Here is a 57,047-nt window from a genome sequence, read left to right on the forward strand (position 1 = left end):
GCTAACCCTCCCGGTCGGGATGTCGTCGCCTGATCCTACGGAAACCGCTCACCGTTGTCGGGCGGCGACGCTGACCAGAGTGCGGCGTTCTCCGTCACTGATCACCCCGTCGTCCCGCAGGGCGTTCGCCACCTCGACGACGTGCGCCACGAAGGCACCGTGATCGGGGTGCGCCTGGTCGTCGCCGATCAGGTCGTTGATGGTGCAGCCGTCACCGCGGTCGCGGTTGGGGACGCCGGTGTCCGTGCCGCGGATCACCACCGTCGCCCGGGCGTCCGGCTGCGGGCAGGGACCGCACCCCTCGGGGGTGGCCGCCACCTCGCCCAGCCCGCTCGGACGCAGCGCGGCGTCGGCCGTCAGGAGCAGCTTGTCCAGCGCCGCACCAGGCTCCCGGTTGCGGAACCACAGGGTGTGGCGGCCGGCCGTCAGCGACACCGTGCCCGGGTTGCGCCAGTTCCAGTCGCCGGCGCCCACGCCGGCCTGTACCAGCGGTTCGCCGTCGACCTGCAGCCACAGCGAGTCCGACGAGGAGTCGAAGCCGCGTCCGAGGTACCACAGCGCGTACTCGCCGGCGTCGGCCACCTCGAGGTCGTACCGGAGCCAGTCGCTGGCCGGCGCGTCCCTGTCGGCGTCCGGCGAGAGCTGGATCCACCCTCCGCCGGCGCGGTCCGGGTCCTCGTGCACGATCCATTCGCCGCCGACCTCCGACGGCTGCTCCGCCTCGATCCACAGGGGGGTGTCGGTGCCGAGGGTGTAGGTCTGGGTGCAGCCGACCGTGACGGTGACCGTCGTGGACCGACGGCTCGCGCCGTCGGCGTTCAGGGCGACGACCGCGTACGTGTAGGTCGCACCCGCTTCGACGTCCTCGTCGACGAAGGTGGTCGACGTCAGCTCCTCCGCGACCGGGTCCCAGCCGCCCTCGTGTTGCTGCGTGCGCACGACGGTGTAGGTGTCGGCGTCGTCGGCCGGCGTCCACGTGAGTTCGATGGCGCCCTCGCGCCCGGTCGCCGACAGCTCCGTGGGGGTCGCCGGCGGCTGCGGCTGCGGCTCGTCGTCCGGGCAGCCGGGCACGGGCAGCGCGTCGCCACCCAGCCCCGATGGCGTGTGCCCGGACATCGTGAGCAGGAACTTGTCCACGTTGGAGCCGGGCTTGCGGGCCTTCAGGTACAGGGTGACCCGCCCCTCGGGCAACGTGACCCGGTTGGCGCTGGTGGACAGACGCCAGCCCCACTCGCGCGGCAGGTTGAACTGCGCGGAGGGCGGCGCGTCACCGACGGCGACCCAGTACGAGTCCGAGTCCGCGTCGGGCCCGTAGCCCAGCGCGAGCATGCGGTACTCGCCCGCCACGGCGACGTCGAGCTCGTACGCCGCCCACGCATCGGTGTCGACGTCGTCCTTGGGCGCCGTCGGACCGGCCTGCAGGTAGGCCCCGCCGCTGCGGTCCGGGTCGTGCACGACGTGCAGGTCGCCGGAGACCTCCTGGAACCCCTCGGCCTCGATGAAGCTAAGGTCGGTGCCGTTGACGGGGTAGGCGTCGACGCAGGCGTCCTCGCAGGGCGTCGGCGCGGTCGCCTCGCCGCCCAGGCCGGTGGGCGTGTAGCGGGTGTCCTGAACGAGCAGCAGCTTGTCGATCCGGGCGCCGGTCTCGCGATGGTGGACGGTCAGCGTCTGGAACCCGCCGTCGAGGTGGGCGACGCTGGCCGCGGTCTTCCACCGCCACTGCCGCGAGTTGTCCATGATGGCCTGGAACGGCTCCTGGGCGTCCACCTGGATCCAGAAGCTGTCGGAGCTGGCGTCGTCGCCCTGGGCGAGCAACCACACGCGGTACGCGCCCGGCTCGTCCACCTGCAGGTCGAAGCGCAGGTAGTCCTGGCCGCTCGGCGCCGAGCCGGCGCCGCCGCCGCCCTGCGACTGCAGGTAGGCGCCGCCGGAGCGGTCCGGGTCCTCGTGTCGCTCGAACGCGCCGGCGAGTGCGGCGTGGTCCTCCGCCTCGAAGTAGTTCGGCGCCTCGCCGGAGATCGCGATGGTGGGGGTGCAGCCGGCGATCGCCAAGGCCTCACGTGACGCCGGACCGGTGCCCGAGTCGTTGGTCGCGTGGACGACGTAGTAGTAGGTGTCGCCGTCCGTGACCGCCGTGTCCGCCCAGCGGGTGGCGGTCAGCCCCTCGGCGACCGCGGTGTAGGGCCCGCCCGGCGTGGTGGCCCGCCGCACCTCGTAGCTGGTGGCGCGAGGCGCGGGATCCCAGGTGAGCGTGACCTCGCCGGGAGCGCGGTCCGAGCGCAGTCCGGTCGGGGCGTCGGGGGCCTCGGCGAACGGTCGGGTGACGACGGCGTCCGACGGTGCGCTGGCACCGGCGGCGTTCTCGGCGACGATCGCGTACCGGTAGGTCGTGCCGTTGGTCAGGCCGGTGTCGGTGAACGCGGTGTCCGTGACCGTGGCCACCTCGGCGAACTCGCCGTCGCCGGTGGCACGCAGGACCCGGTAGCCGTCGGCGTCGACGGCGCGGTTCCAGCTCAGCTGCACCGTCGAGTCCGACGGCACGGCGTGCAGGCCGGTCGGCGCGTCGGGGGCCGTCAGCCCGGCCCGGACCGTCACCGGGTCCGACGGCGCGCTGGCACCCGCCTCGTTGCGGGCGACCACGCGGTAGGTGTGGTCGCTGCCGGCGACCACGTCGGTGTCACGGAAGGCCGGGCCGGTGACGGTCGCGACCGCCGCCTCCTCGCCGCCGTCCACCGACCGCAGCACCTCGTAGTCGACCGCGCCCGGTGACGCGGACCAGGTCAGCTCCACGCCGCCGTCACGGGCGCGCCCGTCCAGTCCCGTCGGGGTGGCGGGTGCCTCCGCGGCCGCGGAGAAGGTCACCTCGACGTCGCCGCCCGCCGGCAGCTGCAGGGTGGCGCGCCCGTCGGCGACGTCGACCGTGACGGGCTCGCGGTCCAGCGTCGCGCCGGTCACCGAGCGGCCCGTGGGGACGGTGAGGGTGAGGGCCGTCGCGTCGTCGGTGTCGCGGGCCACCTGCCCGTGCCAGGCGCGCGGGTCGGACACGTCCAGGGCCACCGCGACCGGCCGGTCCGTGGTGACGACCGTGTCGCCGCCGACTGCCAGGGCGGTGAGGTCACGACCGGCAACGTGCTGCAGCGCGTCGCCGACCCGCCGGGCCCAGACGAAGCTCGCCTCCGCCTGCAGGCCGTCGACGTCCAGCGGACCAGCCGCCGCGCGTGCCGCGACGACGTCGGTGCCCTCGTCGACGGTGACGCGGGCCGCCAGCACCTCCCCGGACGACAGGTCGTCGAACGCCGGCGCCGTCGCGTCGATCGCGCCGGGGACGAGGACCTTGAGGTACTGCGCGTCGGTCCCGGTCTGGGTGATCTCGAGCTTGGTGACGTCCTCGACGTCCGTCGACGGGTCCGGGTACTGCGGGCCCGCTCGGTTCGAGCCGTCGCCGTAGGGGTTGAAGCGGCCGGGCGCGGTGCCCACCGTGGCGTCGGTGGGGAGCACGAAGGCGTGCATGCGCGCGGCGTCACCCCACGGCCCCTCCTCCGTCGTCCACTGCCAGCGGGAGCCGGCGCCGACCACCTCACCACGGTTGTGGTAGCGCGACACCCACGTCTTGTCGGTGGTCGCCTCGAGCGAGTCGGTGACGACGAAGTAGTCCTGGCCCGGGAACGCCAATGCGCGGGTGTGCCGGGCGTCCTGGTCGTCCCAGTAGGGGGCCGACTTCTGCGCGAAGTCGAAGAAGCCCGTGTCAAGGAAGTGCGACGTCGGGTCGGGGTCGCCCAGCGCGGACCCGTCGGCCGTGATGACGTTGTGGTGCTCCGGGCCCTTCCACTCGTTGCGGCCGCTGAAGCGCTGCGGCCCGAAACCGTTGTCGTTGGCGAGGATGGTGTTCTCCGCCTCGATCAGGAACTGCAGCGCGTCCGCGTGGTCGTGGTTGTTGCTCATCGCCGTGCCCTCGAAGTAGGCCCAGCGGGTGTGCGGCTGCGCGAAGTCCCAGTCGCTGCGGAAGACCGTGGCGCCGCCGCGCGGGCCCGCGTCGAAGTCGACCGTGCCGCTGGCCTCGGGCTGGACCTCGGCGAGGGTCACGTCGTAGAGCACGATCTCGTCCGGCCAGGCGTAGTACTGGTTGCGGGCGCCGGTGAAGTCGTCCGGGTAGCGCACCGGCTCGTGGTCGGTGGCGAAGAAGCGCCACTGGAACAGCTCACCGAGGCTCGCGCCGGGGTGCAGGTCGGTGGGCGTGTCGGCGTAGGCGGACGCGACCGTCATGAGCCAGGTGTGCTTGTACCAACCGTCCTCGACGTTGGGGGTCCAGCCCTTCGGGTTCGAGGTCTTCAGCTGCCACTCGAACGCGGGCTGCAGCAGCGGGAACAGGTCCTGCCCGGCGGCGTTCTTGTAGTGCCACAGGAACGGCGTCGAGTTGATGACCGTGAAGATCCAGTAGTAGCCGCCGCCGTCGCGGTGGATGCCGTCGCGCGTGAACATGTACTTCCACACGCGGTGGAGGTTGGCCATGCCCTTGTCGAGGTAGGCCTGCGCGTCGGGGTCCTCCGCGAACGCCATCGCCCACGACCCCTGGGCGGCCCCGACCTTCGAGCGGTGGTTGTGGCTGCGCACGCTCTCGCGGTCGAGGTACTCGTCCATCCAGTCCGCGCCGACCTTGATCGCGTCCCGCATCGCCTGCACGTCGTCGGCGGGGATCGGTGGCACGTCGTCCGCGACGCCCTCGGCCATGACCCAGTCGTAGGCGACCGCGTAGTTGGTCATCTGCATCGCCACGTACTGGTCGGTGGTCTGCAGCTGCTCGTAGGCCGCCTTCAGGTTCGCCACCGCCTGGTCGCGGTAGCGCACGTCGCCGGTGACGACCCAGGTGAACGACAGGGCCTTGGCGGCCTTGGTCTTCACGTCGTCGTTCGTGCTCACCGGCTCGGTGAGCCAGCGGTCCGCGTCGGTGCGGATGCGGTCCCAGTTGCCCGCGTAGAAGCCGTGCGGGTCCTCCCGGTCGCCGAGCGCCCGCGCGCGGATCTCGGGGATCTCCTCGGCGGTGAAGTACAGGCTCGGATGCGCCTCCGCGTCCGGCAGCACGCCCGTGTCGGGGACCACGATGCCCTCCCACCAGGCCTCGTCGGGGTCGTCGCCGGTCGATTCGCCCGGGATCAACGGCGGACTGGCGGCCAGCGCCGGTGGCGGCACACTGCCGACCAGCAGTGCCAGGACCAGGGCGGCCACGACGACGAACGGGCGGCGCACGGCGAGGGACACGATCGAGCTCCCGACTCTCTCCTGAGCGTTCGCATATACGAACGCTGTTCACGAGTCAGAACCCTAAGCCGATCACCCCGTCGTCCGGTAGGGGGTGACACCGGCGTGCTGCGCCACGCGCACGCCGCGGTGGCCTGTTCGCACAGGCGCCCACCACAGGCGGGCCAGCGCGCCGCGCGATCAGCGGGTGCGGAACCCCAACGCGGACTCGGCCCGGACCCGGGCACGTTGCATCGCCTCGACGATCTCCGTCTCCACCTGCGGTGTGAGCCGGATCATCGGCACCGAGCAGCTGATGGCGTCGCGCACCAGGCCCTCGCGGCGCAGTGGCACGGCGATGCACCGGATGCCCTCGGTGTTCTCCTCGTTGTCGAGCGCGTAGCCGCGTTCACGGGTGAGTGCGAGCTCGTCGCGCAGGCGGCCGTGGTCGACGATCGTGTTGGGCGTCAGGCGCCGCAGCTCGTCGGGCAGCATCACGCGCACCGCGTCCGGGTCCTGCATCGACAGCACCGCCTTGCCCAGGGCGGTCGCGTGCGCGGGCAGGCGCCGGCCGATCGCGGAGAACAGCCGCAGGGGGTGCCGGGACTCGCGCTTGGCGAGGTAGACGATGTCGGCGCCGTCGAGCCGACCGAGGTGCACCGTCTCGCCGACCTCGTCCGCGAGCTGGTCGAGGGCGTCACGGGTCAGCGCCACGACGTCGTCGCTGTCCACGTAGGACGCGCCGACCAGCAGTGCCCGCACGCCCAGGCCGAAGCGCAGCCCGGACGGGTCGGTCTGGATCCAGCCCATGTCCTGCATGGTGCGCAGGATCGCGTGCAGGCTCGACTTCGGGATCGCCAGGTCGCGCGCGAGCTCGCCCAGCGTGCGGCGCTCACCGACGGCCGCAAGGTGCTCGAGGATCTCGAGCGTGCGTTCCGAGGACTTGACGGTCCGGAACTGCTCCCGCGTCTCCATGTCGGTCATGCCCTACCCCTCCTGCCGGCCCCGGCGTATTCCACGCTAGTTGGGGCCGCGATCCCGCGCCGGTTCGGTCGCCGACCCCGTACCGATGGCTTGACGGACGGTGGCCGGTCTGCGTATGTTCGCCTACCAGAACGACGTTCGCAAATGTGAACGCCCGGACGGGGCGTCGAGGAGAGCTTCGCCGGGTGCGGCGACACGAACGGGTGAGGTGCGCGTGGATCTGGTGACCCTGGGCGAGACGCTGGTCTGCCTGAGCGGGCAGGAAACCGGCCGCCTGGAGACCGTGCGCACCTTCCGCAAGTCGGTGGGTGGCGCGGAGTCCAACACGGCCATCGGGCTGGCTCGGCTCGGCCTCCGCTCGGCCTGGCTCAGCGGTGTCAGCCTCGACGGGTTCGGCGAGGAGATCCTGAAGCTCCTGCGCGGCGAAGGCGTGGACGTCGAAGGCGTCGTCCGCGGTCCCCAGCCGACCGGGCTGATGGTCAAGGAACGCCGCGCCCCCGGTGATGTCCACGTCCACTACTACCGGCAGGGTTCGGCGGCGTCGTACTTCGACGCCGACGACCTCGAGCCGGCCCGCATCACCGCGGCACGCCGCCTGCACGTGACCGGCGTGACGCTCGCCCTGGGTGCGGCGCCGCGTCGCGCGGTCCACCGCGCCGTGGAGATCGCCGCGGCCGCGGGCATGCCGATCAGCTTCGACCCGAACCTGCGGCTCAAGCTGTGGACGGTCGACGAGGCGGTCGCCGCCTGCGCGGAGCTCTTCCCGTACGTGACCGACCTGCTCTGCAACGAGCAGGAGGCGATGCTGCTGGCCGGCTCCGCCACGCTGGACGCCGCCGTCGAGTCGCTGCTGGACCGGGGTTTCCCGACCATCGTCGTCAAGCGCGGCGAGTTCGGCGCCGTCGGCTATCGCGACGGTGACGTCGTCCATCAGGAGGCGTGGCCGGTCCAGGCGGTCGACTCCGTCGGTGCGGGCGACGCGTTCAACGCCGGCTACCTGTACGGGCAACTCACCGACCTGTCGTTCAAGCGGTCGCTCGAGGTGGGCAACTGGACCGCCTCGCACGTCGTCGCCCACATCGGCGACTACGAGGGCTTCCCGACCGCCGACGACTACCGCACCTGGGTCGACCAGGACGTCGAGGTGACGCGATGAGCGCGCTGTTGCGCGGCATCGACGACGCGGTCGCGGCGATCGGCGCGACCGGCATCGTCGCGGTCGTCCGCACCGACACGGCCGAGCAGGCCGTGGAGCTGACGCGCGCGGCGGTCTTCGGCGGCATCCGGGCGGTGGAGATCACGTTCACCATCCCGGACGCGGCCGAGGCCCTGCGGACGCTGGCGGCCGAGCTGCCCGACGAGGTCGTCCTGGGCGCCGGCACGGTGCTCACCATCGACGACCTGGAGACCGCAGCCGCCGCTGGCGCCCGCTTCGCGATGTCGCCACTCGTCGACCCGACGATCGTGGACGCCGGCGCGCGCGCCGGGCTGGCGGTCGTCCCGGGCGCCATGACGCCCACCGAGGTCGGGGCGGCCCTGCGTGCGGGGGCCCCGGCCGTGAAGATCTTTCCGGCCGCATCGGTCGGGACGGCGCACCTGTCCGCGCTGCGGCAGGTCTTCCCGGAGGCACGCCTCGTGCCCACCGGGGGCGTCGAGCCGGACGCCGTCCGGCAGTGGAGGAACGCGGGGGCCTTCGCGCTCGGCATCGGGGGAGCAATCGACAAGGCAATGCGTCACGGCGGTGTCGCCGCGGTGCACCAACTCTCCGGCCACGTGACCCGGAACTGGGTCGCGGGCAACACTTCACCGTTGGGAGGCGGCAGATGAGACGGCAACGCAAGCTCCTGGCATCCATCCTGGGTGCTGCACTGATGTTGACAGCCTGTGGCGGCGGGGACGCGAGTGAGCCCGCCGCCGTCGGCGACGGCGACGGCGCCACCGACGCCGTCGACGACCCCGAGGGCGACGAGGGCGACGCCGAGGGCGCGTCCGACGTGTCGGGCACCATCGACCTGCTGACCCCGCTGTTCGAGGGCTCCAGCGGTGCCGAGGCGCTCGAGGGCGAGATCCTGCCCGCCTTCTACGAGCAGTACCCGGACGTGACCGTCAACGTCGAGTACACGACCTACGGCAACCTCAACGAGCGCCTGACCACGGCGGTCGCATCCGGTCTCGTCCCCGACGTGCTGATGATGGGCGTCGGCTGGATCGAGCCGTTCGCGTCGCAGGGGATCCTCGCGGACCTCGGCGAGCACGGCATCACGGTCGACGAACTGGCCGAGGACATCAACGAGGCCGTCCTGCGTGCCGCCCAGTACGACGGCAAGCTCTACGGCATCCCGCTCATGCTCGACGCCCGTATCGGCATCTATCGCAAGAGCATGTTCGAGGAGGCCGGGCTCGACCCGGAGCAGCCGCCGACCAGCTGGGAGGAGCTGCGCGAGTACGCGATCGAGCTGACCGAACGCGACGAGAACGGCAACCTCGAGCGGGCCGGCCTGGACCTGTTCGCGCACGACCTGCGCCAGATCTGGATGCCGTTCCTGTTCTCCAACGGTGGCGAGCTGTTCGACGACTCCGGCCAGGAGGTCCTGTTCAACTCGCCCGAGGGCGTCGAGGCGCTCGAGTTCATGAACCAGCTGGTCAACGAGGACGGCGTCACGGAGGTCGGCTTCGAGACGGGCACCGACCTGCGCCTCATCCAGGTCGACCAGGCCGCGATGATGATCGGCCACAACGACCTGTGGCGCATCGCCGAGGAGTCCAGCCCGGAGATCCTCGACGACCTCGGCGCGTTCGTCATCAACGAGGAGCGGCCGGCGTTCTTCCACGGCGGCACGATCGTGAACGTCGCGGCGAACACCGACAACCCGGAGGCGGCGGTCGCCCTGGCGCGCCACCTGGCGGCGCCCGAGGCGTCGCTCATCGCCAACGAGCAGCGCGGCAACGTGCCCGTGCACAAGGACCTGCTCGACAGCGAGTACGTGCAGAACAACCAGCTGGTCCAGTTCGTGATGGAGAACCTGGAGCACGCCTACCCCGAGGGTGGCACCGAGGCCTGGATGGAGGCCCGGGGCAACTTCGCCACCTCGCTCGAGGAGGCCCTGCTGGGTGTCAAGAGCCCCAAGCAGGCGTTGGATGACCTGGCCGCGTTGACCGAGGCCGCGATCCAACGCTGAGCAGGATCGAGGGTCGGGCGGTGCACCACCCCCCGCCGCGCCGCACCGCCCGCCCTCGACCTGTGACCCCGCACGTCAAGGAGATCGCCAGATGAGCGCCACCGCCCCCGAGGTGGAAGCGGGCGCCGTCGCCCGGCAGCCCGGACGGGTGGGCGGCCGGCGCCGCTATCCGCGTTTCGAACGTCGCCAGCGCCGCGCCGGCTACCTGCTGTGCGCACCGGCCGTGGTGCACATGGTCGCCTTCACGTTGCTGCCGGTGTTCGCGGCCCTGTGGCTGAGCTTCACCGATTACCGGGTCCTCACGCCGCCGACCTGGGTGGGCATCGACAACTACGTCGCGATGTTCTCCGACCAGGCGTTCGTGAAGTCGATCTGGAACACGACCGTCTACACCTTCTTCACCGTCCCCTTCGCGATGTTCCTGGCGCTGCTGATCGCGGTGGCCCTCAACGAGAAGATCCGGGCGCGGGCCTGGTACCGCGCCGCCTTCTTCCTGCCGCACGTCACCGCCACGGTCGCCGTCGCGATGGTGTGGATCTGGATGTACAACCCACGGATCGGGCTGTTCAACGCCGCGTTGGGCGTGCTCGGGATCGGGCGGATCAACTGGCTGGGCGACCCCAGCTGGGCGATGCCGTCGGTGATCCTGATGGGGATCTGGCAGGGGATCGGCGTCAAGATGCTGATCTACCTGGCGGCGCTGCAGGGCATCCCCGAGCACCTCTACGAGGCGGCCTCGATCGACGGGGCCAGCAAGCGTCAGCAGTTCGTCCACATCACGATCCCGATGCTGAAGTACGCGACGTTCTTCGTCTTCGTGATCTCCCTGATCGACTCGTTCCAGGTGTTCGACTCGATCTGGGTCATGACCCAGGGTGGCCCGGTCAACTCCACGACCGTGATGACCTACGAGGTCTACCGCAGCGCCTTCCAGAGCTTCCGGATGGGTTACGCCAGCGCCCAGGCGGTGCTGCTGTTCGCCATCATCTTCGTGCTCACCGTCGTGAGCAAGCGGCTGACGAGGTCCGACGATGTCTAGCCAGACCGCCACGCCGCCCCCCAAGGACGCGCTGCAGCGCAGCGCCCCGCTGCGCCCCCCAGCGTCCCGGAAGCCCCGGGCGGCGGCCCCCTCCAGCCGCCGCCCGCGGGCGGGCCGGGTGGTGCTCTACGTGGCGCTGACGGCGGGCGCGATCTTCATGGTGCTGCCGTTCGTGTGGATGCTGCTCACCTCGGTGAAGACCCCGCAGGAGATCGCCTCGTTCCCGCCGACCTGGATCCCCCGCGAGTGGCGGTTCGGGAACTACGTCGACGCGATGCGGGCCGCGCCCTTCGGCTACTACTTCCGCAACAGCCTCTTCATCGCGCTCGGGCAGACCACCGGGACGGTGGTGTTCGGCGCGATGACCGGCTACGCCCTGGCACGGATGCGGTTCCGCGGCCGCGAGGTGGTGTTCCTGCTCTTCATCTCGATGATGATGGTCCCCACCTACGTCAAGGTCCTGCCGCAGTTCCTGATGATGAAGATGATGCCGTTCTTCGGCGGCAACGACTGGCTCGGACAGGGCGGCACCGGCTGGCTCGACACCTGGTACGCGCTCATCGTCCCCGGCGCGATCAGTCCGTTCGCGATCTTCCTGTTCCGCCAGTTCTACCTGACGCTGCCGAAGGACCTCGAGGAGGCGGCCCGGATCGACGGGATGAGCGAGTTCGGGATCTTCGCGCGGATCATGACCCCGCTGATCAAGCCGGCCATCGCGACCGTCGCCCTGCTGCAGTTCCAGAACAGCTGGAACAACTTCCTGTGGCCGCTGCTCGTCACCACGCGGCAGGACCTGCGGGTCATCCAGTTGGGCCTCGCCGTCTTCCAGCAGTCGGAGACCACGGCGTGGGCCTTCCTCATGGCCGGCACCACGCTGGCCACGATCCCGATGGTCCTGCTGTTCCTCGTTGCCCAGCGCTACTTCGTGCAGGGCCTGTCCGGCGTCGCCGTCAAGGGCTGACGCCACGACCTGCCGGCGTCGATCACGCCGGCCCCCCACCTCGTCACGCCAAGGAGCACCCATGCAGATCGACCTGACCGGCCGTCGGGCGCTGGTGACCGGCGCCGCCCACGGGATCGGCCGTGCCGTCGCCATCGCACTCGCAAAGGCCGGCGCCGACGTCGTCGTGCACTACGCCAACAGCGCCGACGCTGCCAAGCAGACCGTCGCCGACATCGAGGAGACCGGTCGCCGGGCCGCCGCCATGCAGGCCGATGCGACCCGCGAGGACGAGGTCGAGCGGCTGGTGACGGACGCGCTCGAGTTCCTCGGCGGTGACCTCGACATCCTCGTGAACAACGCGGGCCATCTCGTCGAGCGGCGCCCGATCGCCGACATGGACACCGCACTGTGGCACCGGGTCGTCGACGTGAACGTCCTGAGCGCCTTCCTCGTCAGCCGCGCCGCGATCCCGTCGCTGAAGCGCGCCGGCGGCCGCATCGTGAACATGGGCTCGCTGGCCGGCCACAACGGTGGCGGCCCCGGCTCGGTCGCCTACGCGACCGCCAAGGCGGCCGTGCACGGCTTCACCCGCGGCCTGGCCAAGGAACTGGCCGGTGACGGGATCACCGTGAACGCCCTGGCGCCCGGCTTCATCGGCCAGACCGCCTTCCACGACACCTTCACGCCCGACGACGCCCGTCGCAACATCGTCGCCGGCGTGCCGCTGCAGCGCGAGGGCACGCCCGACGACGTGGCCGGTGCCGTCCTCTACCTGGTGTCGCCGCTGGCCGACTACGTCACCGGCCAGGTGCTGGAGGTCAACGGCGGCCTCCTGATGAAGTGACGGCCGACACCGTCCGCTCCGGCGCTGCTCCTTCTCCCGGCAGTGCCGGCCACCAGCCGCCGCGCCGCGGCGGCTGGTGGCACGCGTACGTCTGTCCCGTGCACCACACCGAACTGCTGGCGCCGGACGTCGACGACCCGCGCGAGCACGTCTGTCCGCACGGCTGCCGGCTGGCCGGCGAACCGTTCGACAGCGCCGCGCTGGTGTACCGCTACCAGGCCGAGGCACGGCGGCTGCGGGTGCTCGCCCGCGACGCGGCCGCCGGCGACGCCGACGCCGGCGTCTCGGCCCGGGCGCTGGCGGTCCGACTGCTCGGGCTCCACGCCGGCGCCGGCACCGGCGACTGGAACGCCGACGCGGCCCCGTGGATGCTGCGCGGCAAGCTGTTCCACCAGGCCCTCACCGAGGCCATCTGGGCCACCAACGTCGGCCACGGGCTGTGGACCCTGCGCGACGCCGATCTGGTGGACGCGGACCTGGCCACCGGCATCGCCCGCTTCGCCGCCGACGTGGCCGTCAACGTCATCGAGGCCCGTGACGTGCTCGTGCACGACCGGGCCGACTTCCCGAACAACTACACCGCGTGGCTGAACGCGGCCGGGGCCGTCGCGTCCCACCTGGCCGGCGGCGACGCGGCGCGTGGCCCCTGGCTGCTCGGCGAGCACGGCCAGTACGCCCACGTGCTCGCGGCCACCGGCGCCGACGGCTGGGAGTGGGAGGGCGCCACCTACTACCACGTGTTCGTGCTGCGGGCGTACCTGCTGTCGATGCGCGGAATCGAGGTGGCCGCCGTGCCCGCAGCGGTCCGCGACCGGCTCGCGCGGATGCTGGCCGTGCTGCCCGCCGTCGCCGCACCGGACGGGCGGCTGCCCGCCCTGCACGACTCGCCCTACCGGCGCGACGTCTCCGACCAGGAGGTCCTCGAGGTCGTCGCCATCGGCCGTCAGCTCGCGAGCGTCGACGGTCTCGATCCGCTGGCCTCGGCCGCGCGGACCTCGCTGGGCGAGCGCGACGACCGGCTCGACACGCGCCTGACCGGCTGGCTGCACGGCGAGCCGGCGGACCTACCGGCGCTGGCCGGCGGTGGGCCCTGCGACCTGTTCGAAGAGGTCGGCTACACGGTCCTGCGCGGCCGCGACGGCAGCTGGCGGGCACTGCTCGACCACGGCCCGCACGGCGGCTCCCACGGCCACCTCGACAAGCTCGCGCTGTACGTCGAGTCGGCCGCGGCCTGGCAGCCCGACGCCGGCATCACGCCCTACGCCAGCGGCATGCGCGACCACTACGGCAGCACGCTCGCGCACCCGACCTTCCGGGTCGACGGACGCGACCAGCAGCAGTGCACCGGCCGTCTCGAACGCTTCGACGTGCGCGGCGACGCGGTGACGGTCGTCGCGTCCGCCGACGACGCGTACCCGGGGGTCCGTGCCAGCCGCACGCTGCACCTGCACGGCGGCTGGCTGCTCGACGTCGTCGAACTCGCGTCCGCCGAGGTGAAGGGCACGGACGCGCATGAGCTCACGCTGCAGTTCCGGCCCGCCGTACCCGTCACGCTGCGTGCCACCGAGGACGGGTTCGCGATCCGGTGGCACGACCCGGCCGGGGACCTCGCGACCTGGCACGTGACCGACGCGGACGCCGTGTGCCGCCCCGTCCCGCTGCCCGGGCCCGCCGACGACCCGATGACGAGCGCCACTGGCATCGACTGGACCGTCCGCGGCCACCACGCCCGGTTCTGCACCGTCTGGCAGCCGGCCGGCGAGGCCGAGCGCGACGCGGTCGTCGCCGTCCACCTCGAGCCCGACGGCGTCGTGGTCCGCACGGCCGCCGGCAGCACCCATCACCAGCCCCTGTGACCCACCGCCCGCCCGCACCGACGGAAAGCTGTCCCGTGACACGCCGCACCATCCGCCTGTCCACGATCGTGCTGGTCGCACTGCTGGCGCTGCTGCCACTGGCCGGCACGGCGGCCGTGGCGGCGGATCCGCCCCAGGCGTGGGAGGTCGTCGAGGTCACCGCCACCTCCAGTGACGGCAACATCCCGGAGAACGTCCTCGACGGCGACCTCACCACCCGCTGGTCGGCGCAGACGCTCGACCCGGCCGACCCGGAACACCTGACGGTGGACCTCGGCAGCGTGCGGCCGGTCGGCTACCTCGGCATCGCCTGGCACCAGGGCGACCAACGCCAGGCCCTGTTCGGCATCGCCGTCTCCACCGACGGCGCCTCCTGGCAGACCGTCGCCGACGACCGCGCCTCCTCCGGCGAGGCGATCGACCTCGAACCGGTCGCCTTCGACGACGTGGACCCCCGTGACGGTCTCGACGCCCGCTACGTGCGCTACCTCGGCTACGGCAACACCAACAGTGGCTGGAACAGCGTCACCGAGGTGCGTGTGTATGCCCCGCACCCCGACGGAGCGGTCGTTGAGGAACTGGCCGGGAACGTGCCGCAGCCGGACCCCGACGCCGAGCCGTACACCGTGCCGGGGCTGACCGAACCCGACGGCAGCCCACGCGCGACCGAGGCGCCGGCCCCCACGACGGGACGCAGCCTGGACGTCACCGACTTCGGCGCGGACCCCGCCGACGACGGCAACGACGACGCGCCGGCGCTGCGGGCCGCCATCGAGGCCGCCGAGCCCGGCGACGAGGTCGTCCTACCGGCCGGCACCTACGACCTCGTGTCGACGATGCCGAGCGACCGCTCGTCGAACGTGGCGTTGCGGAGCGGGGTTTCCCTGCGCGGCGCGGGCCCCGAGGCGACGATCCTGCGCTCGCACCTGTCCAGCGTCGACGGTGCCGGCAAGGTCCTGCGCGGCTACGGGGTCAACGACATCGAGGTCAGCGGGCTGACCGTGACCTCGACCTTCGACGGGCCGTTCTCCACCGACCACCGCGCGACCGACGCCGGCGGGGGGCCGCAGTACGGGATCTTCCTCACCGACGCGGCGACGCGCCCGAGTCAGCGGGTCCTGATCGCCGACGTGGTCGTCGAACGGTTCGAGCGGATGGGGGTGCGGATCGAGAACAGCAGCGACGTCGTCGTCGAGCGCGCGACCTTCCGCGACGCGACCGGCGTCGGCGGTGGCGGCCAGGGCTACGGCGTGTCGATCCAGGGGATCCCGAAGACCGACCGGCTCGGGTTCCCCAACGACAGCCGCCACAACGTCGTGCGCGACTCGACGTTCGTCGGGCCGCACCTGCGCCACGGCGTGCTGCTGCAGTTCTGGACCCACAACAACCTCGTCGCCGACAACACGTTCACGGAGATCGTGCTCGACGCCATCGACCTGCACGGCGAGGACGAGTACCTCAACGAGGTCCGTGGCAACGACGTCCGCGACGGCGCGGCCGCGGCGATCGCACTGGGCAACACCGGTGGCAGCCCGCCGTCCAACCACGACGCCTCGGGTCCCGGCAACTGGATCCATGGCAACGTGATCAGCGGCAACCGCGAGGGCATCAAGATCCACATGGGCTCGCCGGACACGCTGGTCGAACGCAACACGATCACCGGCACCGCGTCACCCGACCGCGCCGACGCGATCCTGGTCCTCAACGCCCCGGGCACCGTCGTGCGCGACAACGTCGTCAGCGGCAACCGGGCCCCGGGGTTCTGGGGCATCCGCCTGGCCGTCGACCCCGGTGACGCCAACGCCGGTGGGGTCGGCGCCGGCATCCCCACCGACGTCACGATCACGGGCAACCGCGTGACCGGCAACACCGGCGGGCTGTGGGTCGCCGCCGGCGAGGACCTGACGATCGAACGCAACGTCATCCGCGGCAACGGCCAGGACGTGCGCATCGACGAGACGCCCGAGCCCGAGCCGGACCCCGACCCGCAGGCCGAGGTCGTCGCGCCGACGGACGACTCGATGATCGACAACGGCCAGCCAACGACGACGTACGGCGACGCGAGCCTGCTGAAGTGGAAGCAGAACGCCAGCGGCTCGATCCAGCGGCTGGTGTGGTACCGCTTCGAGGTCGACGCGCCCGCCGACGTCGACCGTGCGGTCCTCGAGTTGTCGGCCAAGCTCAACGCCACGACGGCGACCGAACCGCCCTTCACCTTCGAGGTCCACGCCATCGACGACACGGGCTGGTCCGAGGACACCCTCACCTGGGACAGCGCCCCGGTCACCACCCTGACGCCGGCGACGAAGGTCGGTGAGTTCACGATGGCCGGACCGTTCGAGGCGGTCCAGCGCTTCCGCGTCGACGTGACCGACGCGGTGCGGGCCAGCACCGACGGCACCGTCACCCTGGTGGTGGGCGACCCGGCCGGCCAGGACGCCAACGTCGACAGCTATTCCAAGGAACGCGGCGACACCTCGCTGCGCCCGACCCTGGTGGTGAACCGATGACCGACGTCGACCGTTCCAAGCTGCTGCTGCCCGGGCGTCGCCTCCAACGGCTGCGCGAGGAGATCCGCGACGTACGGGCGAGCCAGTTCCGCCGCCTGTACGAGCAGGCCGACTGGTACCGCCACCAGCAGCCACCGGCCGAGCACCCGACGGCCAGCATCACGTTCTTCGGGCCGGCCGCGGCGAACCTGTCGCTGCTGCACCTGCTGACCGACCAGGACCACTACCTCGACGAGGCCCGCCGGTGGATCTTCACCGCGGCGCGCTATCCCCACTGGGGCAAGGCGCACATGCCCGACCACGACCTCGACGCCGGCTGGCTGTCGTACGGGCTCTCGCTGGCCTACTCCTGGATCGGTGACCGGCTGCCCGCGGCCGAACGCGAGGAGCTCGAGGCCAAGCTGTTGCTCCAGGGCCAGCGGCTGTACGACTTCGCCGTGGAGTCCGAGGGCGGCTGGTGGTCCAGCTCCTACTGGCAGAACCACAACTGGATCTGTTACGCGGGCCTGGCGACGGCCGGCTACGCCCTGCAGGACCGCCACCCCGAGGCGCGCGAGTGGACCAAGCGCGCCGAGGAGAACTTCCGCAAGGTCCTCGAACTGCTGCCCGAGGACGGCTCCAACTGCGAAGGCGTCGTCTACTGGCGCTACGGCGTGCCGTGGATCGCGACCTACCTCGACGTGCTCGAGCAGGCCACCGGCACCGACCTGTTCCCCGACAGCCCGTACCTGCGCGAGACGTTCTGGTACCGGCTCTACCAGGCGGCGCCGAACCTCGAGGAGATCGTCAACCACGGCGACTGCCACGACCGGCGCAGCGGCCACTCCGTCGCCTTCTACTACCTGCTGGCGAAGAAGTACCGCCTCCCGCAGGCGCAGTGGCTGGCCCGGCAGGTCGCCGAGCGCGGCTTCTGGCGCGAGGCCTACGAGTCCGGCGTGAAGCCGGGCGTGATGCCCGAGGCGTTCCAGGAACTGCTCTGGTACGACCCGACCGTCCCCGAGCAGGACGTGCGGGACCTGCCGACCCAGCGGTACTTCCCGGACCTCGGGCTGGTCGTGGCCAGGACCGGGTGGGACCGCGACGCGACGATGGTGTCGTTCAAGGCCAGCCCCGGCGGGGGGCACAAGGCCTGGGAGCGGGCCAAGCGGTTCAAGGACGAGGACGGCTGGGACACGCTCAACGCCGGCCACCACCACCCTGACGCCAACGCGTTCGTGCTGCTGAGCCGGGACGCGTTCCTGGCCATCGACGACGGCTATGCCAACCGCAAGCGGGCCGCCAACCACAACCTCGTCCTCGTCGACGGGCAGGGCTTCGTCAACGAGGACCGCTACCACGTCTACAAGGAGTTGCCCTACCAGCACCAGGCCCGCATCCGGTCGCACGCGGCCGGCGCCGGCTACGTCCACGCGGTCGGGGAGTCGGCCGCGATGTACGAACCGGCCCTGGGCGTGCGTCAGGTCGACCGGCACCTGTGGTTCAGCCCGCTCGGGCACACCGTGCTGCTCGACCGACTGGCCGCCGACGCCGACCGCACCTGGACGTGGCTGCTGCACAGCGACCACCCGGCGACCGCGGATGCGGAGCGCCTGCACCGCATCCGCAAGGCCCGGGCCCGCCTCGACGTCCACCACGTGCGGCCCGACGCGCTGGACACGGAGATCGGCGAGACCGAGATCTACGCCAACCCGACCGCCAGCACGCCGAGCCTGGAGATCCGGCGCGTCCAGCAGACCCTGCGCGTCCACGCCGGACCGGCCCGCGAGGCCACGTTCCTCGCGGTCCTGGACGCGCGTGACGACCACGACCCCGACACGTCGCACGTCACCGCGCTGGACGTGGACGGCGAAGGTCAGGCCGTGAGGATCGAGCGCGGCAGCGACGTCGAGGTGGTGCTCCTCGAGGTGGCCGCCGGCGCCACGGCCGGCGACGTCTCCGCGACTGGCGCGGCCGCGGTGGCCGCCCAGGCCGACGGCCGCCAGGTGCTCGGCGTCGCCCACGGCACCCGCGTCGCGCGGGGCGGCCGCGAGGTGGTCGCCTCCGCCACCGCGTCCGTCTTCGTGACCTGGGACGCCTACGAGGTCGGCGTGGACGTCAGCGCCGACACGGACGTCGAGGTGACCGTGACGGCCGACGCGCCCGTCAGCGTGCGTGCCGACGGGGTCGCGGTCGTCCCGGAGGACGGCCGCGTGCGCCTGCACGTGCCGGCCGGCACCCACCGGGTGACCTGGACGCGCTAGTGGGTGACGCTGCGCCCGTGAAGGGCGAACGCTGGGAGACCCGGGTGCTCGGCTGGCTCGAGCACCCGGTCAACCTCGTGCTCGCGAACCTCGTGTGGTTCGTGCTCGTCCTGCCGGTGGTGACGTGGTTCGCGGCCGCCGTCGCGCTGGCACACAGCGTCGACGCCTGGTTCCGCCACGGCGACGACCGGATGGTCCGCAACGCCCTGGCCGGCTGGCGGTTGACGTGGCGGCGCACGCTGCCGTTCGGCGTCGTCAGCGGCGCCGTCGGCGCCGTCCTGGCGGTCAACGCGCTCTTCCTCTCGACCCGGCCGGCCGGGGTGGCGACGGTGCTGCTGGGCGGCACCGGCGGGCTCGGCCTGCTGTGGCTGGGGCTGCACCTGTGGCTCGTGCCGCTGCTCGGCCGCCACCCCGACCTGTCCCTTCGGGCCGCGCTCGCCATGGCCGCGAACGCCGCCATCCGCTTCGCGCCGCTGACGCTGCTGATGGTCGTCTTCACCGTGCTGCTGGCCGCCGTGCTCGTCGCCTTCTGGACGTTCGTGCCGTTCCTCAGCGCTGCCCTGGTGGTCGCGCTCGCGCTGCGTGCCCTCGACCGGGCCGAGCGCGCATGAGCGGCGACCGACGTCGGCGCCTGCGTGCCAACTGGCGACGGGTGCGTGGCCTGCCGCTGCCGTTCTGGGTCATGTTCGCGGACACGTTCGCGATGGCGGTCGGCTTCTACCTGCTGATTCCGCTGTTCGCCTACCACCTGCTGGAGAACGTCGCGCTGTCGGCGACGGTCGTCGGCGTCATCGCGGCCGTGCGCAGCTTCAGCCAGCAGGGTCTGATGGTGTGGTCGGGCGCGCTGGCCGACCGCATCGGCTACCGCAACGCGATCTGCGCGGGCGTGCTGATCCGCGCCGCCGGGTTCGGGCTGTTCGGGGTCGCCGACAGCGTGGCGGTGTTCCTCGTCGGCTCGGTCCTGGCCGGCTTCGGCGGATCGCTCTTCCACCCCGCCAGCTACGCCACCTATGCCGTCCTGACCGACGACGCCGACCGGGTGACCATCTACTCGGTGCGTGAGCTGCTCTCCAACGGCGGGTTCATCCTCGGACCCGTCGTGGGCGGGCTCCTGCTCACCTACGACTTCCGCTGGGTCTGCTTCGTATCGGCCGGGCTGTTCGCCGCCACCTCCGTGCTGACGTGGTTCGGGCTGCCCGCGTTGCGCCGGACCGAGCGGGTGTCGCGCTCCTTCGTCGCCGCGCTGCGCGAGGTCGTGCGCAACCGGGCCTTCGTCCACTTCACGTGGGTGACCGGTGGGGCCTGGGCGCTGGTGACGCAGCTGTACCTCGCCGTGCCCGTGCGGGCCGGGGACCTGCTCGCCGATGCGTCACAGCTCGGGCGTGTGTACGCGGTGGGGGCGGTCGTGATGGTGGTGACGCTGGTGCCGCTGTCGCGCGTGGCGAGCCAGCGCCTGCACGCCTTCCACGTGATGGCGCTCGGCACGCTGCTGCTGGGCGGGGGGCTGCTGGCGATCGGGTTCGCGCCGGTCGCGGCGGCGCTGTACCTCGGTGTGGTGGTGTTCACGCTCGGCCAGGTGCTGTGCCAGCCGATGATGAACAGCCTGGTGTCGCGCTTCGCCGACCCCGACCGGATGGCGTCGTTCTTCGGCGTCAACGGGCTGGCCCTGGCGGTGGGCGGCGTGCTCGGCAACGTCGGCGGCGGGGTCCTGTACCAGCTCGCGGAGCAGCCGGCCTACCGCTCGCTGCCGTGGCTGGTGTTCGGGTGCTGGGCGGTCGGCGTGGCGGTCCTCTACGTGCGCACCGCCCGGGCCGTCGACCCGCCCTCGGAGACCGCCGCGGCCTGACACCGGCGCTCGTCCGATCAGCCGACCCGGGCGTCGTCCGCCGCCTCCTGGATCACCGCGTACGCCGAGGACCGCAGCCGCACGACGGCGGCGCCGCCGATGCTGGCGTGGTCACCCTCCGCCAGGACCCGCTGGACGTTGTCCGGGGGCAGACGCAGGGCCTCGAACGCCAGCTGGGCGAGCTGTGGGCCCGAGAGGTCCGTGAGCGTGTGCTGGCGCAGGACGCTGGCGGCGCGCAGCACCTGGTCGGGGTTCGGGCGCTCGACGACCTGGGCGTGCGCCGCGGCCAGCAGCTCCGCCTGCGCCTGCGAGCGGGCGAAGTCCCCGCCGGAGCGGTTCTTGCGGTCGCGACCGTAGGTCAGCGCCTGGCTGCCGGTCAGCTGCTGCACGCCCGTCGACGTGATCGCGGTGCCGCCGTCGCTGACCGGGGTGCCGACGTCGACGGTGACGCCGCCGAAGGCCTGCACGGCGTGCTTGAACGCCTGCATCGAGGTCACGAGGTAGCCGTCCACCTCGATGCCGAACTCCTGCTCGACCGTGTCGACGCACCGCTGCGCGCCGCCGACGAGGCAACCATTGATCCGGCCGTTGCCGCGCCCGGCGACGTTCACCCAGGCGTCGCGTGGGACGGACACGAACGTGGCGTGCTGACGGTCCGCGCTGACGAACAGGATCTGGAAGGCGTCCGCGCGGCCCTGCAGCGGATCCGGGCCACGCGGCGGACCCTCGTCCGAGCCCAGCAGCAGCAACGTCAACACCTCGCCGTCGCCCTCGGGCAGCAGGTAGCGGTCCGCCGCCCCGGCGCCCCCGGTGCTGAGCCCCCACGCGAGCACCAGTGCGACCAGCGTGGCCGGACCACGCCGCCGGCGCGCGGTCATCGGCGCACCGCCAGCAGCCGCGGCGGCTCGCCGGGCGTGAACACGAACGAGGCCACGCTCTGCGTGCCGTCGGCCAGCGTCAGCGTCGCGACGACCCGCCCCCACTCCGGCAGGTCGCGGGCCCCGACGCGCACCTCGTAGCTGATGCTGCCCACGCCGCCGTCCGGCCCGACCGTGCGCAGCACCTGGAGGTCGCCGGTCAGCCCGTCGCCGTCCAGCGTCCCGTCACCGCCCACCTGCAGGTCGACGAGGTGCTCGTCGACGACCGCCACCATCGCGGCCGCGAAGTCGTCCGTCGCGTCCTGGTCCAGGACCGCCGTCGCGTCGCCGCTGCTGCCGGCGCCGTACAGCTTCGTGCCGGTGACCGACAGGTCCTGCACGTCGACCGTGTCGACCACGCCACGGACGGGGTCCGGTTCGGGTTCGGGTTCCGGCTCGGGGTCCGGCTCCGGCTCCGGCTCGGGGTCGGGGGCCGCGGCCTCCTCCACGGGCAGTTCGTCTTCCCCGGCCGTCCACAGCACCGTCACCAACAGCAGCACGGCCAGGCCAGCGATCAGGACGCTGGCGAGCACGGCCGGATTGCGGCGGGAGGTCGACATGGCGGCGCGGACGGTAGCCAGTTGCGCCCGGACAGCACGAGAACCGTCACGCGCGTGCGCTGGCGCCGCGGACCAGGACGGTCGGGAACCACGGCAATGGCCCACCGGACAGTCGAAGCCTGCAGGAGGTCACCACCTGTACCGAAGGTTGCCGCCGTACGGCGGAACCGGGGCGACCGGACGTCGGGGCGAAGGGGCGCCCGGGCGGTGACAGGGTGGAACCCGATGGATGACGGACCACGAAGCGACAGGAGAGAGACGATGAGTTCGACCCACACCGGTGAGTTCCGGCGCCCGACGCCGGCCGACACGCACGAGGCGAAGGCGTCCGGCACCGGCGCGGGGCGCGGGTTCTCGGTCGCGGGCGGCATCCTCGGGATCATCGCCGTGTTCGTCGTGCCGATCCTGCTCGGCCCCGCCGGGATCGCACTGGGCTACGTCGGCCATCGCAAGGGCGATCGACACGGCCGCACCGCGATGATCGTCGCCGGCGTCGGCATGGTGGTCGGCATCGTGCTCGGGATCGTGCTGTTCCAGCAGGCCGGTGGTCTGCCGGGCGGCGGTGCCTGAGCGTCGTCGATCGGAAGGCCTGGGGGTGTGGCGGCGCGGGGCGAGGCGCCGTGAACGGTGCCCTCAGCCCTGCCGGCGGGCGAGCGCGCGGGCGACCACGGGCGAGGTCAGCATCTGCACGACCGCGTACACGACGGCCGGCAGGGCGACCTCGGCCGGCAACCCGCCCGCGAACACGACGAACGCCGCGATCGAGAACTCCTTCTTGCTGACGGTGAACAGCATCGCGACCCGGTCGCCGCGCCGGTGCAGCAGCGGCCGGGTCGCGGCGGCGACGAGGTAGCCACAGACGTTCAGGGCGACGGCCCCGACGGCGACCAGCGCCACCGTCGTTGGAGCGGCCAGGACCAGGTCCGCGTTCGGGCCGACAACGGCCAGCAGCAGCGCCAGGTAGGCCACCGACGCGGTCGCCGACAGGGCCGGCTCCAGCGAGGCGACCTGCCGCGGCCGTCGCGTCCGCACGGCGACGCCCACGACGGTCGGCAGCAGCACGACCAGCGCCAACTCGCCCGCCAACTCGCCGAGCGGCGCCGCGAGCTCGACACCGGTGTAGAACAGGAACAGCGCCGGGACCACCAACGGCGCCAGCGCGGTGTTCACCGCGTTGGAGACCGTGGCCAGCGCGACGTTCCCGCGGGCGATCCAGACCAGCAACGGCGACGACACGTCGGTCGGCAGCGTGCCGAGCAGCACCATCCCGACCCACAGCTCACCGGCCCCGAACAGCAGGCCCGCCAGCCCGAGCGCCACCAGGCTCATCGGCCCGTACACCAGCAGCGTCGCCAGCGCCTGCAGGTGCGGGCGGCGCAGCACCTCCCGGAGCGTGTCGAGGTCGAAGCTCAGGCTGACCGCCAGCATGAGCAGCGCCAGCAGCGGCGTGACGGCCCCGCGCAGCCCGACGCCCAACTGCGGCGCGGCCAGCCCCAGCGCGCCCGTGGCCAGCACCAGGACGACGAGGTGGTCCTCCACCACGCGCAGGCGCTCGACGGTCCCACCTCACCGGTCCGGGGCGTGTGAGGCTGCCACACGTTGCCGGTCCCGGGCGGGTCCGGGCCGCCGCACCCGGCCGGTGGCGGGCGCGCCGGGCCGCAGCACCAAGGCAGCGCGGTCGGGTCCGGGCCGGCCGGTAGGCTCCGCGGCGACCGCGCCGCCCGCTCCTTTCCGCTCGAAAGTGCCGCCATGCCCCGGGTCGCCATCGACGTCCTGCTCAAGCACGAGATCCTCGACCCGCAGGGCCGTGCGGTGGAGCGGGCGCTGCCCGGGCTCGGCTTCGAGGGCGTGTCCGACGTCCGGATCGGCAAGCACCTGGAGCTGGACGTGGACGCCGACGGTGACGACCTCGCCGACCGCGTCTCGCGCATGTGCGCCGACTTCCTCACCAACCCGGTGATCGAGACCTACACCTGGCGGGTGATCGGCGACGATCAGCGCGCCGACGCCTGACGAATCCGCTCGGACCATCGTGAGCGACGACGCGCGCGACCCCGCCGGCCGGAAGGCGCCGTCCGGCCGGAAGGCGCCGCCCCTGCCGCCGTTGCGCGACGACGGCCTGCCGACGCTGCCCACCGGCGAGCCCGTGCTGCACCGTTGGTTCGTGATCGCGATGCTGGTCCTGGTGCCGATAGCGCTCGGCGTGTCGATCTGGGCGGCCACGGCCACGTTCGGGCGGGCGGAGCTGACGCCGGCCGAGCGACGCCCACCGGGCGGTCCCGAGGTCACGATCGAGCGGGGCGCCGCGCAGCTGAGCCCCACCGACGAGCTCGAGCAGGGACCCGCCTGCTTCCAGGGCGGCCAGATCATCGGCGACTCGGGATCCCGGGCTGCGGCCCGCCGGGCGATGCAGGGCGCCTGCGACCTGATCGCCGGCGGCGGGTACGACGAGGCACTGGCGGGCCTGCGGAAATGGGCCCGCACCGACGGGCGCGTACGCATCGCCGCCTTCGAGCTGTCCGGCGTCGAGTCCTCCGCACGGCTCGAGGACGGCCGCCTCGTGATCGAGCTCAACGCCGCCTTCCAGTTCGAGGACGCCACCGCGGCGGCACCCGCCGTGATCCACCAGCTGGCGCTGCTGGCCGCGCCGGACTTCCCCGGCGCGCCGATTCCCGGCGAGCAGGAACTGCGCGCCGCGCAGCTGCAGCGACAGGCCTGCGGGGAGCTGCCGCCCCGCCTGCGGCCCCGCGGCTGCGACGACGTCGAGGAGTTGCTGGCGGCCGACGACCCGCTCCAGGACCTCCTCGACGCGGGCTGGCCCCGCTGACGCGGCGTTGAGTCCGGCAGCGATGGGGGCAAGTACGCGCAACGGCTGCGAGTTCAACGGGTGGCTGCAACAGCCTCTGCGAACTTCTCTGATGGTGTCATGAACTGCAGGGTCTTGCGGGGACGGCCGTTGAGCTCGGCGGCGATGGCGTCGAGGTCGGCCTGGCTGTAGGGCTTGAGGTCGCTGCGTTTTGGGAAGTATTGGCGCAGCAGCCCGTTGGTGTTCTCGTTGGTGCCGCGCTGCCAGGGGCTCTTGGGATCGCAGAAGTAGACCTGGATGCCGGTGTCGATGGTGAAGGTGGCGTGCAGCGCCATCTCCTTGCCCTGGTCCCAGGTCACCGATCGGCGCAGCTGGACGGGCAGGGTCTGCACGTGGCGGGTCAGCTGGGCCACGACGTGTTCGGACTTGATCCGCTCGAGGTGGAACAGCAACAAGAACCGGCTCGAGCGCTCCACCAGGGTCCCGATTGCGGACATGCCCTTGCCCAGGATCAGGTCGCCTTCCCAGTGGCCAGGCACCGCCCGATCCTCGGCTTCGGCGGGCCGTTCGGAGATGCGAATCATCCCGACCAGGTTCCCGCTGCCCGAGGCGCGTTGACGGTTGCCGTTGCCGGGCCGGCGGATCCGCCGTTTCGTGCGCAGATGCTCGGTCAGTTCACGTTTGAGCGCGCCGCGGGACTGCACGTAGAGGGTGCGGTAGATCGTCTCGTGCGACACCTGCAGCTCCGCCCGGCCGGGGTAGGTGCGCTTGAGCCAGCCGGCGATCTGTTCAGGGGACCACTTCGCCTTGAGCTTCGCCTCGACCAGTTTCGCCAACTGTGGGGTCGCAGCGAGCTTGCACGGCTTGGGTCGCCTGCGGCGTCTGATCGCGGCACGGTCGGCGGCGGCCGCCCGGTAGCGCCGCCGGCCACCGTTGGCCTCGACCTCCCGTGAGATCGTCGAGGGGCAACGTCCCAGCCGATCAGCAATGCGACGAAGCGAGTCGCCGGCCGCGAGCCCGCGCGAGATCTCCTCCCGGTCCTCAAGCGTGAGATGCCGCGCTGCCCGCGTCGGGATCGTGGGCCGGATCCCGCCCGTCGCCTGGACGCGCTCATACATCGGCGCGTGCTTCTTGCCGAACCGCCGCGCCAGCTGCGCAACGGTCTGTCCGGCCATGTAGCCGTCCCAGAACTCCACGACCTGTTCCGCCGTCAGGTTGTAGGGCACGTCCTCGATCGCCATCTCGCCCACCTCCCTCTCCCGGCGGAACTATCCGCCGATCAGTGAGGTGTTGCGATCACCCGTTGAGCCCGCAGCGGTTGTCTCCCTATGTCGGTCAGCTGACCAAGATCGTCTCCGGAAAGGCGGGTAGGCCAACACGACGTGCCGGGCGGCCGCGACGGACCTGCCTGGCTAGGGTGATGCGCGAGGCATGGCGCTGGACGCCGGCCAGCTGCCCTGAAGGGTCGAGGCGTGAACCAGCGGGGGAGGAACTGGGGCGGCAACCTCACCTATGGGGTACGGGAGGTGCGGTTGCCGACCGGGCTCGAGGAGCTGCAGGAGCTGGTCGCCACCACACCGAGGCTGCGTCCATTGGGGACTCGCCACAGCTTCAACGGCCTGGCGGACACCTCGGCGGTCCACGTGACGCTGGAGGCGATGGAGCAGTTCGTGAAGGTCGACGACGTTTCCGCGACCGCCCGGGTGTCGGCGTGGTCGACCTATGGCCACATCGCGCCAACGCTTCATGACCACGGTTTCGCCCTGCCGAACCTGGCTTCGTTGCCGCACATCAGCGTTGCTGGCGCCTGTGCCACGGCAACCCACGGGTCCGGCGTGCGTCGCCGCAACCTTGCCGCTGCCGTGTCGGCGATGGAGTTCGTGGACGGGACCGGCGAGTTGGTGACCGTCAGCCGGGCCGACGATCCTGACATCTTCGCGGGATGTGTCGTGCACCTCGGTGCGCTCGGGGTCGTCACGGCCCTCACGTTGGACCTGGTGCCTGCCCAGCCGGTACATCAGCGCGCCTACGTGAACCTCTCGCGGTCCGCACTTGCCGCCAACCTCGCCGAGATCCTGGCCGGTGCCGACAGCGTGAGCTGTTTCACCCGCTGGCAGGGCGACGTGGTCGAGACCGTGCTGCACAAGGACATGCGTGACCCTGCAGACGACCCGACCGAGCTGTTCGGTGCCCCCCGCGCGACCCGGCCGCGTCACCCGATCCTCGGACTGTCGACCGAGCCCGTCACGCAACAACTCGGCTGCCCCGGTCCGTGGCACGAGCGGTTGCCGCATTTTCGTCTGGGTCACACACCGAGCGCGGGCAAGGAGATCCAGTCGGAGTGGTTCGTGGATCGACGTGACGCCGCCGACGCCCTCGAGGCGCTCTGGAAAGCCGGCCCGGACCTCGACGAGGCGTTGCAGGTCAGCGAGATCCGCACGATCGCCGCTGACGACCTCTGGCTCAGCCCGATGCACGAACGTGACGTCCTCGCGCTCCACTTCACCTGGATCCTTGACCAGCCGGTCGTCGATCGCGCTGTCGAACGGGTCGAGGACGTCCTGGCTCCCTTTGACGCGGTGCCCCACTGGGGCAAGGTGTCACACGCCGACCGCGACGTGTATGCGTCGCGCTACGACCACCTCGACGACTTCACCGGACTCGCTGAGCGCTTCGACCCCGAGCACCGCTTCCGCAACACCTTTCTGGACGACCTCCTCGGTTGACGCATCCCGTGGGTCCGACCCGCGCAGGGCAACTCACGGCGGATGTGGCCGGTTCGCCGAGCAGGCCAGAGCATCCACACCTTGCTCGTGAGTCCAGCCACGTATGCCGTCACGGCCAGAGGGATTCTCGGGGACGCGGGCGGGCGCGCGGCACGGAGCCGGTCCGCCCGCGCGGTACCTTCCGCGCGGAGCCGAGGTGGCAGGAGGCCGAGGATGCGGATCGGGGTCGTCACGTTCCCCGGATCGCTCGACGACCGGGACGCGATCCGGGCCGTGGAGTGGTGCGGCGGCGAGGGCGTGCCGCTGTGGCACGACGACGCCGACGTGAAGGGCGTCGACGCGGTCGTCCTGCCGGGCGGGTTCAGCTACGGCGACTACCTGCGCTGCGGGGCGGTCGCCCACCGGGCGCCGGTCATGCGCGCGATCGCCGCGTTCGCCGCCGACGGTGGCCCGGTGCTGGGCATCTGCAACGGCTTCCAGGTGCTGTGCGAGGCCGGCCTGCTGCCCGGCGCGCTGCTGCGCAACGAGCACCTGCGCTTCGTCTGCCGCGACGTGCCGCTGGTCGTGGAGGCCGACGACACGGCCTGGACGTCCGACTACCACCGCGGCGAGGTCCTGGTCGTGCCGGCCAAGCACGGCGAGGGCCGCTACCACGCCGACGCGGCGACCCTCGACCAGCTCGAGGCCGACGGCCAGGTGGTGCTGCGCTACGCCCAGGGCCACAACCCCAACGGTTCGCTGCGCGACATCGCCGCAATCACCAACCCGGGCCGCAACGTCGTCGGCCTGATGCCGCATCCCGAGCACGCGGTCGACCCGGCGCTGATCGGTGGCAGCGACGGGCAGGGCTTCTTCCGCAGCGTGCTCCAGCGTGCCGCGGCCGCCGCCACCGCCTGACACGCCTCGTCGGAACCCCGCCGGGCCGAGGGTCCGCGCGGCGTTCGGCCGCATGCACCGGTGTCGGCGCGCGCAGGTGGCGTGCGGTGCCCTGTCCGGAAGGGGCGGGGCGGTGACCCGGCCGCCGTGCCAGCCTTGGCGTCGACGCCGACACGCCCAGGAGGGCGCCCTCCCATGACCGCGACCGACACGTCCAACGACCTCGACGCCGAGCTGCGACAGATCGCCGAGATCGCCCGGCCGACCGCCCGGCAGGGTGAGCTGGCCGACTACATCCCGGCGCTGCGCGACGAGGACCCGGACTGCTTCGGGCTCGGCCTGGTCGACATGGACGGCACCGAGCACATGGTCGGCGACGTCGACCGGCCGTTCGCGATCCAGTCCATCTCCAAGGTGTTCGCGCTGGTCCTGGCCATGCAGCGGGCCGACCGGGCCGAGGGCGTGAAGAAGGAGCTGTGGGGACGGGTCGGGGTGGAACCGTCGGGTGACCCGTTCAACTCGCTCGTGCAGCTCGAGCACGAGCAGGGCGTGCCGCGCAACCCGATGATCAACGCCGGTGCGCTGGTCGTCGACGACATCCTCGCCGACCACTGCGGTGACGCACGCCGCGAGCTGCACGACCTCGTCAACGAGCTGGTCGGCGAGGAGGTCGCCCTGGACGACAAGGTGGTGCACGCCGAGGGCAACACCGGCTCGCGCAACCGCGCGATGGCCAACCTCATGCTGTCGTTCGGCAACCTCGACAACAGCGTCGACGACGTCCTCGACGTCTACATCTACCAGTGCGCGCTGACGATGACGGTGCGGCAGCTGGCCCGCGCCTCGCGGTTCCTCGCCAACGACGGCGTCGATCCCGCCACTGGCAGGCAGATCCTGCGCCCCCCGCTGGCCCGCCGGGTCAACGCGATCATGCTGACCTGCGGCACCTACGACGCCGCGGGGGAGTTCGCCTTCGACGTCGGGCTGCCCTGCAAGAGCGGCGTGGCGGGGGCGATCATGGGCGTGGTGCCCGACCGGTACGGCGTCGCCGTGTGGTCGCCGCCGCTGGACCCGTCCGGCAACTCGCGTGCCGGCAAGGTCGCCCTGCACGAGCTCGCCGAGCGCCGCGGCCTGTCGATCTTCTGACCGGCGGTCGGCGCGGACGCGTCAGCCGCGGAAGTCGCCCAGGCCCTGCTGCTCGGCGTCGCGCCGCTTCTGGGCCCGCAGGTAACCCCACAGGCCGAAGTGCGCCAGGATCCCGACGAACAGGACCGCGGCGGGAACCCACTGGCCGTCGACGGCGAGCAGGACGGCGGCCACGAACGCGCAGCCGACGAGGATGGCACGCAGGGTGTTGAGCGCATCCATGTGCGGTCTCGATGACATCGGGTGGGCGGGAGATCGAGGGTATCCCGGTCGCCAGTAGGCTCCTCGCGCCCGACGCCACGCCGACTCGACAAGGCGCCGCCGTGCCCGAGACCCGCACGTTCCCCGCCGACGAGACGCTGACGCCCGAGCGGGCCCGGGAGCTCGGCCACGAGCTCGGCCTGCGCGGCGACGAGTACGACCGGATCGTGGAGACGCTCGGGCGCACGCCCACGGTCTCCGAGCTGGGCATGTACTCGGTGATGTGGTCCGAGCACTGCTCGTACAAGTCGTCGAAGATCCACCTCCGCACCCTGCCCACCGACGGGCCCCACGTGCTGGTCGGTCCCGGCGAGAACGCCGGCGTGGTCGACGTCGGTGACGGGCTGGCGGTGACCTTCAAGATCGAGTCGCACAACCACCCGAGCTACGTCGAGCCCTATCAAGGCGCGGCCACCGGCGTCGGCGGCATCCTGCGCGACATCTTCACCATGGGCGCCCGCCCGATCGCCGTGATGGACCCGCTGCGGTTCGGCGACCCGGGCGGCTGGACCGACGGCGCCGGCCGGACCCGGCCCACGGACCTGTTCCAGCGGCACCTCGTCGACGGGGTCGTGCGCGGCGTCGGCGGTTACGGCAACTGCGTCGGCGTGCCCAACATCGGCGGCGAGACCGTCTTCGACGACACCTACGCCGGCAACCCGCTGGTGAACGTGCTGGCGATCGGGGTCCTGCGCCGCGACCGGCTGCAGCTGGCGCGCGCGGAGCAGGCCGGCGACGTGGCCGTCCTCCTCGGCTCGGCCACCGGGCGCGACGGCATCGGCGGCGCGTCGGTGCTGGCCAGCCAGGAGTTCGACGACGCACTCGACGACAAGCGCCCCAACGTGCAGGTCGGCGACCCGTTCGCGGAGAAGCTGCTGATCGAGTGCTGCCTCGAGCTCTACGAGCGGGACCTGATCTCCGGCATCCAGGACATGGGCGCGGCCGGGATCGCCTGCTCGACCGCCGAGCTCGCGTCGAAGGCGTCGATGGGCATGGACGTGGACCTCGACGCCGTCCACCTGCGCGAGCCGTCGATGGCGTCGTGGGAGATCCTGTGCTCGGAGTCCCAGGAGCGCATGCTGGCCCTCGTGTCCCCGCCGCTGGTCGACGAGGTGCTGGCGATCGCCGCCAAGTGGGGTGTGCCGGCGTCCGTGATCGGCGAGGTGGTCCAGGGCGACGCGCTGGTGCTCCAGCGCGGCGGCGAGGTGGTCGCCGACCTGCCGGCCCGCTCGCTGGCCGACGAGGGCCCGACCTACGACCGCCCGCGCGCCCGGCCCGACTGGCTGGACGACTACGCCGCGGTCGACGCCGAGTCGGTGGCGCTGCCCGAGGACCTGTCGGCGTTCGCGCTGGCGTTCCTGCGCTCGCCCAACGTCGCCTCCAAGCGCTGGATCTTCGAGCAGTACGACCAGCACGTGCTGTCCGGCACGGTGTTCGGGCCGGGCATGGCCGACGCCGGGGTCGTTCGCCTGCCCGACAGCCGCAAGGCGGTCGCCTGCGCCACCGACGGCAACGGCCGCTGGTGCGAACTGGACCCGCGCGAGGGCACCCGCCGCGTGGTCGCCGAGGCGTTCCGCAACGTCGCCTGCACCGGCGCACGGCCGCTGGGCACGACAAACTGCCTCAACTTGGGCAACCCGGAGCGGCCGGAGATCATGTGGCAGCTCGCCGAGTCCATCGCCGGCATGGGTGAGGCCTGCGAGGCGCTCGGCATCCCGGTCACCGGCGGCAACGTCTCCCTCTACAACGAGACCCGCGGCCGCGCCATCCACCCGACCCCGGTCGTCGGCGTGCTGGGGGTGCTCGAGGACGCCGAGGACGCGGTCGGGCTCGCCTTCGAGGACGAGGGCGACGTCGTGTTCCTGCTCGGCGGACCCACCGAGCCCGGTCTGGCCGGCAGCGAGCTGCAGCGGTTCCTCGACCTGCCGCTGGGCGGCCGCCTGGCCCCGGTCGACCTCGACCGCGAGGCCGCCATCGGCGAGGTGCTGCAGGTCGCGGCCCGCGAGCGGCTGCTGCAGACCGCCCACGACGTCTCCGCCGGCGGCCTGCTGGTCACCCTGGCGGAGTCGTGCGTGGCCGGCGCCGTCGGTGTCGAGGTGGCCGTGGACCCGGACCTCGACCCGGCCCAGGCGCTGTTCAGCGAGTCGCCGGGCCGGGTGGTCGTGACGGTCACCAGCCGCAACGTGCGCGCCTTCGCCCAGCTGTGTGCCGACGCCGAGGTCCCGCTGACCGACATCGGCACCGTCGGCGGCGACGCGCTGGTCGTCCGCGGGCTGGTCGACGTCACCCTCGACGACCTCGAGGCGGCCCACCTCCACGGCCTCGGTGACGTGCTGGACGCCTGAGGTACTCGGACGGGTCAGCGCTCGGACGGGTCAGCGCTCGGACGTGTCAGCGGCCGAACGGCGGCCGGGGCAGGATCGGACGGCCGGGACGGGTCGGGCGGTCGTCCGCTGGCGGGACGACCGCGGGCGGGGTCACCGGCACGGCCGCCTCCACGGCGACGTCCACCAGTGCCGGGGTGCGGCCGGTGGCGTGCATCAGGCTGGCCGTGGACACCTCGACGTCGAGGTGGTCGCCGCCCGGCAGGGTGTAGGCCAGTCCGGGCATCGGCACCTCGACGACCGTGCCGTCGGCGGACAGCGGCACACGGACGGCGCCTTCCTGGAGATTGACCACCTCGCCGGTCTCGCGATGCACGAACCGCACGAACAGGTGCACGGCGTCGTCGGTGCCGGCCAGCGCACCACCGTCGCCACCGAGCCCGCCCAGCAGCCCACCGGCGGCCGCCCCGAGCGGTCCCAGCGTGCCGACCAGCAGGTCACCCGCCTGCCGGGTCGGCAGCTCGCCGGCCACGTCACCCAGCGGCGCCGTCGCGACCTCCAGCGGCACCGACGTGCCCGCGACCCGCAGCCGCACGCGGGGGACACCCAGGATCTCCAGCGGCGCGTCCGGCGCCGCGGCCACCTCGAAGCGCGCAGCACGCGGGTCGCCGTCCTCGGCGGCCTTCGCCGCGGTGATCGGCAGGGCCGGGATGCCCGACGGCGGGTCGGTCAGCAGCGCGACGAGGCCGTCCACGTCGGGGACGTCGACCACCGGCACGACCGGTAGCCGCGACGCCGTTCCGGTGGCGGACCGGGTCTCCGTGCCCGCGAAGTCGGCGGCGTCGCGCCACTCGCCGTCGTTGGTGCGGTAGGTGACCGGTGCGCCGGTGTCGACCGCCTGCCCGCGCAGGTGCCTGGCGAACCAGGTCACGATCGCGTCGTCGAGGAACGCGCGGTCGTCCGCGTCGCCGTAGGAGGCCGGACACTCGACGTGACCGCCGCAGAAGGCGACGAACCGTGCCGGCGCGCCCTGTGCCGCGACGTGGCGGTACAGCGCGACGCCGTCGGTGAGGTCGAACAACGTGTCCACCGACCCCTGCATGACCAGCGTGGGCACCGCGACCGGGAAGCGTTCGCCGTAGCCGCCGAGGCTGGACTTGGCGAAGAACGCCAGCGTCTCGTCCGAGGTGCGGCCACTCGTCACGAACTCCGACACGCCGCGGTGGATGGCCGGGTCCAGGGCGGCCGCCGTCTGCGAGCGGCACTCGCTGGACAGCCCCAGCGCGGTGCCGGTCGCGGTGCCGGCGCCGTACAGCAGCGCGATCCATCCCTGGTTGACCACCCCGCCGGCGTACAGCGAGTAGCGCAGGTCGTGCCAGGCGATCTCGGGCGCCAGCGCGTCGATGCGCGGGTCACGCGACGCGGCCGCGAACTGGATGCCCCCGGCGTACGAGCCGCCGGTCATCCCGACGAGCGGGTCGCCGGAGGCGTCGGTGGCGATGGGTGCGTTGGCCACGGCCCAGTCCAGCAGCCACGACACGTCGCGGCCCTCCACCTCGGGGTTGTCGATGCGTGCCTCGCCTCCCGAGCAGCCGAACCCGCGGCTGTCCCAGGTCAGCACCGCGTAGCCCTCGTCGACGAGCCGGCCCAGCGTCCCGCCGAGTTCGCGCTCGCGGCTGCCCGCCCAGCCGTGGGTGCGCAGCACCAGGGGGACCGGCGCGTGCTCCGACGCGCCCGGCGGCAGGAAGAGCGTCGCCTCGATCGGGGTGCCGTCGAACGAGGCGACCACGTGGTCGGTGACGGCCGGGCCCGGTTCCGCGGCCGCCGGCAGGGCGGTGGCGACCAGCGTGAGCGCCGCGGTGATGGCGAGCAGGGCACGACGGATCGGGCGCACGGGCGGACCTCGGCGAAGGCGGCGGTTCGTGCACTCCAACGACCGTTCGGCCGCGTGGTGACGTTTGCGGCCTCCTCGTACCCGCCGGCCGCTTAGCATCCGCCGGCCGGCCGGCGCTTCGAGCCGGCCGCTGGGGAACGGGAGGAGAACGGGATGGGATCGACGACGCGCGTGGCGTCGCACGGGCGGCGCTCCTCGCGCTGGCTGGCGGCCGTCGCCGTGGGACTGGCGACGCTGCTGGCGCTGCTGACGGGTGGAATGGCCGAGGCCGTCGCGGCACCGGCGGGCAAGGCCGCGGGCGTGCCGGCCGCCGCAGCCGCCGGACCACAGGGCGGGCCGCCGGTGACGGTGATGACCCGCAACCTCTACCTCGGCTCGGAGCTCGGGCCGGTGTTCGAGGCGACGAACCAGCAGCAGCTGGTCGTCGCCGCCAGCCAGATCTGGGCGAACGTGCTGGCGTCGGATTTCCCGGCCCGTGCCGAGGTGCTCGCGGAGGAGGTCGCCCGCGACCAGCCGCTGCTGATCGGCCTGCAGGAGGTCAGCCGCTTCAGCGCCGTCGGTGCGAGCGGCTCGATCACCATCGACTTCCTGGACATCCTGCTCGACGCGCTGGCGGCACGCGGGCTGTCGTACGAGGCGGTGTCCGTCGCGCCGGCGTTCCAGGGCACCCTGCCGGCGATCGACCCGACGCTCGGGTTCGTGGAGGCGACCCTGCTCGACCGTGACGTGATCCTGGCCCGCACGGACGTGCCGCCGGCGCAGCTGACGGTCCTCGACGAGGCCACCGGCCTGTTCGACGCGGCGCTGACCCTCCCGCTGCCCGGCGCCGGCGAGGGCGCCACGCTGCGGATCGACCGCGGCTGGCAGTACGTGGACGTGCGGGCCCGCAACCGCGAGTTCCGGTTCGTCAACAGCCACTTCGAGGCGTTCGACCCGGGTGAGGTCGTCCGCGTCGAGCAGGCCCGCGAGCTGCTGGCCGGCCCGCTGGCGACGGACCTGCCGGTCGTCCTGGTCGGGGACTTCAACTCCAACGCCAACGCGGACGGGCGGGCCTACGGCCTGCTGACCGGGACCGGTGGGTTCGCCGACGTCTGGAGCCTGCTCCGGCCAGGTGAGCCGGGCCTGACCTGCTGCCACCCGGCCGACCTGCGCGGCGACGAGGTGACGCTGCGCAGCCGCATCGACCTGATCCTTGTGCGCGGTGACGTCCGCGCCCGCGACGTCGAGGTGATCGGGGTCGACCCGGCGCTGCGGACCCCGTCGGGGCTGTGGCCCTCGGACCACGCCGGTGTGGTCGCGCGGCTGATGATCACCGGCCGGTAGGCGATCGCACGGCTGATGGCCGGCGCTAGGGCCGGTGTGGCGACGAACGGCCGGCGTCCCCCGCGGGGGCGCCGGCCGTCGCCGTGTCGCCGCCGGCTGCGTCCACGGTCGGGAGGCCGAGCAGGCGCGCGGCGTTGTCGTGGAACAGCCCGCGCAGACCCGCGACGTCCAGCCCGAGCGCCGCCAGTCCCCGGATCTGGGCGGCGTACGGATGCGGGATGGTGGGGAAGTCGGAGCCGAACAGCAGCCGCTCGCCGAGCGCCGCGTAACGCGGCAGCAGGGCCGGGTCCACCGTGTCGAAGTAGGGCGGATCGGTCAGCACCATGGCCGTGTCGAGGTGGACGTCGGGGTGTTGCTCGGCCAGGGCGAGGAAGCCGAGAGTGTCCGGCGCGCCGACGTGCGCGATCACGACCCGCAGGCCGGGGAAGCGGGCGAGCAGCCGTCGGATGCCGGCGGGTCCACACACCTCGGCGCCGCCTTCGACGCCGTAGACGGCGCTGGCATGGATCAGCGCGGGCACGCCGGCCTCGACCAGTTGCGGCCAGACCGGGTCGAGCAGCGGGTCGTCGGGGTGGAAGCGACCGACCTGCAGGTGCACCTTGGCGATCCGTCCGCCGTCGGCCAGCGCGCGGGCGACGTAGCCCGGGGCGTCGTTCTCCGGGAAGAAGGTGAAGGTCGGGATCACCTGGTCGTGGGCCGCGGCGGCCGCCATCGTGTGCCGGTTGCACCACTCGGCCACGCCGGGTTTGTGCCCGTACGCCAGCGCCGTGTGCGCCACCACGCCCAGGTCCCGCAGCATGCGCAGCCGGGTCGCCTCGTCGGCGCGGTAGGTCACGGGCCAGGGCGGGTCGTCGAGGCGGTCGAAGAACTCCCAGACCGCCCGTTGCAGGGCCGGCGGCAGCAGGTGCACGTGGGCGTCGAGGTAGCCCGGCAGCCCCAGCCGCGCGGCGAAGCCGGCCACCTCGTCGTCGTGCGCGGGGAACTGCTCGATCGGCACCGCTGTCACGTGGCCCTCCCAGCCGGCCGGGCGGGGCAGCGTAGGTCGCGGCCTCCGGCGCCGTCGGAGGCCGCGCCGCTCGCGGTCGACCGGCGGCGGGCCACGCCGGCCAGCGGTCGGGTCGATGCGTGCATCGAGGCACGCACGGACCGCAGGGTGGGATGCACGCATCCGAGCCCACGCCCTGCGTCGCGCCGCGCGACCCCGCCGGGCCGACGCGAACGTGCCGGTACGCTGGGGACTCCCGCCCGGTGGAGCGTCGGCCCGTGCCTCTCGAAGATCGCCTGTCGGTCGCCGCGCGCCCGCAGGCCGACGACACGGCGCTGCCGGCGGACGCCGACCTGGCCGGCTACGCCGAGGGACCCCGTGAGGAGTGCGGCGTCTTCGGCGTCTACGCCCCGGGCGAGGACGTCGCCACGCTGACGTACTTCGGGCTGTACGCCCTGCAGCACCGCGGCCAGGAGTCGGCCGGCATCGCCGTGTCGGACGGCCGGCGCGTGGTGGTGCACAAGGACATGGGTCTGGTGAACCAGGTGTTCACCGACACCTCGCTGGCCGCCCTGCAGGGCCACCTCGCGATCGGCCACTGCCGCTACTCGACGACCGGTGCGTCGTCGTGGGTGAACGCCCAGCCGCAGTACCGCGAGACCGGCCGTGGCGGTGGCCTGGCGCTGGGCCACAACGGCAACCTCGTCAACACCGTCGAATTGGCCCGGCGCATCGACGTCCCGCCGACCAACGACTCCGAGGTGATGGCCGCCCTGCTCGCGCGCGAGATCGCCGGCGAGGGTGGTGTGTCGGACAGCGGCACGGGCGCGTCGGTCAGCCTCGAGGAGGCCATCGCCCGGCTGGCTCCCGACCTGCGCGGCGCGTTCTCCGTCGTCGTCATGGACGAGCAGCGCCTGCACGCCTTCCGCGACCCGCACGGCGTCCGGCCGCTGCAGATCGGCCGGCTCACCAACGGCGGCTGGGTGATCGCGTCGGAGACCGCCGGCCTGGACATCGTCGGGGCCGTCTACGTCCGCGACGTCGCGCCCGGCGAGATCGTCACCGTCGACGCCGACGGGCTCCACAGCCGCCGGTTCGCCGCCCCGGAGTCCAGCTACTGCCTGTTCGAGTGGGTGTACCTCGCCCGGCCGGACCACCGGCAGGACGGCGGCAGCGTGCTGTTCGCCCGCCGCAGCATGGGCCGGCAGCTCGCCCGCGAGGCCCCGGTCGAGGCCGACATCGTCATCCCGGTTCCCGAGGCCGGCCGCGACGCCGCCGCCGGGTACGCCGCGGAGGCGCAGCTGCCGTTCGCCGACGGGCTGGTGAAGAACCGCTACGTCGGGCGCACGTTCATCCAGCCGACGCAGACGCTGCGCCAGCTTGGCATCCGGCTGAAGCTCTCGCCGGTCCGCGAGGTGGTGGAGGGCCGCCGCCTGGTGGTCGTGGACGACTCGATCGTCCGCGGCAACACCTCGCGGCAGCTCGTGGCGATGCTGCGCGCGGCCGGGGCGCGCGAGGTCCACATGCGGATCACCTCGCCGCCGATCGCGCACCCCTGTTACTACGGCATCGACATGGCCACGCGGGCCGAGCTGATCGGCGCCGACCTCGACGTCGAGGCCATCCGCGAGTTCATCGGTGCCGACTCGTTGCACTACATCAGCCTCGAGGGGCTGATCGCCTCGACGCCGCACCAGCGCGAGCGGCTGTGCACGGCCTGCTTCACCGGCGAGTACCCGATCCCCGTCCCGGGCGAACACGAGCAGCTCGCGCAGATCAAGTTCGACTTCGACACCGAGCCGCAGGTCGGGGGCGCTGACGACACCGGCAGTGGAGGCGTGGCCGTCGACGAGGCGGTCCGCTACGACGCGGGCGTCTGCGGGGTGAAGTCGCCGGCGGTCAACGGGGCGGGCAACGGGGTCGCGTTGGAGGAGCAGCGCCTGGCGAATGCCCGCGAAGGCCGCACCGTCGAGTGACGTGGCGCGTGTGGGCCCGTCCCGGCGGGCGCATCCTCCCGCGGGCGTCGAGGTGGCCGACGTTAGGGTGTTCGGCGCGAGCGATGGACGAGGGCGGCGTGGGTGACCAGCGACGGCCACGGTCGGTGTACGGCACCGGCCGTGACCCCGATCCGCGCTTCAGCCTCGCCAACGAGCGGACGCTGCTGGCGTGGCTGCGTACCTCGCTGGGTCTGGTCGTGGCCGGTATCGCGGTGATCGCCCTGGCGCGGTTCGTGCAGCCGTTGTGGCTGGTGGACGTGGTCGCCGCCGTGGCGTTCGCGGCCGGGGCGGCGACGGCGTTGCTGGGCTGGCAGCAGTGGGCACGGGCCGAGCGGGCGATGCGCCGCGGTGAGCCGCTGCCGACCTCGCTGGCCGCCGTCGCGGTCCTGGCGGCGGTGCTCCTGCTGGCGCTCCTGGGGGTCGTGGCCTTGTTGGTGGTCGGCCGGTGAGTGGGCCGGGGGCGGACGACCCGCCGCCGGCGTCGGGCCTGCAGGCGGAGCGGACCGGGCTGGCGTGGGCGCGTACCGGGCTGACGGCCTGCGTCGCGGCGCTCGCCCTGTCACGGTTGGCCGGTCTGCGCGGCGAACCGGCACTCGCCGTGGTCGCACTGCTCGCGGCGACCGTCTCGCTGGGCACGTTCCTCGAGGGGGCGGTGCGGCACGGGCGCCGGCGTGACTGGCTCGACGATCCCTCGATCCCACGGGCGGTCCCGGCCGTGGCGAGGTGGGTCGTCGGCGCGGTCGTGGCGGTCGCCGCAGCCGGCATCTGGCTCGTCGCCGTCACCTGAACCCGGCGGCCGGCGGCCCGGGCCGACGGGCGGCGGGCGGCGGTCGGCCACCGCGTGCTCCGGGGCGGTGCATGGCATGACCGCTGTCGATCGGAGATGGCGGTCGGCGTGACTCACCCTTCCGGCGGTGCTCGGTCCGACCAGTCCTCCTCCCGCGGTCGTCGGGCGGCCTCGCGCTCTGCCGTCGCGATCTCCCGGTCGATCTGCGCCTGCTGCCTCGCCTCGGCCCGGCGCCGGCGCTCGTCCGCCGCATCGACGCGTTGCCGGCGCTCCCTCTCGCGCTGTTCCGCCGTGCCTTCACGTCGGTCGGCTTCCCATTCGCGGTCGTCGGCTTCCCGTTCGCGTTCGTCGGCCAGCCGTTCGCGGTCGTCGGCTTCCCGTTCGCGCTCGTCCGCGACCCAGTCACGCGCGCCGGCAGTTCGCTGCTCGGCGGCCGATCGCTCGCCCGCGGCGGCATCGTCCACGGCACGCTCCGCCGCGGCCAGCTCGCGCGTGGTCCGGGCTTTCCGTCGTCGCTCGGTCCGGCGCTGCCGGGTGTGCCCCGCAGCGGCGCGCTCCCGACGTTCCACCTCGCGCTGCTCCGCGGTGCCCTCGCGTTCGTCCGCGAGTCGCTCCCGCTGGTTGGCAGCGGCCTCGCGTTCGTCCGCGATGCGTTCACGTTCGTCGGCGATGCGTTCACGTTCGTCGGCGATGCGCTCGCGTTCGTCCGCCAGGCGCTCCCGCCGACGCGCCACCGCTTCACGCGCGTCCAGCCGCGCCGTTCGGCGCTCGAGCGCCTCGGTCAACGTCTCACGCTTCAGTGCGAGCCTCTCGCGCTCCTCGGCGAGCTCTTCCCGCTCCTCGGCGATCTGCTCGCGTTCCGCGGCGATCCGCTCACGTTCACGAGCGACCTGCATGAGCTCGCTCAGCCCGTGAGCCGGCTGCCCCGGCCCGCCGCGACCCGGGATCATGGCACCAGGTGCTTCGTCGTCGGTCTGCATCCGCACCCCGATCGCTGCACTTCCGAGACTAACGGGATCGCGCCGGACGGGTGGCGCCGATGTGTCTCCGTTGCCGCGGCGGGACCGGACGAGGGCTCGGGCGGACGCGGCCGTCCACAGCATCCGACGGTCCCGTCCGGCGACGCGCCTCGGTGCGATCTAGCGTGCCGGTCGAAGACGCGCGCCGTACGGGGGACAGCATGCAGCGACGAAATGGCTCGGCGGGCGGGCTGCTGGCCTGGGTCTCGACGCTGGCGCTGGGCACCTGGCTGTTCCACGGGCTGGGCGAGGGCGGTCTGGCCGCCCCACCCTGGCCGGGCCCCGCCTTCCTCGGCTGGCTGGCGGAGACGGAGCCGCTGTGGGCGACGATGGCGCTGCTGCGCGTGCTCGTGCTCGCGCTGGCCTGGTACCTCGTCGGGGTCACCATGATCGGCGGGCTCTCGCACCTCACCAGAGCGGCCCGCCTGATCCGGCTCGCCGACGCCGTCACCGTGCCGGCGGTGCGACGGCTGCTGCAGTCGGCACTGGGTGTCGGGCTGGCCACCGCGATGGTCGGTGCCGCCGCCCCGGCACGGGCCGAGCCACTGCCACTGCAGGTGCTCGACATCGTCACCGACGACGCGACGGCGGGTGGTAGCGGCGCGGAACCCGACCGCCGGGCACCGCCGGATCGCGAGGTCGGCCCCGTCGGCGAACTGCCGGTGGTGCTCCAGCTGCTGGACCAGTATCCGGGAGCAGCGGACCCGCCGGCCGCGACCGTCGCGGTCGCGGCAGCCGACGCGTCCGGCCCGGCGAGCACGGAGTACCGGGTGGTGGCCGGGGACTCGTTCTGGACGATCGCGAAGGCCCAGCTCACCGACGCGCACGGCACGTCACCCGACGACGCACAGGTCGTCGTCCACTGGCGACAACTCGTCGAGGACAACCGCGACCGCCTCGCCGACCCCGACAACCCGGACCTGCTGTTCCCCGGCCAGCGGCTGGCGCTGCCGGCCGTCGAACCCACGTCGTGACCGCGCGACCTGCTCACGGAGTCCGCGTGACCACCTCGCCCGACGCCAGCGACCCGTATCTCCAGCTGACGGATCGCGCTGCCCATGAGGCGGCCGTCCGTTCGCGCGCCGAGCGTCGCCGGCGTCAGGCGCTGGCGGCCGGGACGGCGACCTGGCTCGGCACCCTGCGCGACCTCGCGGAACGCCGCGCCATCGTCGTGCTCCAGGTCCGCGGCGGTCGGCCGCTGCGCGGGCTACTGGTGGCGCTCAGCAGCGACCACCTCGTGCTCGTCACCGCCAGCGGCGGGCGTGTCCACCTGCGTCTGTCCGCGGTGCGGACGGCACGGCCAGAACCCGGCCGCGGCGCCCCGCCCGCGTCGGGGGATCGCGAGGCCCCCTCGACCGCGACCATCGAGGACGTCCTGGATGCCCTCGCCGAGGAAGGCGGCAGCGCGGCGTTGCTCCTGGGCGACGTGGTCGATCCGGTGCGCGGGCGCATCGAGGCCATCGGGGAGGACGTGGTCAGTCTGCGGCTGGAGGGCCCGGATCCGGCGCTGGTCTACGCCCCGGTCGGCGCCGTCGACGGCGTCATGGTCGAATGATGCCCGCCGCGGCGGGCGGGCGGGTCGGCCTACAGCTCGTCCTCGTCGGGGGCACCGTCGGCGTACAGATGCTCGAGTGCGCCCGGCTGGATGCGCGCCTGCTCGACGAAGGCGTCGACCTCCGCCTCCTTGAGACGGATCACGCGACCGAACTTGTACGCCGGCACCTGGCCGCTGTCGATGAGGCGGTAGAGGGTGCGGGTCGTGATACCCAGTTGCCGAGCCGCTTCTCGCGTGCTCAGCCAGGTGATTTCTTCCCGAGCCATCTCGTGCCCTCCGACGCCTCTGATCGTACGACCACGCTGGGGGTCCGGTCAGGTCAGGTGCCCCGCTCCTGTGGACGCCGCCCCGGCCGGCTGCCCGTCGCGGCCCCCGTGACCGACGATCCGGGTGCCGACGGCGACTGCGCACGTGTGCGCGGCCTGTGGATCGAGGGAGATCCGGAGGATTCGAGACATCATAGGATGCCATCGCGATCGTTCGGGGCGGTTCCGGATGGTTCGGGAGAGACGGGGGGTCCGACGTGGTCGACATGATCGACGCCGAGACGCCGTCGACACCGTCGGCGGCCGCGCCCACCCGGCGCGTCACTCGCCAGCGCGGCCTGCCCGGCGGTCGGGCGGTGGTCGGTGCACTGCTGGTCGCGGCGGCGGCGGTCGGCGTGTTCGCCGCGCACGTCCGGGCCACGGCCGAGCCCGGTACCCGCTACCTCGTCGCCAGCCAGGACATCGACGCGGGCACGCGCGTGGACCGGGACAACCTCGACACCCTCTTCGGGCATCTCCCGCTCGACCTCGCCCCGGCGGTGGCGGACAACAGCATCCTGCTGGAGGCGCGCGAGCAGGTCATCGGCCAGGTGGTGACCGGACCGCTGGCACGCGGAGATCTCGTGTCGCGCTCGTCGCTGGTCGACGACGGGGGCGCACCCGACGCCTTCACCATGTCGTTCCCGGTCGCGGCGGCGGACGCCGTGGCCGGCAGCCTGCAACGCGGGCAGCGCATCGACGTGTTGGCGACCTACGGCAGCGGCGAGTCGGCCTACACCGCCTACGTCGTCGCCGGGGTGCCGCTGGTCGCCGTCGACCGGCCCGGCGACGGCGGCTTCGGCGCGGGTGACCAGCGTGTCCTGACGGTGGCCCTGACCGAGCAGCAGCAGGTGCAGGCGCTGGCGCACGCTGTCGCGGTGGCGGACGTGGTCGTCACGCGCGCGCCCGAAGGGGTCGAGCGCGACGGCGTGCCGGACGCCTATCGGCCGGGCGGCAGCGTCACCGACGGCGGCGACGCGCCCGCCTCGGCACCGGCGACCGGGGCCGACGACACCGGGAGCGGGGACTGATGCGCGAGCGCTACGTCCTGCTCGGCCTGGCTCGCGCACGGGTGGACTGGTTCCGTGCGGTCGGGCACTGGTCCACGGCCGCCGCACTGCCGGCCGAGTTCGTCCGGTGCGTGTCGGCCGACGAGGTGCGGGCGCGCCTGTCCACCGGGCGGCCCTTCTCAGCGTTGCTGGTGGACGCCGCCGTCCCGGGGCTCGACCGAGACCTGCTCGCGGCCGCCCACGCGGCTGGCTGCGCGGTGCTGGTGGTCGACACCGTCGACACCGACCGGGACTGGCGCGGGCTGGGTGCCGACGCCGTGCTCGCACCGGTCTTCTCGCGCGACGAACTGCTCGAGGTGCTCGGGGCCCACGCGCGCCCGGTCACGGACGCGGTGCCGGTGGTGCGCGGCGAGGTGGCGGCCGTGGCGTCCGGGGCGTGCGGTCGGCTGATCGCCGTCACCGGCCCCGGCGGCACCGGGGCGTCGACGCTCGCGATCGCGCTCGCCCAGGGTCTGGCCACGCCGAGCCGGTCCGCGCGCGGCGACGCCGCTCGCGGCGAGGTCCTGCTCGCCGACCTGTGCCGGTACGCGGATCAGGCCATGCTCCACGACACGAGGTCGCTGGTGCCCGGCATCCAGGAAGTCGTCGAGCTCCACCGCGTCACCCGTCCGGCGCCGGACGAGGTGCGCGCGCAGACGTTCGAGGTCGCCGACCGTGGCTACCGGCTGCTCCTGGGTTTGCGCCGTCCTCGCCACTGGGTGGCGCTGCGGCCCCGTGCCGTCGAGGCGGCGGTCGACGGGCTGCTGCGCGCCGCGGACGTCGTCGTCGCCGACGTCGAGGCAGAGTTCGAAGGCGAGGCCGAGACCGGCTCCGTCGACGTCGAGGACCGCCATGCCATCGCACGCACGGCGATCGCTCGCGCCGAGGTCGTGGTCGTGGTCGGCGAGGCGTCCATGAAGGGCTGCTACGCGTTGGTCCGGACCCTGGGCGAACTGCTGGACCACGGCGTGCCGGTCGACCGCCTCCTGCCGGTCGTGAACCGCTCGCCGCGAAGCCCGCGAACCCGCGCCGAGCTCACCACCACGCTGGCCACGCTGCTGCAGGCGTCGGTCGGCGAGGCGGCGACCCGGCTGGTCAGCCCGCTGCATCTGCCCGCACGCCGGGTCGACGAGGCGCTCCGCGACGGCGTCGCCCTGCCGGCGCCGTTGCCGTCGCTGCTGGCGCGTGCGGTCGAGGCGCTGGCCCAGCGGGCCGCGCCGGCCGGCACGGACGACGATGCGGAACCTGCCCGGCTGGCGCCGGGCAGCCTGTCGGCCTTCACGTCGCCGGAGCCGCCGGCATGAGCGGGCCGATCCTGGAGTCGCCCCTGGTGCTGATCGAGCAGCGCGTCCTGCGGCGCGCCAAGGACGAGACGCTCGACCTCGACGGCTCTGACGCCGCCCGGCGGGTTCGTGACCTGGTCGCCGACGAGGTCGAGCAGTGGCGGCTGGACTACAAGCACGGGCTGCGGTCGTTCGACCTGCCCGACCCGGACCTCGTCATCGAGCGGGCCGAGCGCAATCTCCTCGGCTTCGGGCCGCTCGAACCGCTGCTCGCGGACGACGACGTCTGGGAGATCATGATCAACGCGCCGGACCAGATCTTCGTCAAGCGCCACGACGGGGTGTCCGGCTACCACGACGACGCCTTCCACGACGACGAGCACGTCACCCGCACGCTGACGAAGCTGCTCGACGACGCCTCGCAGTCGCACCGCAAGCTCGACGCTGCCGAAGGGCTCCAGGACGCCCAGCTCGACGCCGGCGCCCGCCTGCACATCGTGCACCGCGACGTCGGGCGCGGCGGCCACCTGTTGGTCAACATCCGCAAGTTCACCGGTGTGGCGATCCGGTCGCTCGACGAGCTCGTGACGCGCGGGGCCCTGCAGGCGCCGGTCGCGGCGTTCCTGCGGGCGTGCGCCCAGGCCACGCTGTCGATCGTGTTCGCCGGTCCGCCCGGCTCCGGCAAGACCACCCTGCTCTCGTGCTGCACCGCCGAACTCGACCCCAGCCTGCGCGTGGTGACCGCCGAGGAGGTCTTCGAGGTCGACGTGCCGCTGCCCAACGTCGCGTCGATGCAGACCCGGGCGGCGCGCCCGGACCGTCCCGAGGTCGACCTGCGCCGGCTCGTCGCCGGGTTCCTGCGCATGGCCCCCGACGTCGCCATCGTCGGCGAGGTCCGCGACCGTGAGGCGCTGCCGCTGCTGCTGACGCTGTCCTCGGGCGTCAAGGGCTACACGACGATCCACGCCGGGACGGCCCGTCAAGCCCTGTCCCGGCTGCGGTTCATCAGCCAGCTCGCCGACACCCGCTCGGAGCTGCCGATGCCGGCGCTGACCTCGCTGGTGACCGAGGCCGTCGACCTGGTGGTCCAGTGCTCGCGGGTCGCCGGCCGCCCGCGCATCGAGGAGGTCGTCGCGGTCGAGGACCTGCAGTCGGTGGACGGCAGCGGCCAGTTCACGGTCACCGAGTTGTTCCGCCGCGAGGACCCCGACGCCGACCTCACCTGGACGGGCAACGTGCCGGTGCGCATCGGCCGCCCACTGGCCGCCGCCGGCCACGACGTCCGCGAACTGCTGGACGCCGTGGCGGGTGCGGTCGCCGCCGAGGCCGGGCGGGCTGGCCATGGGTGACGGACTCGATGGGTTCCTGCTGGCGGTGGTCGCCGGCTACGGCGTCTACCTGCTCTACACGGCCGTCGCGCTCGGCTGGCGCGGGCTCGGCCTCGGCCCGACCCCCCTGCGCTCGACGCCTCGCCGTGACCGGCTCCGCGAGTTCCTCGTCCAGGCCGGCCTCGACGGCATCCGACCCGTCGAGCTCGCCGCCGTCATGCTCGTCCTGTTCGGCGTCGCGGCCGCCCTAGCGTGGGTCCTGTACGGCGGCACGCTCGTGCCGATCGCCGCCGGAACGATGGTCGCCACCGTGCCCGTGTGGTCGGCGCGTACCCGTCGCCGTAGCCGCCGCGAACTGGCCCGCGAGGCATGGCCGAGGCTGATCGAGGAGATCCGGCTCAACGCCGTGACGCTCGGCCGTTCCGTGCCCCAGGCGCTGCTCACCGTCGGCCTGCGCGGCCCCGAGGAACTGCGTCCGGCCTTCGTCGCAGCGCAGCGCGAATGGCTGATGTCCACCGACTTCGAACGCACCCTCGACGTGCTGCGCGCGCGACTCGCCGATCCGACGGCCGACGCCGTGTGCGAGACCCTGCTGGTGGCGCACGACGTCGGTGGCACCGACGTGGACCGGCGCCTGCGGGCGCTGGCCGCCGACCGCATCCAGGACCTGCAGGGACGCAAGGACGCCCGCGCCAAGCAGGCCGGCGTCCGGTTCGCACGGATGTTCGTCCTGCTCGTGCCCATCGGGATGGCGTTCGTCGGCCTCTCCATCGGCGAGGGGCGCGCCGCCTACGCCAGCGACACCGGGCAGGCCATGGTGCTGCTCGCCTTCGCGCTCATGGCCGGCTGCTGGTGGTGGGCCGGCCGACTGCTCCAGCTGCCCGAGGAGCAGCGCGTCTTCCTCGGGGTCGGCCGTGAGGAGCACGGGGGACGATGACGACGCTGCTGCTGCTCAGCGGTCTCGCCCTGTGGTTGGGGCTCACGCTGCTGTTCGCCGAGCTGCGCTGGTTCTCGCGACGCTCGCTGGTGGCCCGCCTCGGCCCCTACGTGCCCGGCGGGATGGGTGCGCGCAGCTGGGCCGGGGTGTTGTCCGCCGAGACCTTCCGGGAGGCGGTCGGCCCCGTCGCCCGCAGCCTCGGCGAGGGCTTCTCGCGCCTGTTCGGCGTCAGCGAGGAACTCGACCGCAAGCTGCGGCGCATCCACGCGCACCTCGACGTCACGGAGTTCCGCGTCCGGCAGGTCGGCTGGTCGCTCGCGGCCCTGTCGCTGGGGGCGCTGCTGTCGGTCGCCGTGCGGCCGCCGGCGCCCGTGGCCCTGTTGTTCACCCTCGGGGGTCTCCTGCTGGCCTTCCTGCTGCTCGAGCAGCAGGTCGAGACCGCCTCGTCACGGTGGAAGCGGGCCGTCCACCTGGAACTGCCCGTGGTGGCGGAACAGATCGCGATGCTGCTGGGCGCGGGCTACTCGTTGGCGGCCGCGCTGGACCGCGTCGCCAGCCGCGGCCAGGGCGCCGTGGCGCGAGACCTGCGCCGGGTGCTGGCCCGCATCCGACAGGGCCTCGACGAGGAGCACGCCCTGCAGGAATGGGCGGAACTCGCCGACGTGCCCTCGGTCGACCGGCTCGTGTCGGTCCTCGCCCTCAATCGCGAGGCCAGCGACCTGGGACGGCTGATCGCCGAGGAGGCCCGCGCCATCCGCGGCGACGTCCAGCGCGAACTCGTGGAGCGGCTCGAACGCCGGGGACAGCAGGTCTGGATCCCGGTCACCGTGGCGACGCTGCTGCCGGGTGTGATCTTCATCGCGATCCCGTTCACCCGTGCGCTGGACGGTTTCCTCGGCCCCTGAACGTGCGACCAGACGAGCGGATCGAGGCGTCATCCACAGGGCAGCGAAATTTGGACGTGCAAGATGCGGTTGCATCGGGCACCATCTAGGAGAACTAGACCGCACGGGGGAGCCCAGATGGCACGGCAGTTACCAGCGCTCATGGCACGTCTTCGTCAGAACCAGGCGGGCGAAGGCGTCATCTCGGCGGCCATCGTGGTCCTGATCATGGCGCTCCTCGGTGCGGCCATGTGGGCGGCCTTCAACGGGATCTTCACCGACGCCACGGCGGAGATCCAGACAACCGTGGACTCGATCGGCGGCTAGGTGGACCGCGGCGAGTCCGGGAGCAGTCCCGTCACCGCCGTCTTCGGCGTCGCGATCTTCCTCGCCTTCGTGCTCCTCGCCACGCAGACCCTGCTGCACCTCTACGCCTCGTCGGTCGTGTCCAGCGCGGCCTTCGACGTCGCCCGGCGTGGGGCGGCCGAGGGAGGCGGCGGCTGCGCCGAGGTCGACCGCCGCGTCCGGGCGCGCCTGGGCGACCACGGCGCCGGCGCCCGGGTCGACTGTCTCGTCGACGGCGAGCAGTTGCGCGTCCGGGTGCTGGCCGACTCGCCGGCCCGTCTGCTCGCAGGGCTGCGACGCGACGCCGGTGTCCGCGGCATCGAACGCACCGCCACGGTCAGGATCGAGCGGGTCCGATGAGGGCGTGGCGTCAGGAGGAGGGGTTCGCCGCTGGGGCCGAGGCGCTGGCGTTCGGCGTGCTCGTCTTCGTGCTCGGCACGTTGGTCGTCGTGAACGCCTGGGCCGTGGTCGACGCGAAGTTCGCCGCGAGCGCCGCGGCCCGGGAAGCCGTCCGTGCTGCGGTCGAGGCGCCGACGGCCGCCGACCAGCCGGGACGTGCCGACATCGCCGCGCGCGCCGCCCTCGCAGCGCACGGCGGGCAGGAGGCGGCGGCCGTCACCCCGCTGCGGCTGGGCCTGGAACGCTGCCAGGAGATCGCCTACGAGATCCGCGTCGAGGTCCCGGCGCTGCTGTTGCCGGGCATCGCCACGCGTACCGCGCCGTTCGTCGTCATCGGCCGGCACGTCGAGGTCGTCGACCCCTACCGCTCGGGCCTCGACGTCGCACCTGGGGAGGTGCCCGACTGTGCCTTCTGACGAACCGCGACGCGGCCGGGCGCACGAGGAGGGCAACACCCTGGTGTTGATGCCGGTCGCGGTGCTCGTGCTGCTCGTGTTGGCGTCGATCGCCTTCGATGCGGCCAACGTCTACCTGCAGCAGCGGCGCCTGGCCGACCTCGCCGCCGGGCTCGCCAACGACGCGGTGGCCGGCCTCGACCTCGACGCCGTCTTCGATGCCGGGCAGGAGGCGCGCATCGATCCAGGCCGTGCGCGCGGACTCACACAGGCACGGCTGGGCGCGTTCACACGGGATCGCACGCTCGAGGACGTCCGGTGCGTCCCCGCGATCGACGGTTTCGAGGTGACCGTCGCCTGTGAAGGTCGCGTCGCCGCCGTCTTCGGCCGCGCCCTGGCGGGCGACGGGTTCGCCGTGCGCGCGGTCGAGTCGGCACGCGCCGCCGTCGAGTGACCGACCTGCCGCTCGTGTAAGTGTTGAAACGTATCAAGGCGCTTACGTAGCGTGTCGGGCCCACCCGTCCGCCAGCCGAGAGCCCGCCCGTGCGCTTCGATCGCTACGACAACCGTGCCGCCCAGGTCGCCGCGGCCCTGGTGACCGCTGCCCGCGACGGCCTCACGCTGGCGGCGTTGCGCGGCGTGATCGAGCAGTTCGACCTGCCGCTGCACGTCGACCCGGCCGATCTGGCCGGGGCCGTGGCGTTGGCGGACGAGCTCACGCCGCTGTTCGGGAGCCCCGCCGACGCGACGATCGCCGCGATCGACGACCGACTGGCGACCCTGGACGTGCGTCCGCGGCTCACCACCCACGATGGCCGCGACCCCCACCTGCACTTCGAACCCGACGGTGCCGACACGGTCACGCGGCTGCGCGTCAACAGCCTCATGGGCCTCGCCGCCGTCGTCGCCGACGCGGGACCGCAGCGGCTGGGACGCTGCGCCGCCGCGGGCTGCGAGGTGGTCTACGTCGACGTCTCCCGCAACGGGCGCCGCCGGTTCTGCTCGACCGCCTGCGCGAACCGCACCCACGTCGCCGAGCACCGCGCCCGCCAGCGGCCCCGGGCTACGCGCGCATGACCCCCTCGGACGCCATCCCCTCGACGCGCCGACGCCAGCGCCGCATCGTCGCGCTGGCGGTGCCGGCGATCGCCACCCTGGTCGCCGACCCGCTGCTCGGCCTGGTCGACACGGCGGTCGTCGGTCGCATCGGCGCCGCCGAGCTCGGCGCCCTCGGCCTGGCCGTGTCCGTGCTGAGCGCGCTGTCCTGGATCTTCAACTTCCTCGTGTTCGGCACCACCTCGACCGTCGCGCGCGCGGTCGGGGCCGGCGACCTGCCGGCCGCCGGTCGCCGGGTCGGCCACGCCGCGCAGGTCGCGCTCGCCATCGGCACCGCCGTCGGGCTGCTGCTCTTCCTCGGCGCCGTGCCGATCCTGCGCCTGCTCGGCACGGTCGACGAACTGCTGGGCCCGGCTGCGACCTACCTCCAGATCCGTGCCGTCGGCGTGCCGCTCCTGCTGCTCACCTACGTCGGCCACGGCGCCTTCCGCGGCGTGTCGGACACGCGCACACCGATGGGCGTGGTCGTCGTCGCCAACCTCGTGAACGCCGTGCTGACCGTGGTGCTGGTCTTCCCGCTGGGGATGGGCATCGCCGGCGCCGCCTGGGCCACCGTCGCAGCCGAGGCCCTCACCGCCGGGGCCTTCCTCGTGCTGCTGCGCCGCACCGGGCTGCCGCTGCGGGGCCACGGACGGCCGGACCGGCAGCAGCTGCGTGCGCTGGTCGTCGTCAGCCGCGACCTGTTCGTGCGCACCGGCGGGCTGCTGCTCGGCCTGCTGGCCATCACCGCCGCCGCCGGACGGGTCGGCGCCGTCACCGCGGCCGGCCACCAGGTCCTGTACCAGACCTTCCTGCTGGTCTCGTTCTTCATGGACGGCTTCGCCATCGCCGCGCAGGCCATCGTCGGCACGGCGTTGGGCGCCGGCCGGCCCGACGAGGCGCGCGCCTACGGCCGTGACCTCGTGGTCTGGGGAGTCGTGGGCGGCGCCGTGATCGCCATACTGCTGCTGGCCGGTGGTGGCGTGCTGCCGCGGCTGCTGACCGACGAGCCCCAGGTCCTGGCCGTCATCGCCTCGGCGTGGTGGTTCGCGGCGCTGGGCCACGTCGTCAACGGCCCCGTGTTCGCACTCGACGGGGTGCTCATGGGTGCCGAGGACTTCGCGTACCTTCGCACCTGGACGGTGCTGGCGGCAGTCGTCGGCGGCGTCGGTGGCCAACTCGTCGCCACGTTCGGTGGCGGCCTGCTGGGCCTCTGGTTCGCCGTGCAGGCGATGATGCTCGTCCGGCTCGTCTCCCTGGTCGTCCGCGTCCGCGGCACCGCCTGGACCCGCACGGGTGCCGGACTCGTCGTCGACCCCTGACCCGACCACGTACCCGGGGCCGCCCCCGGTCGTGCGCTTCGGCTCGGGGACGACGTCGGGACCTCACCCCATGGTCCGGCGCCACGTACCACCGCAGGCTGACGCGTCCCCATCCCGCTCCCACCCCCGCTGGAGGCATGCGACATGCCCCGTTCCCGTCCGTCCGTGTTCGTGCTCGTCGGTCTCCTCGGCATCCTCGGCGTCCTGGCCGGTGCCTGTGCCGGCAACGGCGACGCCGCCGCACCGCGCGCCGACGTCGCCGCGGCCGACTTCGCCGACGCCGACGTCGTCCTGACCGCCGGCGACATGTTCTACGAGGGCGCCCCCGCCTCCCTCGAGGCCGGCACCCACGTCATCGGCCTCGACAACCAGGGGCGCGCCCCGCACGACGTCGTGTTCGACCGCGGCATCGGGCAGGTCGCCTACGCCGACGGCGGCGCGCAGGCCGCCGGCGAGGTCACCCTCGAGGCCGGTGACTACGTCGTGTACTGCTCGATCCCCGGCCACCGGCAGGCCGGCATGGAGTTCGATCTCACCGTCGAGTGAGCCCGCGACCGCGCCCGTCGTGTCGAGCCGGCGCCGCTCGGTCGGCCCACCAACGGAAGGTCGGCCGAGCGCTGCACGGTCGGCCGAACGCCGCACCGATGCGTCGTCGGTTCGACCGTGCGGCGCTGCCTCGACCGTGAGGCGCTGCCTCGACCGTGAGGCGCTGCCTCGACCACGCGGCGCTGCCTCGACCGCGCGGGCGTGGCGACCGCGGTCGAGGTGATGTCGAGCTACCGACGCATGGTCGGCCCCATGACGCACCCATGCGTTATCGGTTCGACCGTGCGGCGCTGTCTCGACCATGCGGGGCGGCCTCGACCGTGCGGGGCTGCCTCTGCCGCGCGGGTCGAGGCGGGGGACGGTCGGCCTGCCCGAACGTCGCCACGACGGTGCTCGGCGCAACCTCGAACCTCGAGGACGTACCGATCGAGGAGGAGCCGAGATGTCCGGACCGTTCCAGCAGGGCGATCGCGTGGCCTGGAAGCACGCGCAGGGCGAGACGACCGGCGCCGTGAAGCAGATCCACAAGGAACGCACCGAGTTCGAGGGCCAGACGTTCGCCGGCTCCGAGGACGACCCCGTCTACATCGTCGAGTCCGACCAGACCGGTGCCCGGGCCGCCCACAAGCAGGGCGCCCTGCGCCGGCTGGACGACTGACGGTCGGCCGACCGTGGCCGACGCGACGATCGCTACGCTGCCGCCGTGTGCCCTGGACGGGAGGAACGGGCGGTGGCGGGACGTGGAACGCGAGCCGCCGGCCGCGTGGCACTGCTCTGGGACGACCGCCTGACCGGCTACGACCTCGGCGGTGACCATCCGCTGGCCCCGATCCGCGTCGAGCTGACGATGGCCCTCATCCGGGAGAGCGGCCTGCTCGGCAACGGGGCCGTCGAGGTCCCGCCCGGGACCCTCGACGAGGCAGAACTGCTGCGCCTGCACCGGCCGGAGTTCGTCGACACCGTCAAGCGGCTGTCGGTCGACGCCACGGCCCGCGCCGACGCCGCGTTCGGGCTCGGCCCCGGCGACACCCCGGCCTTCCCGGGCATGCACCCCACCTCGATGCTGGTGTGCGCCGCCTCCAAGGAGGCCGCCCGGCAGGTGTGGGAGGGCGAGGCCGACCATGCCTTCAACCCCGCCGGTGGCCTGCACCACGCCATGCCCGACCGCGCCGCCGGCTTCTGCATCTACAACGATCCGGCCGTGGCGATCGACTGGCTGCTCGAGCACGGCGCGGAGCGGGTCGCCTACGTCGACGTCGACGTGCACCACGGCGACGGGGTCGAGGTGACCTTCGCCGACGATCCGCGCGTGCTGACGATCTCCCTGCACGAATCGGGGCGGTTCCTGTTCCCGGGCACGGGGCACGTGAGCGACATCGGTGGGGCCGGCGCTCCCGGCTCGGCCGCCAACGTGCCGCTGTACCCGGGTACCACCGGCGACGTGTGGCTCGGTGCCTTCGACGCGGTCGTCGACCCGCTCGTGCGGGCCTTCGCGCCGGACATCCTCGTCACCCAGCTCGGCTGCGACACCCACGCCACCGACCCGCTGGCCCACCTGTCGCTGACCGTGGACGACGACGCGGCCATCTACCGGCGACTCCACGACCTGGCCCACGAGGTGTGCGAGGGCCGGTGGGTCGCGTTCGGTGGCGGCGGCTACCAGATCGTCGACGTCGTGCCGCGCGCCTGGACGCTGGCGTTCGCGGAGATGGCGGGGGTCGCCGCGCCGATCGACACCCCGATGTCGTGGCAGGAACTGGCCTACGCGCGCACCGGCCGGACGCCGCCGCGCTCCTTCACCGACGACCCGGCGCGCGTGAACCCGGAGCTGCGCGAGCAGGCGCAGCGCGCGGCGCAGGAGTCGGTCGACGCGGTGCGCCGCCTGGTCCTGCCACACCACGGTGTCCGGGGCCCGCGGGTGCACGGCTGACCGGCCGAGCGGCGACCAGCCCCACGGTCAGGTCTGGTTCACTCGACGCCTCGACCACGGCCGGCGGGGGAAGGAACGCGAAGGTGGCTCAGGGCAGACGCGTGCTCGTCACCGGCGTCGCGAGCGCACTGGCCGGGCTGCTGGTCGCCGCGCTCGAGGAACGCGACGACGTCGAGCACCTTGTCGGGGTGGACGTGCGCACGCCGGGCCACCCGCTGGAGCGCACCGAGTTCGTCCGCGGCGACGTGCGCAACCCCGTCGTCGCCCGGGTCCTGCGCCTGCAGCGCATCGACACGGTCGTGCACATGAGCACGGAGACCTCGGCGGCCTCGGCCGGCGGGCGCGCCATGATGAAGGAGCGCAACGTCATCGGCGCGATGCAGCTGCTGGCCGCCTGTCAGAACACCCCGACGTTGCGGCGCTTCGTGCTCAAGTCCACCACCGCCGTCTACGGCTCGGAGCACACCGACCCGGTCACGTTCCGCGAGACGGACCTGCCCCGCACCCCACCCCGCCACGGCTACGCGAAGGACGCCACGGAGATCGAGGGCTACGCCCGTGCGTTCGCACGCCGGCGCGACGACGTCGACCTGACGATCCTGCGCTTCGCCAACTTCGTCGGCGGACGTGTCGACAGCGCCTTCCACTCCCTGTTCAGCCTTCCCGCCGTGCCGACCGTGCTGGGGTTCGACCCGCGGCTGCAGTTCTGCCACGAGGACGATGCGGTGGCCGTGCTCGAGCGCGCCGTGACCGACGGGCGGTCCGGCATCTACAACGTCGCCGGCGACGGGGTGGTCTACCTCTCGCAGGCCATCCGGCTCGCCGGTCGGGTTCCGGCACCGGTGCCGCAACCCTTCGTGAACGTCGTCGCGGACCTCGTCCGCCGCAGCCGACGCGCCGACCTGTCGCCCGAGCAGCTGCGGTTCCTGCAGTACGGCCGCGCGGTCGACACCGCCCGGCTGCGCGAGGAGTTCGGCTACCAGCCGCGCTACACGAGCCGCGAGGCGTTCGAGGACTTCGTCCGTCGCCGCCGCATCCGGGGCCTGCTCGCCCACGACGACGTGGTCCGGCTCGAACACGAGCTCAACGCGTTCCTGGCCCGGCACGACCAGCGCAAGTTCGTGGCCGGCCGCACCGAGGGGCCGACCGGATGAGCGCCGCCCGTCGTCATGCCGAGGTGATCTCCATCTCCGAACAGCGTGCCGCCCGCGAACGCGCCGCCGCCGAAGGCGTCGCCCGCCCGCGCTGCCGAGCGGAGACCTCCGACGGTCGCCGGTGCCGCAACTACGCCGTCGACCAGGGCCATTGCCGGATCCACGCGCCCCGGCCGGCCCCCGAGGACGTCGAGGCGATCCCGTCGGACGTGGACGACGACGTTGCCGAGGCACGCCGTCGCGCGGCGCAGGAGGCCGAGCGCCGCGGCTGGCAGCCACCCGTCGACGCCGTCGCCGCCCTGCGCGACGCGGCCGGATCCTCGTGGCCCGACCACCTGCAGCAGGTGGCGGCCTTCCTGCGCCGCCGGCTCACCGGTGACTACACGATCGACGAGTTCGGGTTCGACGAGGACCTGACCAACCAGGTGCTCATGCCGCTGATCCGGCCGCTGCACCGTTACTGGTGGCGCGTCGCGTCGCACGGCGCCGAGCACCTGCCCACCACCGGCGGCGGCCTGGTCGTCGCCAACCATGCCGGCACGCTGCCCGCCGATGCCCTCATCACCCGCCTGGACATCCTCGAGCAGACCGGCCGCAACGCCCGCGAACTCGCCGCCGACCTCGTCATGCGCACGCCGTTCGTGGGACCGTTCGCCCGCAAGACCGGCGCCACGCTCGCATCGGGCACCGACGCCGACCGGCTCCTCGCCCGCGGCGAGCTCGTGGCCGTCTGGCCCGAGGGCTTCAAGGGCGTCGGCAAGCCGTGGCGCGACCGCTACAAGCTGCAACGCTTCGGACGTGGCGGCTTCGTCGCCACCGCCCTGCGGGCCCAGGTGCCGATCCTCCCCACGGCCATCGTCGGCAGCGAGGAGATCTACCCACTGCTCTACGACCTGCGCCTGCTCGCACGCATGCTCGGCCTGCCCTACTTCCCGATCGTGCCGCAGATGTTCGCGCTCCCGGTCCTCGGGCCGTTCGCGCTGCTGCCGCTGCCGTCGAAGTGGGTCATCGAGTACGGCGAGCCCATCGACACCAGCGCCTACGGCCCCGAGGCCGCCGACGACCCCATGGCGGTGTTCGAGCTAACCGACCACGTCCGCAACACGATCCAGCAGATGCTGCACCGCAACCTCATGGGGCGGCGGAGCGTGTTCCTGTAGCGCGCTTGGGCCGACCGCTCCGGGCCGCGGCACCCGACCGCTCCGGGCTGCGGCACCCGACCGCTCCGGGCCGCGGCACCCGACCGCTCCGGGCCGCGGCACCCGACCGCTCCGGGCTGCGGCGGTCGCCTGCGCAGGGGGCGCTTCGCTCGCTCTCGGGGCGCGCCCCGGGGGCGCTTCCGAGATAGCCCCTGCTACGGCGACCGCCGCACCCTCCGCTCCGCCTCCCCGTCAGTCGCAGCCTCACCCCGCCCCCGACGGCCGGGAACTCGACTCCTGGTCTGGTCAGCGTCGGCGGTGGAGGAGGAGGGCGGTTGCGAGGGCGAGGAGGCCGAGGGCGCCGCCGAGGCCGGCGCCGGTGTGGGGGAGCGGCTCGTCGGGGGGCTCGACCGCCGTCGGGACGATCTCCGGGTCGTCGTCCGGCGCGGCCGGCGCGGCGTTGACGCCGACGCGGGTCTCGTTGGCGTGGACGACCACCGCGATGTCGCCGGCGACGTCGCCGAGGCCCGGCAGACCTGCCAGCGGCAGGCTCGCCGCGATGACGAACGGGGTCGTGCCGGCCGAGGTTCCGGCCCCGTCCACCTCGCCGGTGTAGGCCTCGCCCTGTGTGATGGCCTGCGTGGTCAGGGCGTCGAGCAACTCGTCGATCGCGTCGAACACCGGGTCGAGCTGGCCGTCGAGCAGGTCCTGCTGCACGACGCGCTCCAGCACGGCGATGTCCCCCAGCGGGCCCTCGGTCGCGATCAGCCGCAGCAGGCTCTGCTCCTGCGGGCAGCTGCGCAGCTGCAGGTCGACGACCGACGCGGAACGCGAGGCCTCGGTTCCGTCCGTCGTGGCCGTCGAGGAGAACGTGAACGGGGCGGTGCCGTCGCCCCCGACACACGCGATCCCCAACGCGTTGAGGCCCGCGAGGGTCGAGGTGGCCGTCGCCGTCACGGACGTGCCGTCCTGCACGACCTCGGCCGTCGCACCCACGAGCCCGAGGTCCAGCAACGGGACGTCGACCTCCAGCGGGTTGCGCAGCTGCAGGATCGAGCGCGTCCCCTCGGGGTCGTCCTCGCAC

The 57,047-nt window shown here is 73.0% G+C and carries 52 protein-coding genes (1 of these 52 running past the window's edge); 40 read left to right on the forward strand and 12 right to left on the reverse strand.

The window, feature by feature from the left end; translation table 11 throughout:
- Positions 1-48: 48 nt before the first annotated feature.
- Together ACERM0_RS20650 and ACERM0_RS20655 are read right to left on the reverse strand one after the other, a co-directional pair.
- Complete coding sequence (locus ACERM0_RS20650) at positions 49-5,256, reverse strand: fibronectin type III domain-containing protein (RefSeq protein WP_373680530.1); 5,208 nt, start codon at positions 5,254-5,256, stop codon at positions 49-51.
- Positions 5,257-5,436: 180 nt separating this feature from the next.
- A complete protein-coding gene (locus tag ACERM0_RS20655) occupies positions 5,437-6,219 on the reverse strand; it encodes an IclR family transcriptional regulator (protein WP_373680531.1) in 783 nt (260 codons plus the stop codon).
- 214 nt (positions 6,220-6,433) lie between these two features.
- On the opposite strand from ACERM0_RS20655, the gene ACERM0_RS20660 reads away from it, so the two are divergent.
- From ACERM0_RS20660 to ACERM0_RS20710, 11 genes are all read left to right on the forward strand, one after another.
- Complete coding sequence (locus tag ACERM0_RS20660; RefSeq protein WP_373680532.1) at positions 6,434-7,375, forward strand: sugar kinase; 942 nt, start codon at positions 6,434-6,436, stop codon at positions 7,373-7,375.
- On the forward strand, positions 7,372-8,046 hold the full coding sequence (locus tag ACERM0_RS20665) for a bifunctional 4-hydroxy-2-oxoglutarate aldolase/2-dehydro-3-deoxy-phosphogluconate aldolase (RefSeq protein ID WP_373680533.1): 675 nt from the start codon (positions 7,372-7,374) through the stop codon (positions 8,044-8,046). Before ACERM0_RS20660 ends, ACERM0_RS20665 begins: the two co-directional genes overlap by 4 nt.
- Positions 8,043-9,398, forward strand: a complete 1,356-nt coding sequence (locus ACERM0_RS20670; RefSeq protein WP_373680534.1) for an ABC transporter substrate-binding protein — start codon at positions 8,043-8,045, stop codon at positions 9,396-9,398. Before ACERM0_RS20665 ends, ACERM0_RS20670 begins: the two co-directional genes overlap by 4 nt.
- Positions 9,399-9,489: 91 nt before the next feature.
- Positions 9,490-10,437, forward strand: a complete 948-nt coding sequence (locus ACERM0_RS20675; RefSeq protein ID WP_373680535.1) for a carbohydrate ABC transporter permease — start codon at positions 9,490-9,492, stop codon at positions 10,435-10,437.
- Entirely contained in the window at positions 10,430-11,398 is a 969-nt protein-coding gene (locus ACERM0_RS20680) for a carbohydrate ABC transporter permease (protein ID WP_373680536.1), read from the forward strand. Before ACERM0_RS20675 ends, ACERM0_RS20680 begins: the two co-directional genes overlap by 8 nt.
- 61 nt (positions 11,399-11,459) lie before the next feature.
- Positions 11,460-12,224 (forward strand): SDR family NAD(P)-dependent oxidoreductase, encoded by a 765-nt coding sequence (locus ACERM0_RS20685; RefSeq protein ID WP_373680537.1) that lies wholly within the window; start codon positions 11,460-11,462, stop codon positions 12,222-12,224.
- Entirely contained in the window at positions 12,221-14,080 is a 1,860-nt protein-coding gene (locus tag ACERM0_RS20690; protein ID WP_373680538.1) for a heparinase II/III family protein, read from the forward strand. The genes ACERM0_RS20685 and ACERM0_RS20690 overlap by 4 nt, the downstream gene beginning before the upstream one ends.
- Before the next feature lie 35 nt (positions 14,081-14,115).
- Positions 14,116-16,590, forward strand: coding sequence for a DNRLRE domain-containing protein (locus ACERM0_RS20695; RefSeq protein WP_373680539.1), 2,475 nt, complete (start codon positions 14,116-14,118; stop codon positions 16,588-16,590).
- Positions 16,587-18,830, forward strand: a complete 2,244-nt coding sequence (locus tag ACERM0_RS20700; RefSeq protein ID WP_373680540.1) for a DUF4962 domain-containing protein — start codon at positions 16,587-16,589, stop codon at positions 18,828-18,830. Before ACERM0_RS20695 ends, ACERM0_RS20700 begins: the two co-directional genes overlap by 4 nt.
- Before the next feature lie 17 nt (positions 18,831-18,847).
- Positions 18,848-19,441, forward strand: a complete 594-nt coding sequence (locus ACERM0_RS20705; RefSeq protein WP_373680541.1) for a DUF624 domain-containing protein — start codon at positions 18,848-18,850, stop codon at positions 19,439-19,441.
- Positions 19,438-20,676 carry an MFS transporter gene (locus ACERM0_RS20710; RefSeq protein ID WP_373680542.1) on the forward strand — a complete coding sequence of 413 codons (1,239 nt, stop codon included), beginning with the start codon at positions 19,438-19,440 and terminating at the stop codon, positions 20,674-20,676. Before ACERM0_RS20705 ends, ACERM0_RS20710 begins: the two co-directional genes overlap by 4 nt.
- 17 nt (positions 20,677-20,693) lie before the next feature.
- Here the strand turns inward: ACERM0_RS20710 and ACERM0_RS20715 are convergent, their stop codons facing one another.
- Together ACERM0_RS20715 and ACERM0_RS20720 are read right to left on the reverse strand one after the other, a co-directional pair.
- Positions 20,694-21,554 carry an LCP family protein gene (locus tag ACERM0_RS20715; RefSeq protein WP_373680543.1) on the reverse strand — a complete coding sequence of 287 codons (861 nt, stop codon included), beginning with the start codon at positions 21,552-21,554 and terminating at the stop codon, positions 20,694-20,696.
- The gene (locus ACERM0_RS20720) at positions 21,551-22,153 is read right to left on the reverse strand and encodes a hypothetical protein (RefSeq protein ID WP_373680544.1); all 603 of its coding nucleotides are present in this window, start codon (positions 22,151-22,153) and stop codon (positions 21,551-21,553) included. The genes ACERM0_RS20715 and ACERM0_RS20720 overlap by 4 nt, the downstream gene beginning before the upstream one ends.
- A 261-nt stretch (positions 22,154-22,414) precedes the next feature.
- On the opposite strand from ACERM0_RS20720, the gene ACERM0_RS20725 reads away from it, so the two are divergent.
- Positions 22,415-22,723: a hypothetical protein gene (locus tag ACERM0_RS20725; RefSeq protein WP_373680545.1), complete on the forward strand. Its 309-nt coding sequence runs from the start codon at positions 22,415-22,417 to the stop codon at positions 22,721-22,723.
- A gap of 63 nt (positions 22,724-22,786) precedes the next feature.
- On the opposite strand, the gene ACERM0_RS20730 is transcribed toward ACERM0_RS20725, so the two are convergent.
- Positions 22,787-23,692: a bile acid:sodium symporter family protein gene (locus ACERM0_RS20730; protein ID WP_373680546.1), complete on the reverse strand. Its 906-nt coding sequence runs from the start codon at positions 23,690-23,692 to the stop codon at positions 22,787-22,789.
- A gap of 210 nt (positions 23,693-23,902) precedes the next feature.
- Between ACERM0_RS20730 and purS the strand changes: the two genes are divergently transcribed.
- On the forward strand, positions 23,903-24,166 hold the full coding sequence (gene purS / locus ACERM0_RS20735; RefSeq protein ID WP_373680547.1) for a phosphoribosylformylglycinamidine synthase subunit PurS: 264 nt from the start codon (positions 23,903-23,905) through the stop codon (positions 24,164-24,166).
- Positions 24,167-24,185: 19 nt separating this feature from the next.
- Positions 24,186-24,980 carry a hypothetical protein gene (locus ACERM0_RS20740; protein WP_373680548.1) on the forward strand — a complete coding sequence of 265 codons (795 nt, stop codon included), beginning with the start codon at positions 24,186-24,188 and terminating at the stop codon, positions 24,978-24,980.
- 53 nt (positions 24,981-25,033) lie between these two features.
- Here the strand turns inward: ACERM0_RS20740 and ACERM0_RS20745 are convergent, their stop codons facing one another.
- A complete protein-coding gene (locus ACERM0_RS20745; RefSeq protein ID WP_373680549.1) occupies positions 25,034-26,200 on the reverse strand; it encodes an IS30 family transposase in 1,167 nt (388 codons plus the stop codon).
- A gap of 231 nt (positions 26,201-26,431) precedes the next feature.
- On the opposite strand from ACERM0_RS20745, the gene ACERM0_RS20750 reads away from it, so the two are divergent.
- The 3 genes from ACERM0_RS20750 to ACERM0_RS20760 all read left to right on the forward strand — a co-directional run bounded on the left by ACERM0_RS20750 (position 26,432) and on the right by ACERM0_RS20760 (position 29,707).
- Positions 26,432-27,685: an FAD-binding protein gene (locus tag ACERM0_RS20750; RefSeq protein ID WP_373680550.1), complete on the forward strand. Its 1,254-nt coding sequence runs from the start codon at positions 26,432-26,434 to the stop codon at positions 27,683-27,685.
- Positions 27,686-27,898: 213 nt separating this feature from the next.
- Positions 27,899-28,582: a phosphoribosylformylglycinamidine synthase subunit PurQ gene (gene purQ / locus ACERM0_RS20755; RefSeq protein WP_373680551.1), complete on the forward strand. Its 684-nt coding sequence runs from the start codon at positions 27,899-27,901 to the stop codon at positions 28,580-28,582.
- Between the two features lie 174 nt (positions 28,583-28,756).
- Positions 28,757-29,707 carry a glutaminase gene (locus ACERM0_RS20760; protein ID WP_373680552.1) on the forward strand — a complete coding sequence of 317 codons (951 nt, stop codon included), beginning with the start codon at positions 28,757-28,759 and terminating at the stop codon, positions 29,705-29,707.
- A gap of 21 nt (positions 29,708-29,728) precedes the next feature.
- On the opposite strand, the gene ACERM0_RS20765 is transcribed toward ACERM0_RS20760, so the two are convergent.
- Positions 29,729-29,929: a hypothetical protein gene (locus ACERM0_RS20765; protein WP_373680553.1), complete on the reverse strand. Its 201-nt coding sequence runs from the start codon at positions 29,927-29,929 to the stop codon at positions 29,729-29,731.
- A gap of 101 nt (positions 29,930-30,030) precedes the next feature.
- Here ACERM0_RS20765 and purL point away from each other — a divergent pair, with 101 nt between their 5' ends.
- Positions 30,031-32,313, forward strand: coding sequence for a phosphoribosylformylglycinamidine synthase subunit PurL (purL, locus tag ACERM0_RS20770; protein WP_373680554.1), 2,283 nt, complete (start codon positions 30,031-30,033; stop codon positions 32,311-32,313).
- 46 nt (positions 32,314-32,359) lie between these two features.
- On the opposite strand, the gene ACERM0_RS20775 is transcribed toward purL, so the two are convergent.
- Positions 32,360-34,186 (reverse strand): alpha/beta hydrolase family protein, encoded by a 1,827-nt coding sequence (locus ACERM0_RS20775; protein ID WP_373680555.1) that lies wholly within the window; start codon positions 34,184-34,186, stop codon positions 32,360-32,362.
- Positions 34,187-34,339: 153 nt separating this feature from the next.
- Here ACERM0_RS20775 and ACERM0_RS20780 point away from each other — a divergent pair, with 153 nt between their 5' ends.
- A complete protein-coding gene (locus tag ACERM0_RS20780) occupies positions 34,340-35,509 on the forward strand; it encodes an endonuclease/exonuclease/phosphatase family protein (RefSeq protein ID WP_373680556.1) in 1,170 nt (389 codons plus the stop codon).
- 25 nt (positions 35,510-35,534) lie between these two features.
- On the opposite strand, the gene ACERM0_RS20785 is transcribed toward ACERM0_RS20780, so the two are convergent.
- Positions 35,535-36,515, reverse strand: coding sequence for an amidohydrolase family protein (locus tag ACERM0_RS20785; RefSeq protein ID WP_373680557.1), 981 nt, complete (start codon positions 36,513-36,515; stop codon positions 35,535-35,537).
- A 314-nt stretch (positions 36,516-36,829) separates the two neighbouring features.
- On the opposite strand from ACERM0_RS20785, the gene purF reads away from it, so the two are divergent.
- The 3 genes from purF (at position 36,830) to ACERM0_RS20800 (ending at position 39,278) form a co-directional block, all read left to right on the forward strand.
- Positions 36,830-38,470, forward strand: a complete 1,641-nt coding sequence (gene purF / locus ACERM0_RS20790; RefSeq protein ID WP_373680603.1) for an amidophosphoribosyltransferase — start codon at positions 36,830-36,832, stop codon at positions 38,468-38,470.
- A 98-nt stretch (positions 38,471-38,568) separates the two neighbouring features.
- A complete protein-coding gene (locus ACERM0_RS20795) occupies positions 38,569-38,940 on the forward strand; it encodes a YidH family protein (RefSeq protein ID WP_373680558.1) in 372 nt (123 codons plus the stop codon).
- Positions 38,937-39,278 (forward strand): DUF202 domain-containing protein, encoded by a 342-nt coding sequence (locus ACERM0_RS20800; protein ID WP_373680559.1) that lies wholly within the window; start codon positions 38,937-38,939, stop codon positions 39,276-39,278. Before ACERM0_RS20795 ends, ACERM0_RS20800 begins: the two co-directional genes overlap by 4 nt.
- A gap of 113 nt (positions 39,279-39,391) precedes the next feature.
- Here ACERM0_RS20800 and ACERM0_RS20805 read toward each other — a convergent pair whose 3' ends face one another.
- On the reverse strand, positions 39,392-40,258 hold the full coding sequence (locus ACERM0_RS20805; protein ID WP_373680560.1) for a hypothetical protein: 867 nt from the start codon (positions 40,256-40,258) through the stop codon (positions 39,392-39,394).
- A gap of 200 nt (positions 40,259-40,458) precedes the next feature.
- Here ACERM0_RS20805 and ACERM0_RS20810 point away from each other — a divergent pair, with 200 nt between their 5' ends.
- Both ACERM0_RS20810 and ACERM0_RS20815 read left to right on the forward strand, forming a co-directional pair.
- On the forward strand, positions 40,459-41,271 hold the full coding sequence (locus ACERM0_RS20810) for a LysM peptidoglycan-binding domain-containing protein (protein WP_373680561.1): 813 nt from the start codon (positions 40,459-40,461) through the stop codon (positions 41,269-41,271).
- A gap of 26 nt (positions 41,272-41,297) precedes the next feature.
- Positions 41,298-41,852 (forward strand): hypothetical protein, encoded by a 555-nt coding sequence (locus tag ACERM0_RS20815; protein ID WP_373680562.1) that lies wholly within the window; start codon positions 41,298-41,300, stop codon positions 41,850-41,852.
- A gap of 29 nt (positions 41,853-41,881) precedes the next feature.
- On the opposite strand, the gene ACERM0_RS20820 is transcribed toward ACERM0_RS20815, so the two are convergent.
- Positions 41,882-42,118 (reverse strand): helix-turn-helix domain-containing protein, encoded by a 237-nt coding sequence (locus ACERM0_RS20820; protein ID WP_373680563.1) that lies wholly within the window; start codon positions 42,116-42,118, stop codon positions 41,882-41,884.
- 266 nt (positions 42,119-42,384) lie between these two features.
- Between ACERM0_RS20820 and ACERM0_RS20825 the strand changes: the two genes are divergently transcribed.
- The 16 genes from ACERM0_RS20825 (at position 42,385) to ACERM0_RS20900 (ending at position 55,984) form a co-directional block, all read left to right on the forward strand.
- Positions 42,385-43,188 (forward strand): SAF domain-containing protein, encoded by an 804-nt coding sequence (locus ACERM0_RS20825; RefSeq protein WP_373680564.1) that lies wholly within the window; start codon positions 42,385-42,387, stop codon positions 43,186-43,188.
- On the forward strand, positions 43,188-44,510 hold the full coding sequence (locus ACERM0_RS20830) for a hypothetical protein (RefSeq protein WP_373680565.1): 1,323 nt from the start codon (positions 43,188-43,190) through the stop codon (positions 44,508-44,510). Before ACERM0_RS20825 ends, ACERM0_RS20830 begins: the two co-directional genes overlap by 1 nt.
- Positions 44,507-45,838, forward strand: a complete 1,332-nt coding sequence (locus tag ACERM0_RS20835; protein WP_373680566.1) for a CpaF family protein — start codon at positions 44,507-44,509, stop codon at positions 45,836-45,838. The genes ACERM0_RS20830 and ACERM0_RS20835 overlap by 4 nt, the downstream gene beginning before the upstream one ends.
- Entirely contained in the window at positions 45,831-46,754 is a 924-nt protein-coding gene (locus ACERM0_RS20840; RefSeq protein ID WP_373680567.1) for a type II secretion system F family protein, read from the forward strand. The genes ACERM0_RS20835 and ACERM0_RS20840 overlap by 8 nt, the downstream gene beginning before the upstream one ends.
- Positions 46,751-47,659, forward strand: a complete 909-nt coding sequence (locus ACERM0_RS20845) for a type II secretion system F family protein (RefSeq protein ID WP_373680568.1) — start codon at positions 46,751-46,753, stop codon at positions 47,657-47,659. Before ACERM0_RS20840 ends, ACERM0_RS20845 begins: the two co-directional genes overlap by 4 nt.
- Positions 47,660-47,800: 141 nt before the next feature.
- Positions 47,801-47,965 carry a hypothetical protein gene (locus tag ACERM0_RS20850; RefSeq protein ID WP_373680569.1) on the forward strand — a complete coding sequence of 55 codons (165 nt, stop codon included), beginning with the start codon at positions 47,801-47,803 and terminating at the stop codon, positions 47,963-47,965.
- Positions 47,966-48,343: a hypothetical protein gene (locus ACERM0_RS20855; RefSeq protein WP_373680570.1), complete on the forward strand. Its 378-nt coding sequence runs from the start codon at positions 47,966-47,968 to the stop codon at positions 48,341-48,343.
- Positions 48,340-48,798, forward strand: a complete 459-nt coding sequence (locus ACERM0_RS20860) for a hypothetical protein (protein WP_373680571.1) — start codon at positions 48,340-48,342, stop codon at positions 48,796-48,798. The genes ACERM0_RS20855 and ACERM0_RS20860 overlap by 4 nt, the downstream gene beginning before the upstream one ends.
- Complete coding sequence (locus ACERM0_RS20865; protein ID WP_373680572.1) at positions 48,788-49,231, forward strand: hypothetical protein; 444 nt, start codon at positions 48,788-48,790, stop codon at positions 49,229-49,231. Before ACERM0_RS20860 ends, ACERM0_RS20865 begins: the two co-directional genes overlap by 11 nt.
- A gap of 89 nt (positions 49,232-49,320) precedes the next feature.
- Positions 49,321-49,854 (forward strand): CGNR zinc finger domain-containing protein, encoded by a 534-nt coding sequence (locus ACERM0_RS20870; RefSeq protein WP_373680573.1) that lies wholly within the window; start codon positions 49,321-49,323, stop codon positions 49,852-49,854.
- Positions 49,851-51,194 (forward strand): MATE family efflux transporter, encoded by a 1,344-nt coding sequence (locus ACERM0_RS20875; protein ID WP_373680574.1) that lies wholly within the window; start codon positions 49,851-49,853, stop codon positions 51,192-51,194. Before ACERM0_RS20870 ends, ACERM0_RS20875 begins: the two co-directional genes overlap by 4 nt.
- 144 nt (positions 51,195-51,338) lie before the next feature.
- Complete coding sequence (locus tag ACERM0_RS20880; RefSeq protein WP_373680575.1) at positions 51,339-51,740, forward strand: plastocyanin/azurin family copper-binding protein; 402 nt, start codon at positions 51,339-51,341, stop codon at positions 51,738-51,740.
- A 442-nt stretch (positions 51,741-52,182) separates the two neighbouring features.
- Positions 52,183-52,398 carry a DUF2945 domain-containing protein gene (locus tag ACERM0_RS20885; RefSeq protein WP_373680576.1) on the forward strand — a complete coding sequence of 72 codons (216 nt, stop codon included), beginning with the start codon at positions 52,183-52,185 and terminating at the stop codon, positions 52,396-52,398.
- Positions 52,399-52,470: 72 nt separating this feature from the next.
- Entirely contained in the window at positions 52,471-53,670 is a 1,200-nt protein-coding gene (locus ACERM0_RS20890) for an acetoin utilization protein AcuC (protein WP_373680577.1), read from the forward strand.
- Positions 53,671-53,753: 83 nt separating this feature from the next.
- Complete coding sequence (locus ACERM0_RS20895) at positions 53,754-54,824, forward strand: NAD-dependent epimerase/dehydratase family protein (RefSeq protein ID WP_373680578.1); 1,071 nt, start codon at positions 53,754-53,756, stop codon at positions 54,822-54,824.
- Entirely contained in the window at positions 54,821-55,984 is a 1,164-nt protein-coding gene (locus ACERM0_RS20900) for a lysophospholipid acyltransferase family protein (protein WP_373680579.1), read from the forward strand. The genes ACERM0_RS20895 and ACERM0_RS20900 overlap by 4 nt, the downstream gene beginning before the upstream one ends.
- 285 nt (positions 55,985-56,269) lie before the next feature.
- On the opposite strand, the gene ACERM0_RS20905 is transcribed toward ACERM0_RS20900, so the two are convergent.
- Positions 56,270-57,047, reverse strand: partial view of a hypothetical protein gene (locus ACERM0_RS20905; protein ID WP_373680580.1) — the 3' portion only. Its footprint extends 941 nt past the window's final position; the window shows 778 of its 1,719 coding nt (coding positions 942-1,719); its start codon lies off the right edge, out of view; its stop codon occupies positions 56,270-56,272.

This window comes from Egicoccus sp. AB-alg2 (assembly GCF_041821065.1).
GTDB lineage: Bacteria > Actinomycetota > Nitriliruptoria > Nitriliruptorales > Nitriliruptoraceae > Egicoccus.

Bases quoted from the DNA above. Each gene is read 5' to 3' on its own strand.
- ACERM0_RS20655 (WP_373680531.1), bottom strand. From the start codon at position 6,219: ATGACCGACATGGAGACGCGGGAGCAGTTCCGGACCGTCAAGTCCTCG.
- ACERM0_RS20665 (WP_373680533.1), top strand. From the start codon at position 7,372: ATGAGCGCGCTGTTGCGCGGCATCGACGACGCGGTCGCGGCGATCGGC.
- ACERM0_RS20670 (WP_373680534.1), top strand. From the start codon at position 8,043: ATGAGACGGCAACGCAAGCTCCTGGCATCCATCCTGGGTGCTGCACTG.
- ACERM0_RS20675 (WP_373680535.1), top strand. From the start codon at position 9,490: ATGAGCGCCACCGCCCCCGAGGTGGAAGCGGGCGCCGTCGCCCGGCAG.
- ACERM0_RS20680 (WP_373680536.1), top strand. From the start codon at position 10,430: ATGTCTAGCCAGACCGCCACGCCGCCCCCCAAGGACGCGCTGCAGCGC.
- ACERM0_RS20685 (WP_373680537.1), top strand. From the start codon at position 11,460: ATGCAGATCGACCTGACCGGCCGTCGGGCGCTGGTGACCGGCGCCGCC.
- ACERM0_RS20700 (WP_373680540.1), top strand. From the start codon at position 16,587: ATGACCGACGTCGACCGTTCCAAGCTGCTGCTGCCCGGGCGTCGCCTC.
- ACERM0_RS20710 (WP_373680542.1), top strand. From the start codon at position 19,438: ATGAGCGGCGACCGACGTCGGCGCCTGCGTGCCAACTGGCGACGGGTG.
- ACERM0_RS20715 (WP_373680543.1), bottom strand. From the start codon at position 21,554: ATGACCGCGCGCCGGCGGCGTGGTCCGGCCACGCTGGTCGCACTGGTG.
- ACERM0_RS20720 (WP_373680544.1), bottom strand. From the start codon at position 22,153: ATGTCGACCTCCCGCCGCAATCCGGCCGTGCTCGCCAGCGTCCTGATC.
- ACERM0_RS20725 (WP_373680545.1), top strand. From the start codon at position 22,415: ATGAGTTCGACCCACACCGGTGAGTTCCGGCGCCCGACGCCGGCCGAC.
- purS (WP_373680547.1), top strand. From the start codon at position 23,903: ATGCCCCGGGTCGCCATCGACGTCCTGCTCAAGCACGAGATCCTCGAC.
- ACERM0_RS20745 (WP_373680549.1), bottom strand. From the start codon at position 26,200: ATGGCGATCGAGGACGTGCCCTACAACCTGACGGCGGAACAGGTCGTG.
- purQ (WP_373680551.1), top strand. From the start codon at position 27,899: ATGCGGATCGGGGTCGTCACGTTCCCCGGATCGCTCGACGACCGGGAC.
- ACERM0_RS20760 (WP_373680552.1), top strand. From the start codon at position 28,757: ATGACCGCGACCGACACGTCCAACGACCTCGACGCCGAGCTGCGACAG.
- ACERM0_RS20765 (WP_373680553.1), bottom strand. From the start codon at position 29,929: ATGGATGCGCTCAACACCCTGCGTGCCATCCTCGTCGGCTGCGCGTTC.
- ACERM0_RS20780 (WP_373680556.1), top strand. From the start codon at position 34,340: ATGGGATCGACGACGCGCGTGGCGTCGCACGGGCGGCGCTCCTCGCGC.
- ACERM0_RS20805 (WP_373680560.1), bottom strand. From the start codon at position 40,258: ATGCAGACCGACGACGAAGCACCTGGTGCCATGATCCCGGGTCGCGGC.
- ACERM0_RS20810 (WP_373680561.1), top strand. From the start codon at position 40,459: ATGCAGCGACGAAATGGCTCGGCGGGCGGGCTGCTGGCCTGGGTCTCG.
- ACERM0_RS20820 (WP_373680563.1), bottom strand. From the start codon at position 42,118: ATGGCTCGGGAAGAAATCACCTGGCTGAGCACGCGAGAAGCGGCTCGG.
- ACERM0_RS20825 (WP_373680564.1), top strand. From the start codon at position 42,385: ATGATCGACGCCGAGACGCCGTCGACACCGTCGGCGGCCGCGCCCACC.
- ACERM0_RS20830 (WP_373680565.1), top strand. From the start codon at position 43,188: ATGCGCGAGCGCTACGTCCTGCTCGGCCTGGCTCGCGCACGGGTGGAC.
- ACERM0_RS20835 (WP_373680566.1), top strand. From the start codon at position 44,507: ATGAGCGGGCCGATCCTGGAGTCGCCCCTGGTGCTGATCGAGCAGCGC.
- ACERM0_RS20840 (WP_373680567.1), top strand. From the start codon at position 45,831: ATGGGTGACGGACTCGATGGGTTCCTGCTGGCGGTGGTCGCCGGCTAC.
- ACERM0_RS20845 (WP_373680568.1), top strand. From the start codon at position 46,751: ATGACGACGCTGCTGCTGCTCAGCGGTCTCGCCCTGTGGTTGGGGCTC.
- ACERM0_RS20850 (WP_373680569.1), top strand. From the start codon at position 47,801: ATGGCACGTCTTCGTCAGAACCAGGCGGGCGAAGGCGTCATCTCGGCG.
- ACERM0_RS20860 (WP_373680571.1), top strand. From the start codon at position 48,340: ATGAGGGCGTGGCGTCAGGAGGAGGGGTTCGCCGCTGGGGCCGAGGCG.
- ACERM0_RS20875 (WP_373680574.1), top strand. From the start codon at position 49,851: ATGACCCCCTCGGACGCCATCCCCTCGACGCGCCGACGCCAGCGCCGC.
- ACERM0_RS20880 (WP_373680575.1), top strand. From the start codon at position 51,339: ATGCCCCGTTCCCGTCCGTCCGTGTTCGTGCTCGTCGGTCTCCTCGGC.
- ACERM0_RS20885 (WP_373680576.1), top strand. From the start codon at position 52,183: ATGTCCGGACCGTTCCAGCAGGGCGATCGCGTGGCCTGGAAGCACGCG.
- ACERM0_RS20900 (WP_373680579.1), top strand. From the start codon at position 54,821: ATGAGCGCCGCCCGTCGTCATGCCGAGGTGATCTCCATCTCCGAACAG.